Here is a 55755-nt window from a genome sequence, read left to right as displayed (position 1 = left end):
GGTGGTGCACCGTCCAGGGTTTTGAACGAAGCAGGCGCGACAGGCGCGTTCCTGGTCACACTGTCACACGCGCTCACCGTCAGGCTGCATCCGATAACGATAAAACGGGCAAGCAGGGTTTTTACCGCTGGCGGGCCTGAGCGAGTGTGCATGTGTCGTCCTTCAAGAAGAGGGTAGGGGCGGGGTATCTGCGGATGTTGGCGTTGACGTATGACAGCGTCGTGACAGGAAGTGGCGTGGTGATTTTCCAGCGCGGCGCACCTGGGGTGAAGCAAAAATCTCACTGAATGCTTGACTTCTCCTTTTCAATCAGTAACATACGGCGCATTCCGCGATAGCTCAGTTGGTAGAGCAAATGACTGTTAATCATTGGGTCCCTGGTTCGAGTCCAGGTCGTGGAGCCAGATAGTAAAAAAGCCTGCAGCGATGCAGGCTTTTTTTTGCCTGGAATTTGTCCCGGACACTCGATTCAGGCGTGCCCTCGAAACAGACGATATTCGGCAGGCATGCACACCGCACAAGGACGAAATCCCGCGGCGACAGCCGTCGCTTCATCGAGAAAAAACACGCGATTTTTCACGTAGCCGCCACGCGCAATGGCTCGCAGCGCCGCACGACAGTCGAGCTTTCCATAGCGCTTGCCGCGACGGTGACCGCCCAGCGTTCCCGGCTCGGGGCTTGGGAAGGGGCTTGCGTCTGCGCCCATCAGCATCCAGATGTTTTTGTCAGCCATCGCTTGTCCTCCTGCCGCACCAGCCTGCGGTACGTCCGCCATGTATCGCCGATCAGATCGGCTAGCGCACCCGGTTTCTTGCTTTTTTTATCGCTCAAAAAGGCTCAAAGTCGGGCACGCTATCCATTTCTGCTTTTCGACAGGATTCGAACATGTCAAAACTTCCCGAAACGTCCAACGATCCCTACCAATGGCTTGAAGACGTCGACGGCACGCGTTCACTGGACTGGGTACGCGCCCAGAACCTCAGGACCGAAGACCGGCTCGCCCGCTCCGACAGCTTCAAGCAGATCAAGGCCGATGTGCTGGAGATACTGGACTCGGACAGCAACATCCCCTACGCCGATAAGGTCGGCGCCTATTACTACAACTTCTGGATGGACGCCGCCCACCCGCGGGGCCTGTGGCGTCGCACCACGCTGGCGGAGTACCGCAAGCCTCAACCTGCCTGGGAAACGTTGCTGGACCTTGACGCACTGAACGCCGCCGAGGGCGAAAACTGGGTGTGGCACGGTGCTGATTTCTTGCGCCCGGACTACCAGCGCTGCCTGCTGGCGCTGTCCCGTGGCGGCGCCGATGCGAATGTCACCCGCGAGTTTGATCTGGCCAGCAAGACCTGGGTCGAAGACGGCTTCCAGTTGCCCGAGTCCAAGGGCGGCCTGGGCTGGATCGACCGTGACAACGTCTATGTCTATACCGATTTTGGTGAAGGGTCGATGACCCGTTCCGGTTACCCGCGCATCGTCAAGCAGTGGCAGCGCGGTACGCCGTTGAGTGCCGCCAGTCTTGTCTATGAAGGCGCGCTGGATGATATGTACATCGCGGCGATGCACGACGACACGCCCGGCTACGAGCGTGACTTCGTCAGCCGCACGCTGGCGTTCTACAACAACGAGCTGTACCTGCGGGGCAGCGACAACCAGTTAAGCAAAATCGACGCGCCGAACTCGGCGGAAAAGTCGGTGTACAAAGACTGGCTGCTGCTGGAGCTGCGGGAGGACTGGACGCTCGATGAGGTGTTCGTGGCCGGCTCGTTGCTGGCGATCCGGTTTGATCGCTTCATGGCAGGCCAGCGGGATTTCGAGGTGCTGTTCACCCCTACGGACAGCACCTCGCTGGCAGGGTTTTTCTGGACGCTGAATCACCTGGTGCTGAACGTACTGGATCACGTCAAGAACCGCCTCAGCGTCCTCACTCCCGGCGCGAACGGCTGGCAGCACAGCCCGTTCACCGGGGCGCCGAGCATGGGGACGGTGGGTGCCAGCGCAGTGGACAGCGACGACAGTGATGCCGTCTGGCTGGTGACCACTGACTACCTGACGCCGACCACCTTGTCGCTGGCCGAGATCGGTCATCCGCCCGAGGTACTGAAAACCCTGCCGGCCTTTTTCGATTCCAGCCAGCACGTGATCGAGCAGCACTTTGCGGTCTCCAGGGATGGCACTCGTGTGCCGTATTTCCTGGTGCTCGGCAAAGACCTGCCGCGCAACGGCACGGCGCCGACCTTGCTCTATGGTTACGGCGGCTTTGAATACTCCCTGACCCCGTATTACTCCGGTAAGGCAGGCCGCGCCTGGCTTTCGAAGGGCGGGGTGTACGTGGTTGCCAACATTCGCGGTGGCGGTGAATACGGCCCGCGCTGGCACCAGGCCGCACTCAAGCAGAACCGTCCGCGTGCCTACGAAGATTTTGCCGCAGTGGCCCGTGACCTGATCGACCGTGGGATTACTTCGCCCCGACACCTGGGCGCGGAGGGTGGCAGCAACGGTGGTCTGTTGGTCGGCAATATGCTTACTCAATACCCGGAACTGTTCGGTGCAATCGTCTCCCAGGTGCCCTTGCTCGACATGCAGCGCTATCACCTCCTGTTGGCCGGGGCGTCGTGGATGGGGGAATACGGCAACCCGGACGTACCTGAGGAGTGGGCGTACATCCAGACATTTTCTCCATACCACCTGTTCGATCCGGCGAAGGCCTACCCACCGGTGTTTTTCCTGACCTCGACCCGCGATGACCGGGTGCATCCAGCCCACGCCCGCAAGCTGGCGGCGAAGATGATCGAGGCCGGCAAGGACGTGACGTACTACGAAAATATCGAAGGTGGGCACGGCGGGGCGGCAGACAATGCGCAGGCTGCGCATATGAGTGCGCTGGTCTACAGGTTTTTGTGGGAGAAGTTGAGTTCTAATCGGGACTGAGTGTTGCCAGCCTTAATTGCTGGTACGCCTGCACCAATTGGTCGAGCGTAAACCCAAGGTTCCTGCCGCTGGGATTGGGCAGAACCCACACCGCCGCACACCCCAGGGTGTGCGGTTGAAGCCCCCAGGCAATCTGCTTCTGCCCGCTCAACGCGCTATAGGCGGCCTTTCCCAGAAACGCCACATACCGTGGCGCGTAGCGTGCGATCTTGCGTTCAAAACTAGCCGCCGCCGCCCTGAATTCATCCGCCGACAACTGGTCCGCCCGGGCCGTAGGCCGCTCCACCACCGTGGTCAGTCCACACTGGTATTGCAGGATCGTGCGGTCGTTCTCCGGCTGCACTTCATGGGGCGTAAACCCGGCCAGGTGCAGCGTGCGCCAGAACCGATTGCTCCTGCCCATGAAGTGATGCCCGGTGGTGGCGGCCTTCAGCCCCGGGTTTATGCCGCAGAAAATCACGGCCAGGTCTTTGGTCAGAATGTCTTCGAGTGTTTCGTTCATGCTGAGTCTCAGGCAAGTGTCTTTCACGACGTTGGGAAAAACACAGGGGCGGTCTGGCGTATCGCGTTAGTCGGGATACCCTGTGAACCTGTTCAGGCTATCTTTACAGCGGCCATCATGGTTAACGGGGCCCGCAGGTCAACAGCAGAGCTGCTTTATGTGGGAGCGGGCTTGCTCGCGAAAAAACCGAGAACGCCGCGTTGAATCAGGATGCCAGCGTCATCGTTGACGACCTTCGCGAGCAAGCCCGCTCCCACATTTGACTGTGCCCGCTCTTGATTTTGATCTTGGGCGGCCCGCGGAGTAATGCCGGCAAGAGCGGAACCAATATCAGCCATTACCTAAATAACCGATATACCCCCTAACCCAACAACGCCCGAGCAAACTCATCAGACGCAATAAAGTCCATGGCCTTACGCAACTCGCAAGCCGCCTCAGCCCCAAACACCTCATCAAACCGCACCGCCATCTGCCTGGACACCACCCGCGCCTCTTCGTATTTACGCTGCCCCGCGTCGGTCAACAGCACCCGCCTGCTGCGGCGGTCCAACTCATCCACCCGCAACACCACCAGCCCATCCCGCACCAGCGGCTTGAGCGTATGCCCCAGGGCCGACAAATCCATCACCAACGACTGCGCCAGGTCGCGCATCTTCGGAGCGTCGCCATTGGCGATGTGGTTCATCAGCGAATACTGGGTGGCCTTCAGACCAAACGGCGCAAACGCCTCGTCATAGATCTGCGCCATACGACGGGACGCGCGCCGCACGGCTCCGTTGGAGCAGGTGCTCGGGCTATTCAGGACAGGCGGTGCGCATTTCACAGGCTGATCACTCGCTACAGATCAAGGGTTAACCGAACGTTAATCCGGCAAGATGAATATTGACACATGCTGCAACAAATTAGTTGCGTATGCCACTAAACGCTATATCGTGGCATATGCCTCTATTTTGACCGGATGTCAGTGCAGTTGGCCCGGAACACAGACGGGCGGGGCAGGAGGGAAGCGCTGTTTGGTACCTCCTTCAGTCATCAACTTCCTGTCTGGATCACATCTATGCTCAACCTCGTGCGCATCGCATTGCGGCGCCCCTATACCTTCCTGGTATTGGCTATTTTCATTCTGATTGTGGGCCCGCTCGCGGCCTGGCGTACACCGACCGACATCTTCCCCGAAATTCGCATCCCCGTGATTGCCGTGATCTGGCAGTACACCGGCTTGCCGCCCGACCAGATGGCCGGCCGCATCACCTCGCCGTTCGAGCGGGTGCTGACCACCACGGTCAACGACATCCGCCATATCGAGGCGCAATCGCTGAACGGCTACGGCATCGTCAAGGTGTTCTTCCAGCCGGGAGTCAACATCAGTACGGCCAACGCGCAGATGACTTCGGTGTCCCAGGCCATCCTGCGTCAACTGCCGCCGGGCACCACGCCGCCGCTGATCCTCAACTACAGCGCCTCGACAGTGCCGATCGTGCAGTTGGCGTTGTCCGGCAAAGGCCTCAGCGAACAGAAACTCGGTGACCTGGGCCTCAACACCGTGCGCCTGATGCTGACCACGGTGCCCGGTGCCGCACTGCCATACCCGTTCGGCGGCAAGACCCGCCAGGTGCAGATCGACCTCGACTCCGCACGCATGCAGGCCCGTGGTCTCTCGGCGCAGGACGTGGCCACTGCCCTGGCCACGCAGAACCTGATCACCCCGGTGGGCACGCAAAAGATCGGCAGCTACGAGTTCAACCTGCAACTGAACAACTCGCCGACGGACTTCCACGACCTGGAAAACCTGCCGATCAAGACCGCCGACGGCACCACCGTGTTGATTCGTGACGTGGCCACGGTGCGTGACGGCAACCCGCCGCAGACCAACATCGTGCACGTCAACGGCAACCGCTCCGTGCTGCTGCCGGTGCTCAAGACCGGTTCGGCCTCGACCCTCGGGGTGATCGCCGGGATCAAGGACAAACTGGCCGACAACAAAGGCGCCTTGCCGCCCAACCTGAATATCGACCTGATCGGCGACCAGTCGTTGTTTGTGCGCTCGGCGATCAGCGGCGTCGCCCGTGAGGGGATCATAGCGGCCGCGTTGACCAGCCTGATGATCCTGTTGTTCCTCGGCAGTTGGCGCTCCACGGTGATCATCGCCACGTCGATCCCGCTGGCCATCCTGTCGTCGATTGCCACGCTGTCGGCGCTCGGCGAAACCCTCAACATCATGACCCTCGGCGGCCTGGCATTGGCCGTGGGGATCCTGGTGGATGACGCTACGGTGACCATCGAAAACATCAACTGGCACCTGGAACAGGGCAAGCCGGTGGAGACGGCGATCCTCGACGGCGCGGCGCAGATCGTCACACCGGCGTTCGTGTCGCTGCTGTGTATCTGCATCGTGTTTGTGCCGATGTTTTTCCTGGAAGGCGTGGCGCGCTTCCTGTTTGTGCCGATGGCCGAAGCGGTGATCTTCGCGATGATCGCCTCGTTCATCCTCTCGCGAACCCTGGTGCCGACCCTCGCCAATTACCTGCTCAAGCCTCACGAACATCATGCGGACGGTACGCCAGTGGTGGCGCCGTCGAGCAACCCGCTGGTGAAATTCCAGCGCGGGTTCGAGCGCCAGTTCGAGGCGTTTCGCGGGGTTTACCACGGGGCACTGGAGAGTGCCTTGCACCACCGCCGTATCGCGGTGATCGCGATGCTGGCGTTCGTCGCCGTGTCGTTTGCGCTGGTGCCATTCCTGGGTCGCAACTTCTTCCCCGACGTCGACTCCGGGCAGATCCTGTTGCATGTGCGTGCACCGATCGGCACGCGGGTCGAGAGCAATGCGCGGCTGGTCTCGCAGATCGAGAACACCATTCATAACGTGATCGAGCCCCGGGAGCTGGCGGCCATCGTCGACAATATCGGCCTGGCCATCAGCGGGATCAACGTGGCCTACAACAACACCGGCACCGTGGGCTCACAGGACAGCGACATCCAGATCAGCCTGAAAGAGGGCCATCGTCCCACCGCCGAATACATGCGCGAACTGCGGGAGCGGCTGCCCCGTGAATTCCCGAATGCGGTGTTCTCGTTCCCGGCTTCGGACATCGTCGGGCAGATCCTCAACTTCGGTTCTTCGGCGCCGGTGGATGTGCAAGTCAGCGGCAATAACCTGCCCGCCAACTTCACCTACGCCAGCACGTTGCTGCGGGAAATCCGGCGGGTGCCGGGTGTGGTGGATGCGCGTATCCAGCAGTCGCGGCAACTGCCCACGTTCAAGATCGATGTGGACCGTACCCAGGCCCAACTGGTGGGCCTGAACGAGCGCGACGTGACCAACAGCCTGGTGGTCAACCTGGCGGGTTCCAGCCAGGTGGCGCCGACGTTCTGGCTCAACCCGGCCAACGGCGTGTCTTATCCGATTGTGATGCAAACCCCGCAGTACGGCCTCGACACCCTGGCCGCCCTGCATAACCTGCCGTTGAGCGGCAGCCCCGGTTCGGCGCAAGACCAGACCCTCGGCGGCCTGGCGTCCATCGAACGCAGCCACGCGAACTCGGTGGTGACCCAGTCGGACATCCAGCCGGTGGTCGAGGTGTTGACCGCAATCCAGGGCCGCGACCTCGGTGCCGTTGCCGCCGACATCCAGAAGATCATCGCCGCCCACGCCAGCGAAGTGCCCACCGGCTCCAAGGTGCTGTTGCAGGGCCAGGTGCAAACCATGAACGCGGCCTTCAGTGGCTTGCTGTTTGGCCTGCTTGGCGCGGTGGTGCTGATCTACCTGCTGATCGTGGTCAACTTCCAGTCGTGGGCTGACCCGTTCGTGATCATCACCGCCTTGCCGGCGGCGCTCGCGGGCATCGTGTGGATGCTGTTCATCACCCACACGCCGCTGTCGGTACCGGCGCTGACCGGGGCGATCATGTGCATGGGCGTGGCCACCGCCAACGCCATCCTCGTGGTGAGCTTTTGCCGCGAACGCCTCGCGGTGCACGGGGATGCGGTGCAGGCGGCGCTTGAAGCCGGCTTTACCCGTCTGCGCCCGGTATTGATGACCGCGATTTCGATGATCATCGGCATGGCGCCGATGGCGCTGAGCCTGGGGGAGGGCGGCGAACAGAACGCCCCGCTGGGCCGTGCGGTCATCGGCGGGCTGGCCTTCGCCACCATTGCCACGTTGTTCCTGGTTCCGCTGATTTTCAGTCTTGTGCACGGGCGGCGTCAGCACGCCACGCTTGCGACCACCGCCACTCAAGGGGTTTGACATGTCTGCTTCCGTTTCCAATCCGGGTTCGCCCCGCCGTAAATCCCGTGGTCTGCTCTGGCTGGTGCTGGGGCTGGTGGTCCTGGTTGCCGTGGTGGTATTCGGCATCGGCGTGCGCGCCAGCGAATCCCATGACCTGAAAACCTGGACCGATGCCCAGGCGTTGCCCAGCGTGATCCTGATCACCCCGAGCGTGCAGCCCCAGGGTCCGATCCTGAACCTGCCGGGGCGTCTTGAGGCGTATTCGCGGGCGTCGATCTTTGCCCGGGTCAATGGCTACCTCAAGACCTGGAACGTCGACATCGGCGACCACGTGAAGGCCGGGCAACTGCTGGCCGAAATCGACACGCCGGAGCTCGATCAGCAACTGCTGCAAGCCAAGGCCGTGCTGGCTTCGGCCCAGGCCGACGAGTCGCTGGCACAGACCACCGCCAAGCGCTGGCAGGCGATGCTTTCGTCGGACTCGGTGTCGCGCCAGGACGTGGATGAGCGCACCGGCGACCTGACTGCCAAGCAGGCCAAAGTGGTCGCGGCCAGGGCCAACGTCGACCAGTTGGTTGCCACCAAGGGCTTCCAGCGCTTGACTGCGCCGTTCGCCGGCGTGGTCACTGCACGCTCCACCGATGTGGGGGCGCTGATCAGTGCCGGTGGTGCCACTGGCAAAGAGCTGTTCGCGGTCTCCGACGTCAGCCGCCTGCGGGTGTATGTGCAGGTGCCGCAGTCGTCGGCGCCGCAGATCCAGGTGGGCACCGTGGCACGTCTGAGCGTGCCGGAGTATCGCGGTGAAACCTTCAACGCCAAGGTGATCGCCACTGCCGATGCGGTGAACGCCGCGTCCGGCAGCACCCTGGTGCAACTGTTGGTGGAGAACCCCGGCAGCCGCCTGTTGCCGGGCGGCTACACCAGCGTGCAGTTCACCTTGCCGGTGCAGACCGACGTGCTGCGCCTGCCTGCCAGCGCCCTGGTGTTCGATGACAAGGGCATGCGCGTGGCCACCCTCGACGCGAATAATCATGTGCACTTCAAGACCGTGACCATCGCCCGGGACTTCGGTGACAGCGTGGAAATCGGCAGCGGCCTGGTCGCCACCGACCGCGTGATCGACACCCCGCCCGACGGCCTGGCCGACGACGATTCGGTGCAACTGGCCGCCAATCCCGTGGAGGCCAAACCCCATGGCTAAGCGCACTTGCCTGGTATTGGTCGCGACCCTGGGCCTGGGCGCCTGCCATCTTGCGCCGCCGCTGGACGTGCCGGAGGTACCCATCGCCGCGCAGTTCCATACCCAGGGACCGTGGACCGTCGGCACGCCGAACGACCAGGCGAGTCGCGACGGTTGGTGGCACATCTACAAGGACCCGCAACTGGATGCGATGGAGCAGCAGTTGCTGCAAAGCAACCCGGACTTGAGCGCGGCACTGGCTCACTATTCCCAGGCCCAGGCGTTTTTGGCCCAGGCGCAATCCGGGCTGTTTCCAAAGCTGATCGGTTCCAGCAATGCCCAGCGCATTCGCCAGTCGGACACCCGGCCACTGCGCTCGGCCAGCCCGCCGAATGTTTACGATTCCGGGACAGTGGGGGTAGAGCTGGACTATGAAGTCGACCTCTGGGGCCGTGTGCGCGACACCGTTGCCGCCGGCACCAGCGACGCCCAGGCCGCCAAGGCCGACCTGGCCTCAGTGCGTCTGAGCTTGCAGGCGCAATTGGCCGACAGCTACATCCGCCTGCGTGGCATTGACCGGCAAGACCAGTTGCTGCAGGAAACCAGCGATGCCTATGCCAAGGCCCTGAGCCTGACCGAAGGCTTGCACGGCGGCGGTATCGTCTCCGGGCTGGACGTGGCGCGGGCGCGTACCCAACTGTCGACGGTCAAGTCGCAGCTGAGCCAGAATTTGGTGCAGCGTGCAGTGCTTGAACACTCGATAGCGGCGATGCTGGGTGAGTCCGCATCGACCTACGCGATTGCCCCAAGCGTCGCGGATATCGCCTTGCCCGGCGTGCCCACCGGTGTACCGTCTACGCTGTTGCAGCGTCGGCCGGACATCGCCGCTGCCGAGCGCCGGATTGCCTCGGCCAATGCACGCATAGGGGTGGCGAAAGCCGCCTGGTTCCCGGCCCTTACCCTGAGTGCCCAAGGTGGTTTCCAGAGTGATGAGTTCGCGCACTTGTTGAGCGCGCCCAACATTTTCTGGGCGATTGGCCCGTCGCTGGTGGGGACGATTTTTGACGGCGGCGCGCGCCAGGCCGGAGTGGACAGTGCCAAGGCGGCAACCGATGAAGCCGCAGCCAAGTATCGTGGTGTAGTGTTGACCGCGTTCGAGCAGGTGGAGAACAACCTCTCCATCATCTCCGGGCTCGACACCGCCCTGGTTGACCAGCGCGATGCGGCGGCAGCCGCGCAGTACGCCGAGGACTTGTCCCTGGCCCGCTATCGCCAGGGTGGCGCGGCGTACCTGGACGTGGTGACGGCGCAGGTAGCGTCGTTGCAGGCACAGCGCACGGTGCTGGATCTGCAGACTCAACAGTTAAGCGCCAACGTAGGGCTGATCAAGGCACTGGGTGGCGGTTGGAATATGGCCCAACTGGCCCAAAAGAACCTGTAGGAGCGAGCGTGCTCGCGAAGGTCGTCGACCACACCGCGGGCATCCTGAAAGAACACGGCGCCCTCGAGTTTTTCGCGAGCAAGCTCGCTCCTGCCGTTAGTTGTTGTGAACATTGAATCCAAGGAGTAGTGGCATGACTGATTACGTACCGCCAAAAGTCTGGACCTGGAAGACCCAAAACGGCGGCACCTTCGCCAGCATCAACCGGCCCATTGCCGGCGCGACCCACGACAAGGAATTGCCGGTAGGCCGTCATCCGTTGCAGCTGTATTCGTTGGCAACGCCCAATGGCCAGAAGGTCACGATCCTGCTGGAAGAGCTGCTGGCCCTGGGTCACAAGGGTGCCGAATACGATGCGTGGTTGATCAAGATCGGTGACGGCGACCAGTTCGGCAGCGGCTTCGTCGGCGTGAACCCGAACTCGAAGATTCCCGCGCTGCTGGACCGCAGCGGGCCCAAGCCGATTCGGGTGTTCGAGTCGGGTGCGATCCTGCAGTACCTGGCCGAGAAGTTCGGCGCGTTCCTGCCCACCGAACCGGCGGCCCGTGCCGAATGCCTGTCGTGGTTGTTCTGGCAGATGGGCAGCGCGCCGTACCTCGGCGGTGGTTTCGGGCATTTCTATGCTTACGCGCCGACCAAGATCGAGTACGCCATCGACCGCTTCGCCATGGAAACCAAGCGCCAACTGGACGTACTGGACAAGCAATTGGCCGAGCACGAATACATCGCCGGGGATGAGTACACCATCGCCGACATGGCGATCTGGCCGTGGTACGGCGGCCTGGTGAAAGGCCGCTTGTATGAGGCGGGGGAGTTTCTCTCGGTGCAGGATTACAAGCACGTCGTGCGCTGGGCCAATGCCATCGAAGCGCGGCCGGCGGTGCAGCGTGGGCGCCGGGTCAACCGCGTGTCGGGCGAGCCGTCAGAGCAACTGCGCGAGCGGCATGAGGCGTCGGACCTAGACTGACCCACCACACCCACCCTTGTGGCGAGGGAGCTTGCTCCCGCTGGGCTGCGCAGCAGCCCCAAAACCTGCACCCACTTTCTACCTGAAAGAATGCGGGCTGCTTATTGGGGCCGCTTCGCGGCCCAGCGGGAGCAAGCTCCCTCGCCACAGGTTTCAGCGGTGCCTTCACGGCGTTCCCACTTGGCAATAACCAGCGGTGCCAGGGCATTGCCCAGCACGTTCAACGCGGTGGTCGGCATTTCCATCAGGCGATACACCCCGGCGATGAAGGCGATGCCCTCCAACGGCAAGCCCGCACTCGCCAGGGTCGCCGACAGAATCACGAACATGAACCCCGGCACCCCGGCCGCGCCCTTGGATGTCAGCACCATGGTCACCACCAGCAGGGCCTGGTCGCCCAGGCTCAGGTCGATGCCATACAGCTGCGCCACAAACAGCGTGCCGATCCCCAGGAACAGCGACGCACCGTCCAGGTTGAACGAATACCCCACCGGCACCACAAAGCTCACCAGTGAAGGCGGCACGCCGTAGGTTTCGAGTTTCTTCATCAGTTGCGGCATCACCGCCGCCGAGCTGGCGGTGGAGAACGCCAGGATCAGTTCATCCTTGATATGCCGCATCAACGCAAACAGGTTGATCCCCCACAGCCGCGCCACCAGGTTGAGCACCACCAGCACGAAGAATGCAATCGACACGTAGCTGACCAGGATCAGCTTGGCCAACGGCAACAGCGAGCTGAAACCGAAGTTGGCCACGGTCACCGCGATCATCCCGAACACGCCGATGGGCGAATAGGCCATGATCATCGACGTGACCTTGAACATCGCCTCCGACACCCCGCGCAGCAGGGCAATCACCGGGTCCTTGCGCTCGGCCGGCAAGCGCGAAACCCCGAGGCCAAACATCACCGCGAAGAACAGCACCGACAGCAGGCTGCCCTGGGCCATGGCGTTGATGACGTTGTCCGGAATGATCCCGACAATGATCTGCCCCAGGCTGTGGCCGCCGCCGGCGCTGCTGGTGGGCAAGGTCACGGCACTCGCTTGCAGGCTGGCCAGTTCGGTACCGGCACCCGGCTTGAGCAGGTTGCCCATCACCAGCCCGACGATGATCGCCAGGGTGGTGATGCAGAAGAAATAGCCCAGGGACTTGGCCCCGATGCGTCCCAGGGATTTACCGTCACCGTGCCCGGCAATGCCCACCACCATGCAGGCAAACACGATGGGCACGACGATCATCTTCATCAGCTTGATAAAGATATCGCCCGCCGGTTGCAGCAGGTTGTCCACCAGCCACGGCCGGGATTCGGGAAAACGGTGCAGCAGGGCGCCGATGGCGATGCCGGCGAGCAAGCCGATCAGGATTTGCCAGACCAGCGCGATGCGGGGCTTGTGCATGGGAATGCCTCATTTATATCAATGATTATGAGTGTTGTTCTAGGCAGTCAATGAGCGGCCATCCCTGGCCGCCGGGTGGGGCGGGAACCGTCAGCGCAATCGATGGCACGCTTCATTCAGGCGACGGCAACCTTCTTCAATCACGTCAAGCGAGCTGGCGAAAGACAGGCGGATATACGGTGACATGCCGTACGCCGCGCCGCTTACGGTGGCCAGGCCGTGTTCCCGCAGCAGGTGTTCGGCCAGCTGGGTGTCACTGTCGATCCGCTCGCCGTGGGCGGTGGTCTTGCCCATCAGCCCGGCGACGTTGGCGAACACGTAGAACGCGCCATCCGGTGGCGTGAAGCTCACGCCGGGAATGTCTTCAAGCAGGCCCAACATGCGTTTGCGACGTTGCTGGTACACCTCGCGCATCCCGGCGATGGGCGCCTGATCGCCAGCGAAGGCGGCAACTGCGGCAGCCTGGCTGAGAGAGCTGGGGCAGGTGGTGGTTTGCGAGAGCAGCTTGGCAATGGCCGCGATCAGCCAGGCCGGGCCGGCACCGAAACCCAGGCGCCAGCCGGTCATGGCGTAGCCCTTGGAGGCGCCGTTGACGATCAGCGTGCGCGGCTTCAGGTCCGGTGCGAGTCGGGTCAGGGAAACGTGGCGGGCATCGTCGTAGACGAAATGCTCGTAGATCTCATCCGCCATGATCAGCACATGGGGATGGCGCCGCAGCACCGCGGCCAGGGCCAGCAGTTCGGCCTCGTTGTACACCGCGCCGCTGGGGTTGTTCGGGCTGTTGAGGATCACCCATTTGCTGCGCGGGGTGATCGCTTGTTCCAGGGCCTGAGGCGACAGCTTGAACCCCAGTGACTCGTCGCCGGGAATGATCACCGGCGTCGCGTCATTCAGCCGTGCGATGTCCGGGTACGACACCCAATACGGCGTGTGCACGATGACTTCGTCGCCGCGATTCAGGGTCGCCGCCAGGGCGTGATAAATGATGTGCTTGCCACCGCACCCGGCAATCACTTCGTCCAGCCCATAGTCCAGCTGGTTATCGCGCTTGAGCTTGAGGCAGATCGCCTGGCGCAGGGCGAGGGTGCCGCTGGTGGCGGTGTAGTGGGTGTCGCCACCGTGCATCGCGGCGCTGGCTGCTTCGAGGATATGCGCGGGTGTATCGAAGTCCGGCTCGCCCACGGTGAAGTTGACGATGTCCCGGCCCTGGGCGCGCAGTTCGCTGACCAGTGCATTGGCGGCGATGCTCGGGGAGGGCGCGATGCCCAGCACCCGGTCGGACAGAAAGGCAGTGCTCATGATGACTCCCCTCAGCCTGCCAGGCCGGCCTGTTGCAACACCTTGTCGATCCAGCTCTGGCGCACCGCACCGCTGGCAATTTCGGCTTTGACTTGCTCTTCATGGGCCGCGTGTTGCGCGGCCTTGCGCAGCACTTCGGCGGCGTCGGCCTGGGAGAAGGCGACCAGGCCGTCTTCGTCACCCACCAGCACATCCCCCGGGTTGATCAGCATGCCGCCGATGGACACCGGCACATTCACCTCGCCCGGGCCGGTCTTGTAGGGGCCGCAATGCACCACGCTGCGGGCGTAGCAAGGGGTGTCCTCGAAGCTCGCGACATCGCGAATCGCCCCGTCAATCACAAACCCCACGCAGCCGCGTTGCTGGGCGTAGAGCTTGACCAGTTCGCCGATCACCGCGTTGTTGGTGTCGCCCTGGGCGTCCACCACCAGCACGTGGCCCGGCTCCAGCATGCTCAAGGCCTTGTAGATCAGCAGGTTGTCGCCGGGGCGGGTTTTCACCGTGAGCGCGGTGCCCACCAGCTTGCCGGTGCGGTTGTAGCGGTTCAGCCCACGGGCGCCGATGTGCCGGCCGAGGTTGTCGCTGATGTGCGGGGTGACCACGTGAGTGAAGGCTTCGAGCACTTCGGCAGAAGCCAGCGGCGGGTTGGGGAGGATGCGGGAACCGGGCAAGGACATGGCTGTAACTCCGATTGATCTTATGGGTCTGTGGCTAGATCTTAGGAGTGATGAACATACAGTTTTAGCGATATTTTATTATCTGATAGGATCGCTTTTTCTCATGGGAGATAGCCGATGATCACGTTCAAGCAAATCGACGCGTTGTACTGGATTGCCGAGCTGGGCAGTTTCGAGGCGGCGGCGAACAAGCTGAACATGTCGCAGTCGGCGATTTCCAAGCGCATCCAGGAGTTGGAAGAAACCTTCGATGTGGAGATTTTCGACCGCAGCAAACGCAATGCGCGGTTGACGGAAAAGGGCGCCGAGTTGCTCGACTACGCCAAGGACCTGCTGGAGCGTCGCGACTACATGCTGGAGCGGGTCAGCACCCGTGAAGTGCTGGTGCGCAGGTTTCGCCTGGGGGTGACGGAATTGACGGCTTTCACCTGGTTGCCGGCGCTGGTGGAGGCGTTGCGCGAGGCCTATCCCAAGGTGCAGATCGAACCGTCGGTGGAGTTGAGCAGTGAGCTGTTTCGCAAGCTGGAGAGTGATGAGCTGGACCTGGTGATCGTGCCTGATGCCTACAGTGATTCGCGCTTCCTGAGTACGCCGCTGGGCAGTGTGGAAAACGCCTGGATGTGCGCACCGGGGTTGGTCAGCGAGGCTGATCCGGTGGGGCTTGAGGCATTGGCCGGGTATACGGTGTTGACCCAGGGTTCGCACTCGGGGACGGGGCTGATTTATGAGCGCTGGTTGGCAGCGCATGCTGTGCAGATGCCGCGCAAGTTGACCAGTCATAACCTGTTGGTGCAGGTCGGGCTGGCGCTGTCGGGGGTGGGGGTGAGTTATTTGCCCAAGGGGTGTTTGTCGCATTTGATCGAGCGCGGGGAGCTGCGCGCGCTGGTGACGGAACCGGCGCTACCGAGGGTTGGGTATGTGGCGTTGCATCGCGGGGATCGGCAGTTTGGCTTGAACCAGAATGTGGCGCAGTTGGCGGTGCAGTGTTGTGATTTTTCGCGGTTGTTGTTTTAGTTTTTCGAAGCAGTGAGCGAGTCCTTAAAGACCTACCCGGTGTAATCCATCATGAAACGCCATTTCGAAGATTTGCAGCTGGGCAGCATCGAGCTGTTCTGCCTGGCCGCCGAGGCCAGCAGCTTTACCGCCGCCGCCCAGGTGGCAGGCGTGACCCCGGCGGCGGTGAGCCGCAGCATCTCGCGGTTGGAAGAGCGCCTGGGCTCCCGGCTGTTTGTGCGCACCACCCGCAGCATCCGCCTGACCGATGGCGGCCGGACATTTTTCGAGCAATGCCGCCAGGCGCTGACGCAACTGGTGGAAGCCCAGCAGGAAATGATGGGCGCGCAATCGGTGCCGTCCGGGCTGTTGCGCATCAGCATCCCGACCACCTACGGCCATCACCGGATCCTGCCGCTGCTGCCGAAATTCCGTGCGCTGTACCCGCAAGTCAGCGTGGATATCCACATCAGCAACCGCAACATCGATTTCGTCGCCGAAGGCTATGACCTGGCCATTCGCGTGCGGGCCCAGCCGGACTCGACGCTGATTGCGCGGTTGCTGGAAGACGCCAGGCTGGTGGTGGTCGCGACGCCGGCGTACCTGAAGCGTGCCGGCACGCCCCAGGCCCTGGAGGATTTGCCGAACCACGAGTGCATCCAGTACGAATTGCCGAGCAACGGGCGGCGCATTTCCTGGCTGTTCCAGGTGGACGGCAAGGAGCGGGAGTTTGCCGGGGAAGCAGGCTACAGCTGCTCTGACGACGTGCTGGGTGGCGTAACCCTGGCCAAGCACGGCGCGGGGTTATTCCAGACCTACAAGTTCATCGTCGAGGAGGAATTGGCCAACGGCAGCCTGGTGGAGGTCTTGCAGCCTTACGGCGGGCGCTCACGGCCGTTTACCTTGCTGTATCCCCATGGCCGCTATGTGCCCCATCGGGTGCGGGCATTTGTGGATTTTCTGCTGGAGCATCGCGCCGAATGGGCGGCGCTGTAGCGGCGGATAAGTCCCAGGTCAGCATCAGTTGGCCGATGGCAGTATCGATGGCATCAGCGTCGACGCCATCCCGGGCGAGGATCGACACACCCTGCAGGAAACTGTCGTAGACCGTGGCCATGGCACGGGCGTTGGTCTCGGAGGGTAACTGGCCCGCCCGGATGCCGCGCTCGACACAATGCACGATGCCCGCCCGTGTGCGCTCTCGCGAATGGGTCAGCCCATGGGTGACTTGTGCGTTCTCGGGGGAGGGCGCGCTCATCACGCCCAGGGCTACCATGCAGCCTTTGGGATGCCCCTCTTCACACTGCATGCGTGCCGATTGGCGCAACGCCGTCTCGATGGCCTGGCGCGGTGGCAGGCTGTCATCCCACAGGCATTCGGTGACCTGGGCGAACGTCGCCAGATAACGCTGCACGCACTCCTGGAACAGCGCGTCCTTGGAGCCGAACGCCGCGTAGAAACTCGGCGCGGAGATGCCGCCGCCCAATCCGGCTTTCAACTGGCTCAGGGACGTCGCGTCGTAACCGTGCTGCCAGAACAGGTGCATGGCCTGTTCCACGGCCTGGTCGCGGTCGAAGGTGCGGGGGCGGCCCATCTGTGCCATGTGGAAATCCTCTCGGGTGATGAGATAAATACTAGTCGATACATAAGTCGTTGACAACGCTGCGTGGGGCGCCCAACATTTATATCGATCGGTATTTAAGTCCTCTCGCTCAAGGAGTTTCCCTGTGACCCCCTCAACCACCTTATCGGCAGACGCCGTTCCCGACCGCTTGCCCGTCGGCGCCTTGCTCGCCCTGGCCATGACCGGTTTCATCTGCATCGTCACCGAAACCCTGCCGGCGGGCCTGTTGCCGCTGATCAGCGATGGGCTGGGAGTTTCAGCGTCCATGGCCGGGCAGATGGTCACCGCGTATGCGCTGGGCTCGGTGCTGGCGGTGATCCCGCTGACCATCGCGACTCGCGGCTGGCGTAGACGCAATGTGCTGCTGCTGACCATCGTCGGTTTTCTGCTGTTCAATTCGATCACCGCGCTGTCGTCCCACTACGGGCTGACGCTGCTGGCGCGATTCCTTGCGGGGATGGCAGCGGGGCTGGCCTGGAGTTTGTTGGCCGGCTATGCGCGGCGCATGGTTGAGCCACATCAGCAGGGCAAGGCGTTGGCGCTGGCCATGGTAGGAACGCCGATTGCCCTGTCACTTGGCGTACCGCTGGGCACCTGGCTGGGTGGGCTGGTGGGCTGGCGCACCACGTTCGGGATCATGTCGGCACTGACCCTGGTGTTGATTGTCTGGGTACTGGTGAAAGTGCCGGATTACCCCGGCCAGTCGGCCCATCAGCGCATGCCGTTGCGCAAGGTGCTGACCATGCCGGGTGTGCGGCCAGTGCTGGCGGTGGTGATCTCATGGATGCTCGCCCATAACATTCTCTATACCTACATCGCGCCGTTCGTGGCTCCGGCGGGCTTGGTGGACCGTGTGGATCTGGTGTTGTTGGTGTTTGGTATAGCGGCGCTGCTCGGGATTTGGGTGACTGCCCGGTTGGTGGATGTGGCGTTGCGCAAGACGGTGCTGGTCAGCCTGGCGGGCTTTGCGGCGACGTGTTTGGCGTTCGGTTTTCTCGCGCAAGTGCCGGGCGTTATTTACCTTGGCGTGGCGGTCTGGGGCTTGAGTTTTGGTGGCGCTGCAACGCTGTTGCAAACCGCGTTGGCGGACGCAGCCGGGGATGGTGCGGACGTGGCGTTGTCGCTGAACGTGGTGGCATGGAACAGCGCGATTGCCGGGAGTGGTGTGGTGGGTGGCGTGTTGCTGGATACCTGGGGCGTGGCGTCTTTCCCATGGGCAATGTTGGTGTTGCTGGCGGTGGGCTTCGCGATTGTGTGGTGCGCGCGACTCCATGGCTTCAAGCCGGGGCACCGGGCCCACGGTAAACCTGTGGTTGGCGGGCACTGATATTTCCAAAGTCTTTGGAAAAACCGCTTCTAACATCAGACAAATCTTAAAATAACCTGCTGCTCGGCCGATATCCCGGGGCATAGGCTTTATCACCCCCGGGAGTATCGGCATGCGCATCAAGAGAATGTCTGCAATCCATGTTGGCCTGTTGTTCAGCCTGTCCGGTGCCTGCATGGCCGCGAGCCCGGTGGGGCAGGGAGTCATCTCGTTTCACGGCAGCATCGTCGAAGCGTCTTGCACACCGCTCGCCGTGGCCAACGGGATGAAACTCAACAATTGCCCTACGTCCGCACGCGGCAGCGCCATCAGCGTGCGCAGTGTGCAACCGGTGGGCTCGGTCACGGCCCTCGACCACAGCGCCGTGAACGTGAAGCTGGTCGCCGACAGTGGCCGGGGAGACCGCTATTACCAGCAGCAATATGCGTTGGTGGATGGCCAAGGGAGGCCTGTGACGTCGGGGCAGTATCTGATTACATTAACGTCACCTTGAGAGATGGCAGTGGATCAACCCGATGAACCTGACTGGACACAACCTCGCGCTCCTGACTTCCCTCAGCGTCTTGCTTGAGGAGAGGAACGTCACGCGGGCGGCGGCGAAGCTCAACCTGACGCAGTCGGCGTTATCCGCGCAGTTGTCGCGGTTGCGTGACCTGTTCGGCGACCCTTTATTGATGCCTGCTCAGTCCGGAAAAGGCATGGTGCTGACAGCACGTGCCGAACATTTGCGTCAGCCGTTGCGCCAGGCGTTGCAGGTACTGGGGACGGTGGTCGGTGACCTTCCATGCTTTGATCCTGCCAAGTCGGACCGGACCTTTGTGATTGGCGCGAACGATAACGCCGCTGCGATCGTCGCGCCCCGGCTGGTGCAGCTTGTGCAGGCTGCGAGTCCTGGGGGCATCCGGGTTTCGATACGTGCGATCGACCAGGTGTTGCTTGGCGATCAGTTGGAAAGCGGCGAGATTGACGTCGCGCTGGTATCACACAGCCGTATCGGGAACCTGTCGCACGAGTTGCTGCTGCAGGAAGAATTCAAGATGGCCCAGCGCGCCGATCACCCTCGCGGATCCGCGCCACCAACGCTGGAGGAATACCTGGGCCTGGAGCATGTGGTGGTGTCGGGTGCCGTGAACAGCTTTCACGGTTTTATTGATGATGTGCTCGCGCAGAAGGGGCGTGCGCGCCGTGTCGCGGTGTCGGTGCCTTACTACAGCATCGTTCCATTGCTGCTGCAGAACAGCGACTGTGTAAGTGTGCTTCCGTCCCGTTTCCTGAGCCGTTATGAGCGCTCGCTGGCGGCCCTTGCTCTGCCCCTCGAGGTGCGCGACTTCAGTTTGTTCTCTGCCTGGCATCCACGGTTCGACAAGGACCTGGCACATCTCTGGTTGCGCGAACAACTCAAGCTCTGCGTGCTTTCCTGACGACATCAGGCCCTGGCAGGTATCTACGCCACACATACCTGGCATGCGGAGTTTCGATTTCAACTATAAAAAACGCTTGAATAGGATGCCGCCGATTCCAACTGGAGAGCTGCACCATGACCAAGCTGACATTTACCCGCGTGTTGAATTACACGGCCCTTGCTGCTGCCCTGGCACTGGGAGCCATCGCGGCACCGGCGGTGGCAGTTGCCGCCGCGCCCCAAGTCAAAACCCAGGCCCCTGGTTACTATCGCACGATGCTTGGAGATTTCGAGGTCACCGCGCTGAGTGACGGCACCATCGATGCACCGTTCGACAAATTGCTGAATGAGCCGGCTGCCAAGACCACTACCGCACTGCGCAAGGCGTTCCTCGGGGTGCCCACCGAGACCTCGACGAACGCGTATCTCGTCAATACCGGCACTCGGCTCATCCTGATCGATACCGGCGCTGGTGCGCTCTTCGGGCCGACCCTGGGCAAGCTCGCGGCCAACCTGCAGGCAGCCGGCTACAAGCCGGAGCAGGTCGATGACATCCTTCTCACGCACATGCACCCGGACCACGTGGGTGGGCTGGTTGCCGAAGGGGTGATGGTGTTTCCGAACGCCACGGTACACGCCGACAAGCGTGACGCCGATTACTGGCTCTCGCCGGCGAGGCTGGAGCCTGCCTCGGCCGACGCCAACAGCTTCGTACCCGAGTTCGCGAAGGGTGCAATGGCTTCCTTGAACCCGTATATCGCGCTTGGAAAGTTCCAGCCTTTCCAGGGCAGCGGGGAGATCCTGCCGGGGTTCAAGGCGCTGTCCAGCTATGGCCATACCCTGGGGCACACCAGCTACCTGGTTGAGAGCAAAGGCCAGAAGATGATTGTCGCCGGTGATCTGATCCACGCCGGTGCCGTGCAGTTTGCCGACCCGTCGGTGACTATCGAGTTTGATACGGACAAGAAAGCCGCCACCACTGCCCGCGAGACCGTGTTCAGCCTGGCTGCGAAAGAGGGCGCGCTGGTCGGCGCGGCGCACCTCTCGTTTCCCGGCCTGGGGCATTTGCGTGGTCAGGGCGCCGCGTGGCAATGGGTGCCGCTGAATTACTCAACCGAACTGAAGTGACTCGCGATTAGTACGCTTCACGGGGAATCATGGAAATAAACTCCGACCTGAAGATACCTTCCATGACCTGCATGAAATCCGAGGCGAGCTTGGAGCGCTGCTGGTGACCCGGAAATACCATCGAAACCTCGAAGGGTATGTCCTGGTCCAGCGGTCTGAACGTAAGGCCCGGGTATTTCGAGTAGGAGGCGGTGAATGGATCACACACGGTGATGCCGAGCCCCCCGGACACCATTCCGCAGGCGGAGTGCGCGGCGGTGGTTTCAACGCTGGAGACGCCTGCAACACCCCGAGCCTCCATGGCTGATGTGATGCGTCGCTGCAAAGGATTGTTGGCGTTCAAGGTAATCAGGCGTCGCCCGTGCAAATCCTCCAGGGTCACCACGTCTTTGGTGGCCAACATATCGTTGGCCGGCATCACGCACACCGCGCTGATGGGTGGCAGGTTGATCACCTGGATCCCGGGATATTCCCCTGAAGGAATCTGCACAAAACCAATATCGATCTGGTTGGCAGACGTCAGTTCCAGGATGCCCACCGAGTTGCGCACATCCAACGAGGTTCTGACCTCGGGGTGCTTTCGCGCGAATCGGCATACCCCCTCAGCCACCACACTGAGCCCCAGCGTGCTCATTGAACTGATCCTCAATGTGCCGGTGCGCAGCGTCACAAGGTCCTCTGCAACCCGCTCGATGCGTTCTATGCCTTGATAAAACTTGTCCACCTCCGCGTACAACACCTGTGCTTCCGCCCCGGGAATGAGGCGATTGCCTTCACGGCGAAACAGTCGAAGGGAAAGGACCATTTCGAGGTCGCGGATGAGCCGGCTGATGGCCGGTTGACTGACCTGAAGTGCCTCGGCGGCGATAGTCATGCTTCCGGTGAGCATGACCGCCCTGAAAGCTTCCAATTGGCGAGGATTGAGTTTCATTGTGGCTCTCGATCGAATGTTGGAGGGCGCATTTTTGCGAGCGTATAACATTTTGTTATGTGCGTCCAACCTGTTACCGGTTTGCTATAAGCATGTAACGGCGCGATGATTTAGTTGCGTGGTTTTACCAAAGAAAAGCCGTTCCCGTTATTAATATCGGGTGCCGCTTAAGTAAAAATAAAAAAGAGGATAGCGCGTGCTGAATTATACCGTCCGCAGGTTGTTACTTCTGCTTCCGATGCTGCTGGGAGTCTCCATTGTGGTCTTCCTGGTCATGCACTTTATTCCGGGAGATCCTGCGCAGCTGGCAGCAGGTCCGGATGCAACAGCGGAAGATGTTGCGCAAATAAGGCAAAACTACGGATTGGATAAGCCGCTAATCAATCAATACCTTATTTATGTCAGGAAAGTTGTCGTGGGTGATTTTGGCGAGTCATTCCAGACATTCACGCCCGTGCTCGAAGGTATAGCCAGAACTCTTCCCGCCACGATTGAACTGACCGCTGCCGGAATGTTGCTTGCCGTCATCATTGGCGTTCCCCTCGGTATTGCGGCCGCTTTGAAGCCCAGAGGCTTCCTTGATAGTTCGCTGACCACCGTTGCAGTTCTGGGCATATCAATGCCTGGCTTCTTTCTGGGACTGATATTGATGCTGATCTTTTCAGCCAACCTCGGATGGTTGCCGCCGACCGGCAGAGGCGGGCTGCAACACCTGATATTACCGGCCTTGACACTTGGTTTGCCGTATGTTGCAACTTTTTCACGGCTGGCCCGATCCACCATGATGGATGTGCTGAGGGAAGATTATATTCGTACTGCCTATGCGAAAGGTGTACCGAGTTACAAGGTAGTACTCAAGCATGCACTTTCCAATGCGGCCATTCCATTGGTGACAGTATTCGGTATGGACTTCGGCCGGTTACTGGGTGGCGCGGTTATTGTCGAGACAGTATTTGCCTGGCCGGGAATGGGGCGGCTCTTGATTGATGCAATCATGGCTCGGGATATTTATGTCGTCCAAGGCACAGTTCTTGTGTTTGCCGCGGTGGTGGTAATTATCAACTTAATGGTGGATTTGGTTTATGGCGTCCTCGACCCTCGCGTCACTTACAACTGAGGCCGATATGAAACTTCCGAAAAAATATCGGTTGGGCTTTGTCAGTTTCCTTATTTCCAATAAGCGCTGGTTCGCGTTTGCTTCATTGATCGTGATCCTGGTGATGGTTGCTGCGGCGATAGCTGCCCCTTTGTTGTTTGATTGGGATTCGGTCACCAAGATCAACTTATCAACGTCCCTTGTCGAGCCCGGTGCAAGTTCCTGGCTCGGCACGGACCAATTGGGCCGTGACTTGTTGGGTCGAGTCGTGTGGGGGGCACGAATTACGCTCACCGTCGCAGTTTCAAGTGTCAGCATTGCGATGGTCATTGGCATCGCTTTAGGTGCGGCGTGTGGCTATTACAACGGCGCCATCGCCGGGGTGGTGATGCGGGTCATGGACTCGATGATTGCATTTCCCCGGACACTGGTTGCCATTCTGGTCATCACGGTGGCGGGCAACAGCATAGTAAGCCTGACACTGGCCATCGCCATTTCAACGATCCCGATTTACGTGCGTTTCTTTGCCGGGCCGGTCATGGCATTGAGAAACCGCGAGTTTGTATTGGCCTCCAAGTCGATTGGCGTCAGCGATCTGCGGCTGCTGCTGATACATATCCTGCCGAATATCGGTTCGCTGGTCATTATCCAGGCCACCGTCTCGCTGGCTGAAGCAATCCTCATTGGTTCCGGGCTCAGCTTTCTGGGGCTTGGCCCGCCGCCGCCCACCCCGGAGTGGGGCTCGATGATTGCCGAGTCGCGGCCGTTATTGACCACCCATCCCTACGTATTGATTGCGCCCGGATTTGCACTGGTTTTGACCATATTGAGTTTCAACATTGTGGGGGATGCGTTGCGAGACTATATCGACCCGAAATCACGTAACGCATAAATGAGTTCGGCGCGGTTAAACACGCCCTGTGTGTCCACCAGAATTATCAAGCGAGAAAGATTATGCGGCGTCTGAATTGCCTGGAAGTATTGATACGGAGTTTCGCTGTTGTCGGCATCCTTGGACTGTCGGCGGGCCTATCGTTTGTTGCCAACGCCAAAGACCTGAAGAAGCTGACATTCGTTCAAGGCGCTGATATCGATACCCTGGACCCAGCGATTTCGCGCAGTGTGCCTTCCTATAACGTGATTAATCACCTGTTTAATCGGTTGGTCGCATGGGACGGTCACGGGCATAACACGTTTGTAGCTGATTTGGCGCAGTCATGGTCAAGGTCCGAGGATGGACGGCAATGGATTTTTATCCTGAAACCGGGAATTACCTTTCATGACGGCACGGCGTTTGATGCTGCAGCGGTGAAGTTTAACCTGGACCGAATCATGAACCCCAAGCTCGGTTCTCCGCACCGGTCCTACTATGCGGATATAGCTTCGGTGGATGCGCTAGCGCCGAATGAGTTACGCATCACCACAAAAAATCCGTCACCCACAATGTTGGAGTTACTGGCAAAAGAATCTTCGTCAATCAGCAGTCCGGCCGCTGTCGTTAAATATGGACGGGCTTATGGGCACCATCCCGTCGGTACCGGGCCCTACGTATTTGATAGTTGGATACCCAACGACCAGGCCGTTATTCATAAGAACAACGCTTTTTATGGAACAACGGCAAAACCGGAAACCATCGTGTTCCGTCCGGTCAGGGAAGATTCTTCCCGAGTCATAGAGCTGCGAACGAACAATGCGGATATCGCGGCAAATTTATCGCCCGAGGCGGCTATTGAATTAAAGGAACTGAATAAATCCACCTTGCTGCGGGTACCCAGCACATTCCAGGTGTTCTTTGAAATGAACTTGACCAAACCGCCCTTTGATGACCCGCGCATACGGAGGGCGGTGAGTATGGCGATTGATCGCCAGGCATTGGTCGACAAAGTGTTGTTGGGATATGGAAAAGCACCCACTGGCCCATTTCCGGAGGGTACGCAAGCCCGACGTGAATTCCCTCCGGTGAAGTACGACCCTGATGCGGCAAGAAAAATAATTAACGAGGTATATCCAGGCGGTTATCCAGGCACCGTAGTTATATGGACCCCGGCGGGACGCTATACCAAAGATCGCCAGGTCGCGGAAGTTGTCCAAGGCTATCTTAACGCCGTGGGGCTGAAGACCGAGTTTAAGGTATGGGAATGGGCAACGTATCAAAAGAACTTGTATCGCCCCGAGCCGGGCAAGGGCACGGGCAAAGGTAGCAATGACGCAAACATGTGGTTACTGGGAACGGGCATATCTGACGCGGATATTCGTTTGCGTCGAAAGTTGTCCAGCGGCGACCCGCAGAATCTCACGGGTTACAGCAACCCTCAGGTAGACAAATTACTTCAGTTGGCCTCGCGTGAACTGGATGAAAAAACACGCATGTCCTATTACGGCCAGATTCAGCAGATTCTATGGGAACAAGACCCGGACAATCTGCCGCTGTTTGACCAGGAGCAAATAATTGGTGTGCGTAAAGCGTTGAATGGCCTGGATGTCGATTATGAAGGGACCATCGATTTGACGAATGTAGAACTTATTGAGCGGTGATTTAAATGTCGAATTTACATGCCAACGAAACACTGTTAACCGACGCTCGCCTGAGTGCTCCTCCCGCTGAACGCATGGTCAAGTACCATGATATTCCGGCACTTGAGACCGAGAAACGTCAGTTTCACGAGTTTGTCGAAGTGGACCTGGCGCACACCGTGATGCTGGTTGAACAGCAGATTCTTTCTGTGTCGGTCGGGCAAGCCATCCTCGCGGAGCTGCGGTTGATTCGGGACATGGTTCCCGCCGACTTCCCGTTTGATGTAAAGAAAGGCAGCTTCCTGCTTCAGGTTGAATCGTACCTTTTCTCCCGGATCGGCGAAGACTCGGCCGGGCAGATGCACACCGGCCGCAGCCGGATAGACCAAGGGGCAACGGTACGCCGCCTGTACGACCGCAAGCGCATCCTGGCGGTGCTGGACCGTATCAATGAGTTCCAGGTGGCGTTGATTCAGAAGGCCTCCACGCATTCGGGCACCATCATGCCCGGCTACACCCATATGCAGCATGCCCAGCCCTGGGTGTTCGGCCACTACCTTTTGAGTTTTACGTCGAGGCTGCACGACAGCTTCAGCCGCTTGATGCACGCTTACACCCGGGTCAATCGCAACCCCCTTGGTGCCGTCGGCCTGGCCGGCACGTCCTGGCCGCTGGACCGTGGGCGCACCACGCACCTGTTGGGGTTCGACAGCCTGGTAGAAAACTCCAAGCTGGGCCGCGAAGCATGGTACGCAGCAGAGACGATTGGCGCATTGTCCTTTGTCATGGCCGACCTGAACGACCTGGCAACCGACCTGCATATCTGGTCGAGCGTCGAATTTGGAACGGTGGAAAGCCACGACGGCTATTGCGGCACCAGCAGTATTTTCCCGCAGAAGAAAAACCCCAGCGGCTTGGAAACCATCAAGAAAGCTGCAGGTGGATCGGTGACCTGGCTCAGCACGGCCCTGGCCACTTTCCGGTCCGAAGGCACCGGCGACCAGGCGATGCGCGACCTGCCGTTGATCCATGATGCGCTGGCCACCACCGAAGGCATGCTGGACCTGTTTACCGGCATCATTGAAACCCTGGTGGTGCATGAGGACCGGATGACAGCCCTGCTCTCCGGGAGTTGGTGCACCGCCAGCAACCTCGCCGATGTGATCGTTCGGGACCGGGGCATCTCTTTCCGCCAGGTCCACCACATCGTGGCCCGCCTGGTGCGTAACTGCCTGTACGAGGGCGTGGCTCCTGCCGGGGTGACCGGCGCCGCACTGGATCAAGCCAGCGTGGAAACTGTCGGCTCAACCCTGGGCTACTCGGATGCCCAGGTCCGCGATGCTTTGAACCCGCGCCGTTTTGTCGAGACCCGCACTTCCGCGGGCGGCGTCGGCCCGGACGAGGTCCGGCGATTATTGTCGATCGCCCAGAACGAACTGGAGCAGGACCGTGAGTGGGTTGCGCAGAGCCGGCGCAAGGTCGATCAATCCCGTGCCGACCTTGACGCGGCCATCTCGGCGATCGTCGATTAAAGGAGCGCCCCATGAACGAGAATTTGGTAGCCCGGGTGAAAAACCTGAGTGTCGGCTTCGGCACCAGAGGGCGCGAGACGCCGGTGGTGCGCGATGTGTCCTTCGAGGTGATGCGCGGTCAGACGCTGGCGATCGTGGGTGAGTCCGGCTCCGGCAAATCCGTCACCTCAATGGCGATGATGGGCCTGATCAAGCGCGCCGGCGGACGGGTGCTTTCGGGCTCGATGGAGCTGCAAACCAGGAATAACCAGATTGTCGACCTGGTGGCGGCGCCCGAGTCTGTCATGCGCACACTGCGGGGCTCGTCCATGTCGATGATCTTTCAGGAGCCCATGACTTCGCTGAATCCGGTCTTCAAGATCAGCGCGCAACTCATCGAAGGCATCTTGCTGCATCAGCGGTGCAGCCGTGCGCAAGCCGAAGCCCAGGCATTACGCATGCTGGACCTGGTGCGTATTCCGGATGCGAAGCAGGTCATGAACCGGTTTCCCCATGAGCTTTCCGGCGGCATGCGCCAACGGATCATGATTGCGATGTCGCTGGTCTGCGAGCCCACACTGCTGATCGCCGACGAGCCGACCACAGCGTTGGATGTGACGGTGCAGGCGCAGATCCTGCGGATTATCAAGGAGCTGCAAGATAGCCTGGCCATGGGTGTGATCTTTATCACCCACGATATGGGCGTGGTGGCGGAAGTCGCAGACCATGTGATGGTGATGAAGAAAGGCGAGACCGTTGAGCAAGGTCCGGCAAGGGCAGTGCTGCAGGAGCCCAAGCAGCCCTACACCCGGGCATTGCTGGCGGCTGTTCCAAAAATCGGCTCAATGCGTGGCACTCAACTTCCCGCAAAATTTGCCTTGATCGATGATGACGTCGCAGCGGGTGCAGAACCTGCGCCTGGCGTGGCCCCGGACTACCAGAGTCCGCCGGTGCTCAGAGTCGAGTCGTTGTCCATTCGGTACGACCTCAAAGGTGGTCTCCTCGGGAAGGTCCGGCGCCGTGTGCATGCCGTCGAAGGCATCGACTTTGATATCTACTCAGGTGAAACGCTGGCCCTGGTGGGCGAGTCCGGGTGCGGGAAATCCACCAGCGCTCGTGCGATTGCCGGGCTGATGCCGATACAGGGCGGGAATATCGTTTTCGGTGGCAAGAACCTTACGACGTTGAACAAGAGCGATATGAACTCGCTGCGCCGCGATATCCAGATGGTCTTCCAGGATCCCTATGCATCCCTGAACCCGCGTCTCACGATCGAGAACAGCCTGCTGGAGCCGCTGCATGTTCATGGCATTGCACATGGCGCGCAAGCACGAAAGCAGGTGCGAATATTGCTGGAGAAGGTGGGGCTGTCGGCGGAGCATGCACAACGCTATCCGCACGAGTTCTCGGGTGGGCAGCGACAGCGGATCTGCATCGCGCGGGCGCTGACTCTGTCTCCGAAGCTGATCATCGCCGATGAAGCCGTCTCGGCGCTGGACGTGTCCATTCAAGCCCAGGTGATTAATCTCCTGCAGGACCTGCAGCGCGAGATGGGCATTTCATTCCTGTTTATTTCCCATGACCTGGCGGTGGTCGAGCGGGTCAGCCACCGGGTGGGGGTGATGTACCACGGACGCATCGTTGAGATCGGGCCACGCCAGTCAGTGTTCGAGCAGCCTCAGCACCCTTACACCCAAAGGTTGCTGAGCGCGGTGCCCTCGGCGGACCTGAACGTGCCCAGAAAGCCGTTCAGCCTGATGGAGGAGAGCGTGCCCAGCAGGATTTACGAGGTGGGCTACAAGGCTCCGCCGATCAGTTACCGCGAGGTCGCCGCGGGCCACTTCGTTGCAATTTGAGCGCCGGGTATCACAGGTCGACACACCGCCCTGTGCGGGCGGGTTCAACTGCCCTTAACGAGCATGTACTTGCTGAAATTGTTGATGTGATCATCAAGATTATCCTCAAGCATCATCCGGTACTGATCACAGAAATACTTCAGCATCGCCTCACGCGCCTGGGCCATTTCTTCGCCGGATTTAAAGCTGCGTGCGCTGACCCAGGCATTGAAGCGTGTGGTGCCGAACATCATCGAGGCGCTGACTTTGCCCAGGTCGGCGAACGCCCTGAACTGCTCGTTGGACAGCTCGATGTGCGCGTCCGCGCGATCATAGAAGCCGTTGTCGGTGGTGTCTGGCATTGCGGTTACCTTCCTGTTCGTGAGTGCGGCGAAGGTACCGCCGCGCTCCACAGGAAGGCAACCACATCGGCCGCTTCAGGCCTTATTTATTGCGCGTCACCCTCCACACCGTGTTGGCCAGGTCATCGGCAATGATCAGCGCACCCTTCGGATCAACCGTGACCCCCACCGGCCGCCCGCGAGTCTTGCCATCGTCCCCGCGGAAACCCGTGGCGAAGTCCAGCGGCTCACCGGCAGGCCGGCCATTGCTGAACGGCACGAAGATCACCTTGTAGCCCACCGGATTGTCCCGGTTCCAGCTGCCGTGCTCGCCGACGAAGACGCCGTCGGCATATTTCTCGCCCATGGCCGGGATGGAAAAATCGACGCCCAGCGCGGCAACGTGGGAACCCAGGCTGTAATCCGGCTTGATCGCGGCGGCGACCTTGGCCGGGTTCTGCGGTTGGGCGCGGGTGTCGACGTTCTGGCCCCAATAGCTGTAGGGCCAGCCGTAGAATTCGCCTTCGCGCACCGAGGTCAGGTAATCCGGCACCAGGTCCGGCCCCAGTTCATCCCGCTCGTTGACCACCGCCCACACCTGCCCGGAGCCCGGTTGAATGGTCAATGCCGTCGGGTTGCGCAAACCGGTTGCATAAGGCTTGTGGGCGCCGGTGGCGGCGTCGATCTGCCAGACCATCGCCCGGTCGATCTCGACCTCCATGCCGCGTTCGGTGATGTTGCTGTTGGACCCGATGCCCACATACAGCGAGCGGCCGTCGGGGCTGATCGCCAGGGATTTGGTCCAGTGGTGATTGATCGCGGCGGGCAGCTCGGTGACGGTGGTGGGCGGGCCACCGGCCTTGGTCTGGCCGTCTGCGTAGTCGAAGCGCACCAGCGCATCCTGGTTCGCCACGTACAGCTTGCCGTCGGCAAAGGCCAGGCCGTAGGGCGCGTTGAGGTTTTCGGCGAATACGGTTTTCAACTCGTAGGTGCCGTCACCGTCGGCATCGCGCAGCAGGGTCAGGCGATTGCCGCCCTTGACCTTGGTGTTGCCCTCGGCCTTGATCACGCTGGCGATCACATCCTTGGGCTTGAGTTTCGCTGCGCTGCCGCCCCGGCCTTCGGCGACGAGAATGTCGCCGTTGGGCAGCACCAGGGTCTGGCGCGGGATCCGCAGGTCGGTGGCGATGGCCGTGATGCTGAAACCCTCGGGCACCGTAGGTTTCTGCTCGCCCCAGGCCACCGGTTCGGCGATCTTCATGCTGGGCAACAGGCCGCGCTGGGGTTCCGGCAGCTTGGGGTCGGGGCCGCGAGCTTGAGTGCTGTCGGCTTCGCCACCGCAGGCGCTCAACAACATCGCCATGCTTAAAACGGTCAGCGTGCTGGAAGGCTTCATTGGGCACCTCCCGAGCGCAGGTTGGTCAGCCCGACCCACGTGGTCACGCAGGCCAGCAGGGTCACGACGGCAGACAGCACCAGGCCCGAAGGCATCACGGCCCAGGCATCCTTCGCATGCTCAAAGGCATTCACCAGGCCCAGCGCCCAGGTCACCAGCAACAGCAGGAAGTACACCGTGGGGCGCCCGGCCTTGCGGTCGGCACGCAGCAGGTTGACCAGTGCAAACAACCCCGCCAGCCCGCAGAACAGCAGGGCGCCGGCGATCAGCCAGGCGGCGAAGTTGCTCCATTGGATCTGGTAGGTCTGGTAGTAGGCAATGTCGCTCAGCAGGGCGCCGAGAAACAGCGGGACGGTACCGGCCAGCAAGGTCGCGTGAAGCGGACCAGGCGTGCAGCGGTAGGTGAGGGTGGTGGTGTCGGTCACGGGCGGCTCCTTATCGTTGAGCGGCCCTGATGAGGCTCATCAGGGCCGCGCTGACTGCGCTTAAGGAAGGAGCGTGCTGCTTGCGCGTTAGTTCACCCGCTATTCGTTTCCAAATATGTTGCGTCAGTTGATGCGTGGATGTTGCTGCACCAGGTTTTCGCGCTTGGCTTCCAGCTCGGCGATTTGCGCGTCGATGTCTTCGATCTTCTGCTCGATATTGTCTTCGTGCTCCTGCAGCAGCTCCTTGGCTTCCTCGATATCCGACGCCGCCGGTGCCGCACCGCGCAGGGGTTTGTTGGCGGTTTCCTTCATGGTCAGGGCGGTGAAAAGCCCCAGCACGGCGAACACCATCAGGTAATAGGCTGGCATGTACAGGTTGTTGGTGGTCTCCACCAGCCAGGCCATGGCGGTTGGCGTGAGGCCGGCAATCAGGATCGAGATGTTGAAGGCGCTGGCGAGCGCGCTGTAGCGGATGTGGGTAGGGAACATCGCCGGCAGGGTGGACGCCATCACGCCGATAAAGAAGTTGAGCACCACCGCAATGATCAGCAGCCCCGAGAAAATCAGCCCGAGCTTGCCGCTGTTGATCAGCATGAACGCCGGAATGGCGAGGAAGAACAGCGCGATGCTGCCGAACAGAATGAAGGGTTTGCGCCCGATCTTGTCGCTGACAAAGCCAATCATCGGCTGCACGAACAACATGCCGACCATGATCGCGATGATGATCAACACGCCGTGGTTTTCGCTGTAGTGCAGGTTGTGCGACAGGTAGCTCGGCATGTAGGTGAGCAGCATGTAGTACGTGACGTTGGTCACCACCACCACGCCGACACAGGTCATCAGGCTGCGCCAGTGCTTGGTGGCGACTTCCTTGAACGAGACTTTCGGGCCGCCCGCCAGGCCTTCGCGGTCACCTTGTTCGAGTTGCTCCACGTGCTGTTGAAAGGCCGGTGTTTCTTCCAGGGCATGACGCAAGTACAGCCCGATCATGCCCAGCGGCAGGGCGAGGAAGAACGGCAGGCGCCAGCCCCAGGACTGGAAGGCGTCTTCGCCGATTACCGCCGAAATCAGCACCACCACGCCCGCGCCGAGCACGAAGCCGGCGATGGAGCCGAAGTCCAGCCAACTGCCGAGGAAGCCGCGCTTGCGGTCCGGGGCGTATTCGGCGACGAAGATCGAGGCACCGGTGTACTCACCGCCCACCGAGAAGCCCTGGGCCATCTTGGCCAGCAGCAACAGGATCGGCGCCCAGATGCCGATCGAGTCATAGGAGGGGATCAGCCCGATGGCGAAGGTGCTCAGGGACATGATCACGATGGTCGCTGCCAGGACCTTTTGCCGGCCGTATTTGTCCCCCAGCCGGCCAAAGAACAGACCGCCCAGCGGGCGAATCAGGAACGGCACCGAGAAGGTCGCCAGGGCCGCGATCATCTGTACGCTGGGAGACGCTTCGGGGAAGAACACCTTGCCCAGCACATAGGCGACAAAGCCATACACCCCGAAGTCGAACCACTCCATGGCATTGCCCAGCGCAGCGGCGGTGATCGCCTTGCGCATCTTGGCGTCGTCGACGATGGTGATGTCATCCAATCCAATGGGATTGACGGTTTTCTTGCGTGATTTCATGGGAATACTCAGCCGCAGGTCCATTTCGATGCCACTGTTTTGGTGGCATGCGCTTAATGGGTCAGATACATGCGGACACTGAATAATTCACCACTGGCTGGATTTTTTTGTTAACGGCCAGCGCCTTGCCGGGACAACGCCACCGCATCCGCCCCGGCCGGGATACGCATCGGGCTGTTTGGGTCAGTCGCCGCGCGCCATACGGCTTCAGCCACATCCTCGGCCAACGTAACCTCGGAAGGCTCCCCCCAGGCGGCAAATATGCGTTCCGCCAGGCCTGCGTAAGCCTCGGGAATCAGGATGCGGTTGCGGGCGTTTTCGCCGAAGCGGGTGGTCGGTGCGCGCCCTGGCAATACCAGGTTGGCGCGTACATTGAACGCCGCCAGTTCCAACGCCAGGGATTCGGTGAAGCCGTTCACTGCGCATTTGCTGGCGGTGTACACGGCGAGCAACGGCAACGGTAGCAAGGTCACACTGGAGGTGACGTTGATTACCACGCCGGCCTTGCGCTCACGAAATTGCGGGAGCACGGCCTGGGTCATCGCGATGGTACCGAGGGTGTTGGTCTCGAATACCTCGCGGATCGTTTGCATGTTGATGCCTTCGACCGCGCCCAGCAGGCCGATCCCGGCGTTGTTGACCAGTACATCAACCGGCCCGGCGGCTTCGATGGCCTGCTGGATGCTGGCCTCGTCACTCACATCAAGCGCCAGCACCCGCAGGTGCTCCGAGGGCGGTAGAAGGTCTTCCCGGGGCGTACGCATAGTGGCGATGACCTTCCAGTCCCGGGCCAGGAAGTAGCGAGCGATTTCCAGGCCGAAGCCGGACGAGCAGCCGGTGATCAATACAGTATTCATGGACGTTCCTGCCAGTGGTGAGGGTCGTAAAACGATAGGCCGCGTTGATTGGACTTGCTATGCTTCAAAGTCCAAATTTCATTTGCAGGAGTCCGGTCATGGTCGACCCGCTGGCCGAGATCGTCACATTGCTGCAACCCACCGCAGGCTTTTACAAAGTGGTCAGCGGCGCCGGTGCCTGGCGCGTGCAGCGGGCCCACAATGGGCAGCCGTTTTACTGCGCGGTGCTTGAAGGCCAGTGCTGGCTGACCTTCGACGGCAGGCCGGCGGTACCTTTGCAGGCCGGGGATTTTGTGTTGATTCCGGCTTCCCGGGTGTCCGGCATGTCGAGTGCCGTTGACCTGGAACTGCCGGAAACCACACCCGTTGTGCAGCCTGATGGGGAGTTCCGGATTGGCGAACAGAGCGGGCCGGCGGATATTCGCTTGTTGGTCGGGCATTGTGCGTTTGCCTCACCCGACGCAGCCTTGCTGGTGTCGTTGCTGCCCGAGCTGGTGCATGTGCGCGGGGAGCCGAGACTGGCAACCCTGGTCCATCTTGTGGGTGAGGAGTCACGCAGCCAGCGGCCTGCACGGGAAGTGATTCTGGATCGGTTGCTGGAAGTGTTGCTGATCGAAGCCTTGCGCTCGACAGGCAGTACGACGGCATCCCCCGGGTTGCTGCAGGGCTTGTCTGACGAACGACTGGCGGTCGCTATCCGCCTGCTGCACGAACAACCCATGCGGGCCTGGACGGTGGCGGAACTGGCAAAACACGCCGCACTGTCGCGCTCGACGTTTTTCGAACGCTTCAACCGCGCCGTGGGTGTCGCCCCGATGGCGTACCTGTTGGCCTGGCGCATGGCGCTGGCGAAGAAGCTGCTGCGCAATCAGGCAGGCGGTATCGCCGACATTGCCGAGCAGGTCGGCTATGGCTCCGCCAGTGCCTTCAGCGTGGCGTTTACCCGGTATGCCGGGCAGTCGCCAACCGTTTATGCTCGCGGCGAGGGCGCACCGGTGGATTAACTGATCCGCTCGCCCCCCAGGGAATCACGCTGCATCGACTGCAGGTTTTTCTCGATGGTTTCGCAAAGGGCTTCCATCTGGATCTGGTGCTCGCTGTCGCGGAACGGGCTTTGCAAATCGGTGCCGATGCGTTCGATGGCCAGCAGCATGAAGCCCACCACCGTGGACGCCAGCGGGGTGAACCAGCCCAGGGATTCCACCAGGCCCACCGGCACGATCAGGCAGAACAGCGAGATGAACAGCCGTGGGAAATACACGTAAGGGTAGGGCAGCGGCGTATTGGCGATGCGCTCCATGCCGCCCTGGCTGTTGGACAAATCCACCAGGGTCGACTCCAACCGTGCCAGGCGAATGCTGTCCAGGCGCCCGGCCTTGTATTCCTGGGCCAGCAGGGCTGCGGAGCCGTTGATGATGTCGTTGGAAAAGTTATTGGTACTGGTGCTGCGGGCGAACTCGTCGGCCGGCAGGAAGGCGCGGATTTCCTCCGGGCAAGGCTGGCCCCGCAAGTGCGCCGCCAGGCAGTTCACATACGCCACGTGACGGCGCAGCAAGGTCGCCTTTATCGGGTTGACCTCATTGTCCGGGTCATCCAGCAGCGTCAGCACTTGCCGGGCGAAGCTGCGGGAATTGTTGACCATCGCCCCCCACAACGTGCGTGCCTCCCACCAGCGGTTGTAGGCGCTGCTGTTGCGGAAACTGATCAGCACCACCAGCGCCGAGCCGAGCAGGGTGAGCGGCATCAGCGGCAGGTTGATCTTGCTGTTGAGGAACAGCATGAAGTCCACGGTGACGGCGATATCCCAGAGCAGCAGCCAGAACAGCGCCCAGCCTACATAGCCCATGGTCTTGATGATCAGGCGGTATTTTTTGATGATGGCAGCTTTCAAACGGAAACCTCGCGGCGAGCGGTAAACATCAATGCCCTAGCTCGGACGGTGTTTACCGGGTAAAGGTTCGCCGGCGGGTCGGGTCTTCAGGCCTGGAATGTCAGGACAAAGCGGTTTTCGCCCTGGGGCTTGCCGTCCGGTGCGGGCTGGTCGGGCACGAAACCGCAGCGGGTGAGGACTTTTTGTGAGCCCACATTCTCGGGGTACACGTACGCCACCAGTTGGGTCAGTGCCCAGCGCGCCTGTGCCTCGCGGATCAGATGGTTCAGCGCCAGGGTTGCCAGCCCTTGCCCGCACGAGCGCTCACCCACGCGGTAGCCGACTTCGGCAGAGCCCTTTGGCGAGTCGATGCTTTTCAGGTTGGCGCGACCGACGATTTCGCCGTTGGCGTCTTCGATCACGAACGGGTGCCATGTGCCGGTGGCCAGGCCTGATAGATAACCGTCAATATGCTCGGCGACGCCCTGCACCGAGTAAAACGATGGGTCGCGCGCCTCGATATGCGACTCGAACCAGTCACGGTTACGGGCTTCGAAGGCCAGCAATGCTTCAGTGTCCGTACTGCTCAGCTCGCGAACGCGAAATGACGTCATTGCTCGAATCTCCAGGGTTGTTCTGTCCATTTAGTCATGTTTTCGTCATAAAGGCGTGTGAAATTTGCCTGCCAAAAATATGAAATCATGGAGTTTTTCCGATGAGGGTAGTCACCTCCGGCTCGGCGTATCTGGACATCGATGCATACGCCTGCTGCATTGCGTATGCCGAGTTGTTGAATCGTCAGGGAATCGAGGCGCGTGCCGTCAGCAGTGCTCCACTGAATGCCAGCATCTCCAGGACCGTGCTCGGCTGGCTATCATCACTGGATGACTACCGGCCCGGGCCCGGCGATGAGTTTGTGATGGTGGATATCTCGGACTTCCACCACTTCGACCCGGTGGTCGTGCTCGATCAGGTGGTGGAGGTGATTGACCATCACCCGGGGTTTGAAACCTATTGGGCGCAGAGGCTGGGAAGTGCCGCAGACATCCGTTTGATCGGTGCAGCAGCGACGCAGGTTTTCCTGCGTTGGGAAGCGGCCGGTTTGTTGCCGCTGATCAGTGAGCACAGTGCCGCGCTGCTGGCCACGGCAATCCTGGACAATACCCTGAATTTTACCGGGCAGTTGACCACCGCGGCGGATGTTCGGGCTTATGAAACCCTCGCGCTGCTGGCGAAACTCGCGGCAGACTGGCCTGAGCGGTATTTCTCCGAGTGCCAGGCCACTATCGAGTCAGACCTTGCAGGCGCGTTGGCGGGTGACCTGAAGTGGCTGAAAGCCGACAGCAACCTGCCGCAGGTTTTTGCGCAGATGACGGTGTGGGATGCCGGTGCGCTGATCCGAAAGCATCGCTCGACCATCGCTGATTGGCTGGCGGCGCAGGGGGAGGACTGGCTGGTGAATCTCATCAGTATCCGCGAGTGCAGAAGCTATTTCCTGGCTGAGCCCAAGGTCAGCCAGGAAAAACTGAGCCAGTTGCTTTCCATCGACTGGCAGGCCGGGATGGCGGTGCTGGATCGTTCGCTGTTGCGCAAGGAACTGGTAAGGCTGGCGGCCACTGATTGACGGCGCTCACCAAAGTGACGTTCCTCTTTGATGAACCCGCAATACAATGGCCAGGGTATTACCGAAAAGGAACGTCAGTTGAACGAACACACATTGTCCATGCGCCTTGAGCGCGTGGCGACGCACGTCCCCGCCGGGGCGCGCCTGGCGGATATCGGCTCCGACCACGGCTACCTGCCGGTGGCATTGATGCGCCGCGGCGCCATCGTGGCGGCGGTGGCGGGCGAGGTGGCCCAGACGCCGTTTCGCGCAGCCGAGCGCACGGTGCGCGAGAACGAGCTGGAGCAACACATCACCGTACGCCTGGCCAGTGGCCTGGCGGCGATCGAGCCGGGAGACGGGATCACCGCGATCAGCATCTGCGGCATGGGCGGCGAGACCATCCGCGATATCCTCGACAGCGACAAGGCGCGCCTCAACGGCCGGGAGCGCCTGGTGCTGCAGCCCAACGGCGGCGAGCAACCGTTGCGCCAATGGTTGATGGAGAACGGCTACCGCATCGTGTGCGAAGAGCTGCTGCGGGAGAACCGCTTCTTCTACGAAATCATCGTTGCCGAGCACGCCGGGCCTGTGACCTACACCGCCGAAGAACTGTACTTCGGCCCGCTGCAAATGCAGGCCCGCAGCCCGGAATTCCTGCTCAAGTGGCAGCGCATCCTGCGCCACAAACAGCAGACCCTGAGCGACTTCGCCCAGGCGCGGCAAGCGGTGCCCGAGGACAAGGTGCAAGAGGTCGCCCAGCAGGCGCGGTGGATCGCAGAACTGCTGGCGTGAGGGTCAGCCTGCGAGGGTGTTCAGCTCTGCGAGTACCTCGTCCGAAAGATCCAGCTCGCCCACCGCGATGTTTTCCCGTAGATGGGTGACCGAGGACGTTCCCGGGATCAGCAGGATATTCGGGGAACGGCGCAGCAGCCATGCCAGGGCCAGTTGCATCGGGGTGACGCCGAGGCGCTGTGCGACGTTCGACAACACCGCTGACTGCACTGGCGAGAACCCGCCCAGCGGGAAGAATGGCACATAGGCGATGCCGTCCCGGGCCAATTCGTCGAGCATCGCGTTATCGTGCTGGTGGGCGATGTTGTACAGGTTCTGGACGCACACGAAGCGCACGATTTTTCGCGCCTCGGCGACCTGCGTCGGGGTAACGTTGCTGATGCCGATATGGCGTATCAGGCCCTGTTGTTGCAGCTCGGCAATGGCACTCAGGGGTTCCTCGATCGAGCCTTCGGCAGTGCCCATCACGCCGTGCATGGCCCGCACATTCACCACGTCCAGCACATCCAGGCCCAGGTTGCGCAGGTTGTCGTGCACGGCCTGGGTCAGCTCGGCCTTCGACGAAGCGTTGAACCAGGCGCCATCGTCGCCACGGCGGGCGCCTACCTTGGTGACGATCGTAAGATCGTCTTTATACGGGTGCAGTGCCTCACGAATAATCTGATTGGTGACATGCGGCCCGTAGAAGTCGCTGGTGTCGATATGGTTCACGCCGCAAGCGACGGCCTCGCGCAGTACGGCCAGCGCTGCATCACGGTCCTTGGGCGGGCCAAACACGCCTGGGCCGGCCAGTTGCATGGCGCCGTAGCCGATGCGGTTGACGGTGCGATCGCCGAGATTGAATGTGCTGGTGGTCATGGTCGGAGCTCTTGCTTGACGGGAGGAAGCCTATAATATGAAGGATCCTTCAGGTTTAGAATTCGCATTCCATGAGCCCTCTCAAAGCGTCGTTAAAGCCAAGAAAATCAGCGGTCCAGGCCCGGTCGGCGGCGACGGTGGAAGCGCTGCACACGGCAACCCTTCAGGTTTTGACCGCTCAGGGCCTGGTCCGCTGCACCACGACCCGCGTGGCCGAGCGGGCGGGCATGTCGGTGGGCAGTCTCTATCAGTACTATCCGAACCGCGATGCACTGCTTGCTGCGGTATTGGAGAAGCATCTGGTGCAGGTGGCCGAGACCGTCGAGCAGGCGTGCGATCAACACCAGGGCACCACGGTGGCGGAAATGGCATCGGGGTTTGTCACGGCTTTTCTCGCCGTGAAGCTGATGGACCCGACGGCGTCCAAAGCCCTGTATGCCATCGCAGGTGAGCGGGGCGGTGCGGAGCTTGTGGCGCGGATCAACAAGCGGGTGGTGGCCGCGATTGCAGCGATGTTGGCGACGGCGTCGGATGCGCGTTTTGAAGACCCATCCCTTACCGCCGCCATCTCGCTCAGCGCGGTGGTGGGACCGGTTCGGGCGTTGCTTGAAGGCAATGCATCTGCGGCCTTTGAAGCCGGCCTGGAACAGCAGGTGACCCGCATGCTGCGAGCTTATCTTCAAACCTATCAGTCACTTACGTAAACCGTGTTCAGGGTATTTTGCAGCGCTGCTTCGCACTAAAGTCACATCCATGGGTCCATAAGCCCCGCAATCGAACTTTGAAGATTTAACCCATGCACCTACGCAAAATTGCAGTTGGGCTGTCGGCCCTTGTTTTGCTCTCCACCGGGGCGCAAGCCCGTGGCCTGCTGGACCTCATCACACCGCCTCAATCCCATACCTCTCGCTCGGGCTCCATCAGTCAGGGCGCGGCCCTGGGTCTGTATTCAAGCCAACAGAAAAAGCCATCGTTCGACAGTTGCGCCGACCTGTTCCCGGCCGCACAACCGATCAACACGGCCACCGTGCCGGCCACCATGAAACCCCTGGCGCTGTGTTCCGATAATTTCGCGGTGCTGTACTCGCAAACCAGCAAGACCCCGCTGGTGGTGGTCGAACGCCTGAATGCCGGCCAGTTGAAGGATGCCAAAGGCGAAGAACGCACCAACCAGTTCTACCCCGACCCGCGTATTCCCAAAGGCGCGCGCGCCGAGTTGAGCGACTACCGTGGCCAACACCCGGCCGTGGACCGTGGCCATCAATCCCCGGCGGCGGATGCGCCGAGCACCAACGCCATGGCCCAGTCCTTTGCGCTGTCGAACATGGTCCCGCAAGACCCGACCAACAACCGCAAGATCTGGAGCAAGGTCGAGGCGGACGTGCGCAAGTTTGCCAAGCGCGCCGACGGCAATGTGTTCGTGTTCACCGGGCCGTTGTTTGACCCGGGCTACAGCACCATTGGCGACAACAAGGTCTGGGTGCCGACCCGCCTGTTCAAGCTGGTTTACGACGTGTCGTCCAAGCGCGCCTGGGCGTATGTACTGCCCAACGCTGAAACCCGTATCGAGAAGCCGATGGACTACGCGACGTTTGTGAAAACCACCGGGCTCAAGTTGCTCGGGAATTTGCCGGTGACGGGGTCAGTCGGGCGTACTTGACGGCCTGAAACCGGGTGCGTCACTTGCCCTTTTTCAACGTCTTCAAGCGCAACGTTGCGCGCTGCACAGCGGCCATCTTCTCTGGCCGCTTCATCTTTTTCCATTTGCGAATATCGTCCTTGGTGCGTCCACAACTCACGCACAGCTCACCACTGAGCTGGCAGGTTGAGACGCACGGGTTCTCGATATCTTTAGCCAAGGCTTTACCCCTTTACCGCATACAGTTTGAGCAGGCGCAGGCGCCAATTGCCGCCATGCTGCAGGTGGCATTCTTCCTCGGAGTCGAAGCGCACGTAGCGGTGCGAAGAAGGGCGATCCACCCCGGCATCCTCCAGCGCGGTGGCCGTCAGCTCGCGCATGCGCAGGTCCAGTCCGGTAGAAAGGGCCAGTTCCCGGTTCGCCCTGGTATCGAATACCCAGATGACCAGCAGGCTTTGGGCAAAGGCCTGGTAGTCGACTTCGTGGGTCAGCCAGTCGAAGCCGGTGATTTCGGCCTTGGCGATTTCACAGGCTTCGGTCAGGGTCGCGACCAGGCGACGCTCGATGCGTGCGCTGTCGCGTTTGCTTGAAGACATGGGGATTCCTTGAGGAGCGAGGAGGGTGATGATACGCGAGAGATCCACTGTAGGAGCTGTCGAGCTTTAGCGAGGCTGCGATGGCGGACTGGCAGGCGACATCTTTATTGCCTGACAGGACCTCTTCGCAGCCTCGCTGAAGCTCGACAGCTCCCACACTGGATTCGTGTTGCCCTTCAGATATTGATCGTTCCCACGCTCTGCGTGGGAATGCCGCCTCGGACGCTCTGCGTCCAGCTGACGATGCAAGGTTCAAGTCCTGCGCAATGGTGACGCGGAGCGTCACAGGATGTATTCCCACGCAGAGCGTGGGAACGATCAACTGTGCGAGCCTGCGAAGATCAACTGAGGGAGCTGTCGAGCTTTAGCGAGGCTGCGATGGCGGACTGGCAGGCGACATCTTTATTGCCTGACAGGACCTCTTCGCAGCCTCGCTGAAGCTCGACAGCTCCCACACTGGATTCGTGTTGCCCTTCAGATATTGATCGTTCCCACGCTCTGCGTGGGAACGCCGCCTCGGACGCTCTGCGTCCAGCTGACGATGCAAGGTTCAAGTCCTGCGCAATGGTGACGCGGAGCGTCACAGGATGTATTCCCACGCAGAGCGTGGGAACGATCAACTGTGCGAGCCTGCGAAGATCAACTGTGGGAGCTGTGTTGCCCATCACATATTTTTAGGCCGATCCAGCTTGCGCGTCATGGTGTACACCGCCACGCCGGCCGCCAGGATGCCCGAGGCCGCGCCGACCGCCAACGCCCAGCGCGGGCCAAGATGGTCGGCCACCCAGCCCACAATCGGTGCGCCAATCGGTGTGCCGCCCAGGGCCACGCCCACCCGCAGGGCGATTACCCGGCCGCGCATGGAAGGTTCGGTGGTGAGTTGCATCAGGCTGTTGGTGGTGTTGCTGAAGGTCAGGGCGCCCACGCCGATGATCACCAGCGCCCCGGCGAACAACCCATAGTTCGGGGCAATCGCCGCCAGCGTGCAGCCCACCCCGAACACCAGCGCGCCGATCAACAACGCCTTGAAGTGTGGCCGCTCGCGACCGGCTGCGAGCAGCGCCCCGGCAACGGTGCCGATGGCCAGGGTCGACGTCAGCAGGCCATAGCCGCGGGCATCGGCGTGGAACACGGTGACAGCCATGGTCGAGATGAAGATCGGAAAATTCATGCCGAAGGTGCCGATCAAGAACAGCATGATCAGGATCGCCATCAGGTCCGGCCGCGCCCACACATAGCGCAGGCCTTCAGTCAGGCTGCCCTTGGTGCGCAGCGCCCGCAGGCTGGTGTGCAGGCCGGAAACCCGCAGCAGAAACAGCGAGGCCAGCACCGCGAAAAAACTCGCGCCATTGAGCAGGAACGCCCAGCCGGTGCCCACCGACGCGATGGTCACGCCGGCCACCGCCGGGCCAATCATGCGCGCCATGTTGAACGAGGTGGAATTGAGCGCGATGGCATTGGACAGGTCCGCTTCGCCCACCAGCTCCGCCACGAATATCTGCCGCACCGGTGCATCGAAGGCCGAGGCGCAGCCGGACAAAAACGCGAACACATACACGTGCCACAGCTGCACGATGCCGGTCAGGGTAAACACCCCCAGCATCAGCGCCAGCACGCCCATCACGCCCTGGGTGACCATCAGCAGCTTGCGCTTGTCGTAGTGATCGGCGGCGAAGCCGGTCCAGGGCAGCAACAGCAATTGCGGCCCGAACTGCAACGCCATGACGATGCCGACGGCCGACGCGTTATGCGGCGTGAGCTGGGTCAGCACCAGCCAGTCCTGGGCCGTGCGTTGCATCCAGGTGCCGATATTCGACACCAGGGCGCCGGCGGCCCAAATGCGGTAGTTGACGCTGCGCAGCGAGCGGAAAATGCCCATCGAACTCACACCGGCCCTGAGGAATGACCACCGTTGAAGCGCCCGAAATGCTGCGCCAGGAATACACTCAGGGCCAAGGCCCCGAGCCCGAGGGCGAGCACATCAGCGGTGCTTTTGAGGTCGAAGTCCCCGACCCGGCAGACCAGCACGTAGCCGATCACCAGGTTGAGAAAACCCCAGAGCACATTCAGCGTCGAGGAGGACCGCCCCTGGCCGCGCGGCTTGGCAAACGGCGTTTGGAAGGACTGGCCCATCAAGCCACTGAGGCAATGGGGCAGCGCGTTGGCAAGCAATACGCCGCCGAAGAAATAAGACACCAGCTCATGCCATTGCATCGTCACGCCCCCCTTGTTGCAAGCAAGCCGATGATCTCTTGCGCGGTGCCGGTTTCCCCCAGCTTCGGGAATACCTGGTTCAGGCTGTAGTGATGGGCCTCGGCGTTCGCGTCGGTCATGGCATCGACGGCCAGGGTCACGTTGAAGCCGGCCTCGTAGGCCTGGCGCGCGGTGGACTCCACGCCGGTTCCGGTAGCAACGCCGGTGATCACCACTTGGGTCACGCCGCGTGCTTTGAGTTGCGCCTCAAGATCAGTGCTGGCGAAGGCACCCCAGGTGCGTTTGGTCACCCCAATGTCGCTGGGTTGCTGATCGAGTTCGGGCAACAGGTCGGCCCATCCTGGTGGAAACACATCACTGCGCCGTGGCCGCTCGGTGCGCCCGGGGGCGAAGCCTGTGACGTTGACCAGCACCACCGGCATGCCGCGGTCGCGGAACGCGTCGAGCAGTGCACGGGAGCGTTCCACCACGGCGCCGATGGGGTGGATGAACGGGTATTCGGCGATGCCTTTCTGCAAGTCCACGATGATCAGCGCGGTGTTGGGATCCAGCAAGGTGACGGCCATGGGATGTCCTCGAACGGGTAGGGGGCTCAAAAGTCGGCGAGGCGCTCCAGCAGCTTTACCGCTGCCGCGAGTTCAGCTTGTTCTTCGGCAGACAGTTGCTCCTGCAGCGCCCGCAGCAGCCAATCGTCCTTGGCCGCCCGGCTGGCGATCAGGTGCTTACGAAAGCCGGGAGTCAGCTCGATCAGGGTTTGGCGCCCATCGCTGGGGTCGGGTTTGCCCCTGATCGCTTTCATCGTTTCCAGCCCGGCCACGGTGATGCGCATGGACTGCGGCCGCACGCTCTCCGCCCGGGCCAGGGCCGAGACGGTGCTGGGCCCGTCTCGGTCCAGGCGCAGCAGCACCGACTTCTGGGCGGAAGTGAAATCGTTCGGATGGGTTTGTTCCCGCAGCCGGCGTATCAGCTTGCCCAGGGAGATGCGCAGCTCGGCAGCCAGGGCGGCGGATTGGGTTTCGGAGGTGATGGAAGGTTTGTTCATGCCGGGACGTTAGCATGCTTGCAGAAAAACTGTACAGTTTAGCTGTATGAATTTTTTGTCATAAAAGCCCGCGTCAACGGTCCTTTTGCCGGGGCATTTGTGATCCTGGCTGCGCTGGCGTGTGCGACCGGGCAAATCCGGGTGCATTTCTCGGCCATTACCGCCGCCAGCCTGGCCTTCCAGACGGTGGTGTTCTCGTTCCTGAGCCTGCTGGTGTGGTTGCTGGACGAGACGCTGCAGTCATCGTTCATCGTGGGCTCGGTGCTGGTGCTGGTGGGGATTGTGGTGGTGAGTGGGCATGATCTTTTAAGGCTGCGCATGGCCAGCCTCGTCAAGGACTGATACGTTCACCAGGCCGGCCATTCCTGGACGTACTTCCTCCCTTCACAGGCGCTCAATCGTGACACCAGACATTGATGAAGAACGCCGCCAACTCAAGGCGGCCTGCACTGAAGAGATCAATGGGTTTGCAGAGCCCACGCCCGCCCAGTGGTTCCAGGAAATGGCGGACTGGGCACAGGCCAACCATGTGTCCCATGACAACTATGGCAGCGGTGCCTTGATCGAAGGCTTTGAAGCCAAGGTTGCCGAATTGTTGGGCAAGCCCGCGGCAGTGTTCATGCCCAGTGGCGTGATGGCGCAATTGATTGCGCTCAATATCTGGAGCGAGCGAAGCCGGCTACCGCGCTTCGGGATACACGCGTCCTCGCATTTGCAGCTGCACGAAGAGCAGGCGTTCCAGGCCTTGCTGCACTTGCATGGGGTGATGGTGGGCCACCGCTTGCGACCGATCCTGGCCGACGACCTCGCAGCGATTGCCGAGCCATTGAGCTGCCTGGTGGTGGAGCTGCCTGCCCGGGAGATCGGTGGGCAACTGCCTGAATGGCATGAACTGGAGGCCTTGAAGGCGACGGCGGCGGCCTCGAATACACCGCTGCATATGGACGGGGCCCGCCTATGGGAAACCCGCGCCTACTACCAGCGCTCTTACGCCGAAATCGCTGAAGGTTTCTCCTCCGTGTACGTCTCGGCCTACAAGGGCCTCGGCGGTATCGCCGGCTCGCTGCTGGCGGGCGACACCGACTTTATCCAGCAGGCCCGCCTGTGGCGTAAACGGCTGGGCGGCACCTTGATAAAGCAGAGCCCGATGGTGGTCTCCACGGCCATGCGCTTTGACCAACGCCTGGGGATGCTGGAGGCCTGCTATCAGCGCGCCTTGCGCCTGGCGACCTGCCTGCAAGCGATTCCCGGCATTCGCATCCTGCCGCGCACGCCTCAGGTGAACATGCTTCACCTGTATTTCGACGCAGACTGCGCGGCACTGCTCAACGCCCGTGATGAGATTGCCCGCCAGCACGGGTGTTGGCTGTTCACACACCTGCAACCCACCGAGGTGCCGGGATGGTGCAAGACCGAATGCTATGTGGGTGACCGATTGTTGGGCGTGGATGATGAACGGGTTCTGCAACTGTTCACGGACTTGATGAGCCGCGCATTGACCTGATCGACATGCATGCGCGGCTTTTTCCCGGCCTATCAAGTGTGTTGATAGCGGTACTCCTGAGTCACCCCTTCATAGCCGTAGGCACTGGCTCGGCAGTCGATGATATGCACATTGGAGTGCGGGTGCAGGTTGCCGATCAACTCCGCCAACAGCGTGTAGGCCTCACGATGAAAACGCGCCTTTTGCGCCTTGGTGTTGGTCTCATCGGTCACGGTGACTTCCAGGCGGAATGCGTTGCGCCCGTGTTCGGCCAGCGAGCGGTTATGAATGAACCACTGGTCGTGCGGCACAAAATCGAGAATCAGCAAGGTCTGCTCCGGGCGTTTCTCGAGCACTTCACAGGTCAGTGCAGTGAGCTGCGGGACGAGCTGGCGGACCAGTTCGGGATTGCGTTCTCCGGAGATTTTCAGGGTGATGCCTGGCATGGCGAATTCCTCGTAAGGGTAGGGTGAGGTGCCAGATTAAGAAAATTATTCGGATCTGAAAAACGGGAAGATATAATGATATCTATCGGAAAAAACGCAGGTTAGACATGCGCCCCTTTGACCTTGAGCAACTGCGCTCCTTCGTCACCATCCTGGAATCCGGCAGCCTTTCGGCGGCCGCGCCCAAGCTGTGCCGTTCCCAGTCCGCGCTCAGTGAGCAACTTCGCAAGCTGGAAACCTTCACCGGCGTGACGCTGCTGGAGCGCGGCAAAAAAGGCGTGAGCCCCACACCTGCCGGAGAGCGCCTGCTGGCACATGCGCGTGAATTGCTCGCGCTGAGTGACTGCGTGCTTGAGGACATGCGCGGCGTGACCTTGAGCGGCGAACTGCGCCTGGCCATCACCGACTATTTTTTGCCGAGCGCCATCGCGGGCATGTTGAAGGGTTTGCGCACGCGATATCCGCAGCTTCGGTTGCATGTTTCGGTGCGCAAGAGCCTGCAAATCGAAAAGGGCGCCAACAGCGGCGAATTCGACATTGGCCTGTCGATGCGCATCCTCGATGGTCGCAGCCTTCCCGAAGGCATTCCCGTACGACGAGAGGCCCTGCGGTGGGTGGCACTCAGTGGGTTCGACGCACAGCACCAACTCGCGGCGCCGCTGCCGTTGGTGGTACTTCCCCAGGATTGCAGCTTGCAGCGGTTCACCATCGACCTGCTGGATGCGCGCGGGGTGCCGTATGTCATTGCGCATTCCGCGTCCGGGGTGGCGGGCCTGCAATCGGCACTGCTGGCGGGGCTGGGCGTGGCGTGCCTGAACAGCTCGGCCGTGCCTGCCGGGGCCGAGGCATGCCGGACGATTCAAACGCTTCCGGCGTTGCCCGATGTCGAGTTCAGCCTGTTACCGCCGCGTCCGGGCGAGGCTTCGCTGGTCAGTGCAGTGCGAGAAATGTTGATCACGCACTTTTCCTAGCGGCTCAAGATCGCCGGCTGGCCCCCGGCGGCTGCCCGGTGACGCGCTTGAATGCCCGGCTGAACGCGGCCTGGGAGTTATAGCCAAGGCGCTGCGCCACGGTTTCAATGGGCAGCCGCTCCAGCGTCAGCCACTGGCTGGCCAGGCGCATCCGCAGTTCGGTGGCGTAGCGCAACGGTGGCGTTCCGATTGTGGTTTGAAAGTGTTGGGCGAACACCGAGCGCGAGGTATGACACTGCGCCGCCAGCTCTTCCACCGTCCAGTCGCGCCCAGGCTGTTGATGCAACGCCAGCAGGGCCTTGGCCAGGCGCGGGTCGCGTAGCGCGGCCACCAGGCCGGACGCATTCCCGCAGGCACATTCGACCCAGCCCCGAACAACCATGGCCGCCACCACGTCCGCCAGGCGCGCCAGTATGCCGGCGAAGCCGATGCGGGCGCTGCTGACTTCACGCTCCATGGCCGCCAGGATCGGCATCAACCCCGGATAACGTTGGCCCTTGGCGTCGATCAGCATCAGGTCCGGCATCAGGCGGCCAAGGCCGTGCAAACTCCCCAGTTCAAACTCCATGCAGCCGCTGAAGAGCAGGGTGCTTTGAGCCACGCCTGCATCGGGGCGGGCATCCACGGCACACACCGCATCGCCGAGGGCTGCGGCGTTGAAGCTGTCGATGTCCTGCACCGGCACCTCCGGGCTGGAGAGCAACTGATGGGCGCCCCCGTGGGAGATGAACACGGCGTTGCCCGGCGTCAGTTCGTACTGCGTGCCGTCCTCGGTACGCAGGGTGACGCCGCCGGCGGCGACAAGGTGGAAGTACGCATGCCCGGGTTTGGCCGCAAAGCCCAGGCCAAACGCCGGCCCGGCCTGGATGCGGCGGTACTCGACGCCCCGCAGGCGCATGCCGCGCAGCAGCTCGTTGATGAGGTCAGAGGACACGTCGAACGGTTCTGGAGGCATCATTTTCGGGGTTTCGGTAAAGGATTCAAGATTTTGCATCATAGATCATCCTGCCCTGCGTACCTAGACTGGCGGTCGCGATAACTTTTGGAGGGTGACCAGTGATGAGCAGTTGTGTGTGTGACGCCGTAACCGGTGCAGATGTGGCGCCCGCGACACCGGCCTGGATGGCGGTGTTTTCGTTGGCGATGGGCGTGTTCGGATTACTCACGGCGGAGTACCTGCCGGCCAGTTTGTTGACGCCGATGGCGTCCGAACTCGGCGTCTCGGAAGCCTTGGCAGGGCAGGCGGTGACAGTCACGGCGGTGGTGGCGTTGTTCGCCGGTTTGCTGGTACCGGGCCTGACCCGCGGGATCGACCGGCGCGTGGTGCTGTTGTGCTTCAGCGCACTGATGATCTGCTCCAACCTGCTGGTGGCGGTCTCGTCGAGCCTCACGGTGTTGCTGCTGATGCGCGTCCTGCTGGGCATCGCCCTGGGTGGCTTCTGGAGCATGGCGGCGGCGGTGGCGATGCGGCTTGTACCGGCGGCCCTGCTGCCGCGTGCCTTGTCGATCATCTTCAGCGGCATCGCGGTGGGCACTGTCGTGGCGGTGCCGCTGGGCAGCTTTTTGGGTGGGCTTTACGGCTGGCGCAGCGCGTTTCTCGCCGCCGCCGCAGTGGGCGGCGTGACCCTGGTGTTCCAGCTGTTCACCCTGCCGCCGCTCGCACCCCGCAGGACCGCCCGCTTGAGGACGGTGCTGGAAGTGCTGTTGCGTCCGGGCATTGCCGTGGGCATGTTGGGGTGCGTGCTGGTGCACACCGGGCACTTTGCGCTGTTCACCTATATCCGGCCATTCCTGGAAAGCACCACTGGCGTCGATGCCGAGGGGCTGGCGTTGATGTTGCTGGGATTCGGTGTTGCGAACTTTGCCGGCACGCTGCTGGCCGGCTGGCTGCTGGTGCGTCTGCCGCGTGGAACATTGGTGCTGATGCCCGCGCTGGTGGGCGTTGCGGCGCTCGCCCTGGCGCTGTTGCCAGCAACCGTGACCGGGCAGGTGTGGTTGTTGATGCTGTGGGGCCTGGCGTTTGGCGGGGTGCCGGTGGCCTGGTCGAACTGGGTGGCGCGGGCAGTGCCTGACCAGGCCGAAAGCGCCGGGGGCATGGTGGTGGCTTCAGTGCAGTCGGCGATTGCCGCCGGGGCGGCGGCAGGCGGTGCGATGTTCAGTTTCAGTGGTATCGGCGGGGTCTTTGTCGCGGCAGGTATCTTGATGCTGTTGGCGGCACTGTTGATTGCGCTGAAGGTGAAGGTTGAAGCGCCTCCACAAGGTGCAGAGGCGGGGCCGGTGTTTCATCTCTGAAACCGTGTTAGAGGCAGGGGGCGAGAATAAACGCATGCGCTTCGCCCCCTTTCAGTCCGCTTGATCAATCCTGCTGGTTTTGGGCTCAGGTCCGACTCCGAGCAATCGTAGCTGAACGACCGCCTGCTGATCATTGACCTGCAGCGACCCTCGTATCTCTCTTTACTTCAGTAGCTGCGCAAAATAACCTCTGCCTCGCAGGCACCGTCCTGCTCCTTCAGGTTTGGCAAGGCGCTTCACACTCACCAGCACCGCCTGGCAGGTGTCATGGTGCTTGCACGTTGAGGTTCTGCGATGAGCGCAGTCGTTGATCATGGCGTCCGTTTCGGACGAATTGCAGTAACGCTTCCCGTAAAGGACATGGGCAGGGCCCATGATTTTTACACCAGGGTCCTGGGGTTTACGAAAGCCTTCGAAAATGGAAACCCGATCGGCTTCATGATTCTGCAGCGCGACCAGGGCGAGCTGCATTTGACCTTGCAACCCAACCATCCAGCTGCCGCGTTCACGATTGCCCACCTGATGGTGGACGATGTCGACAGGCTGCACGCCGCTTGCGTGCAGCATGGGGCGAGGATCATCAAGCGCCTCAAGGATCAGGATTACGGGTTGCGGGCGTTTGTGTTCGAAGACCCGGACGGGAATCGTATTGATGTAGGTCAGCCGCTCTAACCGAGCAATCAGGGAAGATAATGTTGACGACTACCGATGTTGTTCACACGCTGCGTGCACCGTCAGAGCTTGATTACTACGACACCCGGTCAGCCCCGCTGCCTACTGAAATCACCGCGCTGGATGCCTGGAACATCATGACCGGCGAACCGGGGCCGTTGATGCAGGTGGCTTTCCGAATCAGGGATGCCATTTCCTCGTTGTTTGGTGTGAAGCGCATCGGTGGGTTCTCCGGCACCTTGCGCGAGGCTGTGCAGGTCGGCGACCGGCTGGACTTCTTCCTGGTGGAACGCAGCGCGCCCGACATGCTGGTGCTGACCGAGCGTGACCGGCACCTGGATGTGATGATCTGCCTTTCAATCGCTGACCGTGTACTCACGATCACCTCGTCGGTTGTCACCCATAACACCTATGGGCGCCTCTACATGCTGCCAGTGGGGCCAGCGCACAAACTCATTGTGAATGCTCACCTACGACGACTTGAACGAACGTTGCAAGAGACAGCCGCAACGCCCGGCGGGTAGGCACGTTCACCGCCCGCCGGGAGGTGGATCAATTGCCTTTTTCAGCCGCCAAGAAGTACGCAACCAACGCATTGGCGTGACCATGGCCCATGCCGTGTTCAGTCTTGAGCAAGGCCACAAGCTCCATATGCTTCCTGGAACTGGCGGCCTTGAGCAGATCCAGCCAGTGGCTAATGGGTTGCCCATAGTTTTTTTCGATGGAGGGGAAGTACGACGCTGGCCCTTTTGTTTTTGTGTCGTCGGTCATGATGCAAACTCCCTTTTTGCTGAGGTGATAATGCCCGGATAACGTTACCGCTCTGGACTCACCGGGTCCACCGTACGGCCCGTCACTACACGCCCCCCTTGGCCTCACCAATCAGAATATCCTCGAAGAACGCCCCGACCGGTTGTGTGGGATGGCAGATCTGTATCTCCAGCACCCAGACCATCTCGCTCGGTACGATCTCGACCTCAGCCAGCTTGTCCTGCCCGAACAGGGCATGGGGGAAGTCGGCGATGCGGTGCCCGGCCAGGTTGCGCTCAAGGCGCCAGCCCTTGGAGAGGGCGCTACCCTCAGCGAAGTCATACAGCTCGCGTCCGGTCAGCCCGTGATGCCAGGCGTCGCGGGTTTCGTCGAAGACTTCATGCAGTGCCTTCACACAGGCACCATGCAACGGGTGCTCGCCGAATACGAAGGTGTCGCCATAGTCGCCTTCATAGCCATCCCACACCGGGCCAAGGTCGACCACGGCGATATCGGTGGGCCGCAGCTTGCGCAGCAGGTCGATGCCTTGGCGGGGTGTGCGGATGGTGTCTTCGCCAAAGCGAATATAGGTGGGATGCCAGGTGTGAGACGCGCCCATGGCCTGCAATGTCTCGCTGGCCATTGCGAGGGCTTGCGCCGTGGTCATGCCGACTTTCAATTGATCGGCGATGGCGGCCAGGGCCCTGACCGTTTGCTCGCGGGCCGCGAGCATGCCGTCCAACGAGTAGCGCGGGCCGACTTTTTCCAGCACCGGGTGCCGCGTGTTGAGCGACTCCGCTGGCGTCAATGCACCGCTGGGGACGAAGGCTTCGGCGACAAAGCGATGAGCCTGGGCGCCCGCTGCCAGGCAGGTTTCGCGGACTTGGCTGATCATCTTGCTGTTGCCGCAGGCATAGATCTGGCTCTCCGCCCAGTGGTGGGGCTGTGTCAGCGCAACCTGTTGCACGCGGGCGTCTACCGACTGCACTCGATGCCAGTGAAAGCGTGGATGTGCCTGGCTGGCTCGCTCAAGAAACTCAGCGTCGTAGAAGTCTGCCGGCGACGAGTTCCCCCAATACAGGGTGACTTCGGCCTGGCGGGCCAGGGCCGTCAGCAACAAGGGCTTGATACCGGCATAACCGGTCCCGGTAGCGAACAGCACAACAGGGCGCTCATCGTCGTGTTGCCAGGTGCAGGCGCCCACGGGGCCTTCGAGTTTCACCGCATCGCCCACTTGCAGGGTCGGCAGGATGCGTTCGGAAAACAGGCCGCCGCTGACCTGGCGAATATGAAACACCAACCGGCCTTGGTCCTGCGCGGGCAGATTGGCCACGGAGAAACAGCGGCTGTCGCCATCGTCGAGGCGAAACCTGAGGTACTGGCCGGCCCGGACTTCGAGTGGCTGGGCAGTCAGCAACACCAGCTCGACGATGTCGGCGCTCAACGCGCGTTTGCTGATCACCTGTGCGCTGGCTTCCAGCGCGGGCGTGTCCAGTGACCAGCCGGGGATTTCCAGGCGCATGTCGCTGCAGGCATGGCTCTGGCACAGCAACATCTCGTCAGCCGCGAGCGGATAAGACGGGGCAGGGGTGTCGGGTGTGCGCAGCTTTTCCCGGTGCTGGCCCGACACCACCTTGACCTTGCACGACCCGCAGGCGCCGCGCCGGCAGGAAAAGGGTACGGCGAGACCGCTGGCCAGCATGGCGTCGAGCAGCAATTGATCGGCAGCTTCGAAGGATTTGCCCGAGGGCAACAATTCAACGACATGGCGGTTTTGCATAAACACCTCGGGGCAATTGAGGCTCGATTGTTGCGGTAGACTAGGACCAGGAGAACCTCCAGTTTTGGATAATTCATATGGTCCAGCTTCGCAAATGGCGCCCGTTGCTCAAACTCGATGGGGCGCAGCCGCAGGCGTCCTACAGAAAGATCGTCGAGGGCCTGGTGAGTGCGATTGTCGAGGGCCGCCTGCGCCCCGGAGCGCTGTTGCCCGGCACGCGGGAGATGGCGCAACTGCTGGACGTCAACCGCAAGACGGTGATCCTTGCCTACGAGGAGGCGGTGACCAAGGGCTGGCTGGTCAGCATTCAACGTCGCGGCACCTTCGTCAGTTCGCAGCTGGCGACAGGCGCGGTGCCGGCCACCCGCGCCCCGAAGTCGTTTGCCCCGGCATTGCGGGAGGCGCCTGCGGCGGCCTATTTCACCCCGGGCGAACAGGTGACAGCCCTGCAACACCGGCCCGGCGCGCTGTTTTTTGACAATGGTGCCTGTGACCATCGCTTGCTGCCGCAAGCCGTGCTGCACCGCTATTACCGCAATGCCTTGCGCAACAGCTTTACCACCAACACCGTGCGCCATGGCAGCGAAGGCAGCGGCCAGTACCTGCGCGATGCCCTGGCCGAAATGTTGCGCCACAATCGCGGCCTGACGGTCGGCGCGCCGCAGATTTGCCTGACCCAAGGCGTGCAGATGTCGCTGTACCTGACCGCCAGCGCGCTGCTCAAACCCGGTGATGTGGTGGTGGTCGAACGCCTGAGTTACCCACCGGCCTGGGAGATTTTCCGCCAGTTGGGTGCGCAACTGGTCACCGTGGACCTCGACGACGAAGGTTGCCGGGTCGACCAACTCGCCGAGCTGTGCCGCCTGCATTACGTACGGATGATGTACGTCACCCCCCATCACCAGTTTCCTACCACCGTCAGCCTGCGTGCCGGACGTCGCCAGCAGCTCCTGGAACTGGCCCGGCTGCATGACTTCTGCATCATCGAGGAAGACTACGACCACGAATACCACTTTGCCGGACGGCCCTATTTGCCCCTGGCCAGTGACAGCGCCCAGCGTCATGTGATCTACATCGGCTCGCTGTCCAAGTCCCTGGGCAGCACCTTCCGTTGCAGCTATATCGTTGCCCCGTCGAACCTCATCGAAGTGCTCGAACGTACGGCGGCGGTGAGCCTGGGCCAGGGCGATGCCGTGATGCAGCGGATGCTCGCGGACCTGATCAACGATGGCGAATTGAAGAAGCACCTGCGGCGGGTTTCCAGGGAATACCGTCGGCGTCGGGAGACCCTGCTCAGTTGTTTGCTGGAAGCTTTTGGCGAGCAGATCTCTGTGCAGGAACCCGAAGGCGGGCTGGCGCTGTGGGTAAAGTTCGCCGACTCAATCGACGTCGACCGACTGGCCGAAAAAGCACTGGAGCTGGACTTGGTGGTGCGCAGCGGTCGCCTTTTTTCACCGTTTGATCATCCTGAAAATGCCTTGCGCCTGGGCTTCGCCTCGCTCAATTCGGAGGAAATCCGCGTCGCTACGCAGCGCTTGGCTCAGGCGGCGCGGGCGATTGGGGAAGTGGCTAAATAGTTACGCCGGCTGACGCCCACACTGTTCAGTCCGGAAGTGGAGATCTAACAAGCAAAGAAAAACCAATGTGGGAGCGGGCTTGCTCGCGAATGCGGTGGGCCAGTCAGCATATTTTTCACTGACAGACCGCATTCGCGAGCAAGCCCGCTCCCACAGTTGATCTTTGTTGGATTGGGCATTGCGTTAACACCAGCCGAACCTAGCGCGACAACACCGGCGCCGCGCCTTTTTCCTCCACGCCCACCTCATGCAGCGAAATCCGCGACGTCTCCGGCAACGCCAACCCGCCCGCCAACGCCAGCACCGCCACCGCAATCAGATAAAACGCCGGCGACAGGTTGCTGCCGGTGGTACTGATCAACCACGTCGCCACCAACGGCGCCGTACCGCCAAAGATCGTGTACGCCATGTTGTAGGTAATCGCCGAAGCCGTATACCGCGTGCGTGTCGGAAAGGTCTCCGACAACAACGCCGCCGTCACCACTCCACACAGCACCGCGCCCACCGCCAGCAACATCACCCCTACCACCGATGCCGCGAACGACCCGGAACTGGCCATCAGGAACGACGGGTACACCACCACAATCAACAACACACACGCCGTCATCACCGTGACCCGACGCCCCACCCGATCCGAATACAACCCTGCCAGCGGGCAGATCGCCGCCGCGAAAATCAGCGCAATCAGCGATACCAGCAACGCCACCGCCCGACTCAAGCCACCCGCCACCTGCAGATACGTCGCGAAGTAGGTGGTGAACATATAAAACGACAACGCCGTGAGCGACACAAAAGCGCCCAGGCAACAGATCGCCGCACCATGGTTGCGCAAGGTTTCCTTGAGGGGAGAGTGCGCTACCGCGTGCTCCTGCTTCACCGCCTGGAAGGCCGGCGTCTCATCCAGCTTCCAGCGCAGGTAAAGCCCCACCAGCCCCAGCGGCGCAGCGATCAGGAACGGCAAGCGCCAGCCCCAGCTGCCCATTGCCTCGGCGGACAGCGAAGCCTCCAGGGCGTACGCCACCACGGCCGCCGCAGCGAACGCAGAAAACGTCGACACCGGCACAAAACTGCCATACCAGGCGCGCTTGTCACTGGGCGCGTGCTCCATCAGATAGGCACAGGCCCCGGCGTATTCGCCCCCGGCGGAAAAACCCTGGGCGCAGCGAATCAACGACAACAGAATCGGCGCCGCCACGCCGATGGCGGCGTAGGTGGGCAGCAGGCCGATCAGCGTGGTGGCGCCGGCCATCAGCAAAATCGTCATGGCCAGCGTGCGTTTGCGCCCGATCCGGTCGCCGAGCATGCCAAAGAAAATCCCGCCCAGGGGCCGGAAGGCGAAGGCCACCGCGAACACCGCAAAGGTCTTCAGCAACGCCGCGCTGGCGTCACCGCTGGGGAAGAATTGCTGGGCGATGGTGGTGGCGAGAAAACCGTAGACGGCGAAGTCGAACCACTCCACGAAGTTACCGATACCGGCGGCGATGATCACTCTGCGCAGGGTTTGGGGGCTGACCTGTTCGGTGGATGGGCTCGTCATGG

The 55755-nt window shown here is 61.4% G+C and carries 56 protein-coding genes and 1 tRNA gene (1 of these 57 only partly in view); 29 read left to right on the top strand and 28 right to left on the bottom strand.

The window, feature by feature from the left end; all coding sequences use genetic code 11:
* On the bottom strand, positions 1-152 hold the start of the coding sequence (locus HX786_RS07615; protein WP_178911901.1) for a glycerophosphodiester phosphodiesterase family protein. 1231 nt of this gene lie to the left of the window's left edge; the window shows 152 of its 1383 coding nt (coding positions 1-152); it begins with the start codon at positions 150-152; its stop codon lies off the left edge, out of view.
* Between the two features lie 176 nt (positions 153-328).
* Between HX786_RS07615 and HX786_RS07610 the strand changes: the two genes are divergently transcribed.
* Positions 329-404: transfer RNA gene (locus HX786_RS07610), tRNA-Asn, on the top strand.
* 65 nt (positions 405-469) lie between these two features.
* On the opposite strand, the gene HX786_RS07605 is transcribed toward HX786_RS07610, so the two are convergent.
* The gene (locus HX786_RS07605; RefSeq protein WP_177022146.1) at positions 470-733 is read right to left on the bottom strand and encodes an Ada metal-binding domain-containing protein; all 264 of its coding nucleotides are present in this window, start codon (positions 731-733) and stop codon (positions 470-472) included.
* 152 nt (positions 734-885) lie between these two features.
* On the opposite strand from HX786_RS07605, the gene HX786_RS07600 reads away from it, so the two are divergent.
* Positions 886-2931 carry a prolyl oligopeptidase family protein gene (locus tag HX786_RS07600; RefSeq protein ID WP_178911900.1) on the top strand — a complete coding sequence of 682 codons (2046 nt, stop codon included), beginning with the start codon at positions 886-888 and terminating at the stop codon, positions 2929-2931.
* On the opposite strand, the gene mug is transcribed toward HX786_RS07600, so the two are convergent.
* Together mug and HX786_RS07590 are read right to left on the bottom strand one after the other, a co-directional pair.
* Complete coding sequence (gene mug, locus HX786_RS07595) at positions 2918-3433, bottom strand: G/U mismatch-specific DNA glycosylase (protein WP_177067731.1); 516 nt, start codon at positions 3431-3433, stop codon at positions 2918-2920. The two genes, HX786_RS07600 and mug, sit on opposite strands and share 14 nt — an antisense overlap.
* 361 nt (positions 3434-3794) lie before the next feature.
* On the bottom strand, positions 3795-4181 hold the full coding sequence (locus tag HX786_RS07590; RefSeq protein WP_003207888.1) for a MarR family winged helix-turn-helix transcriptional regulator: 387 nt from the start codon (positions 4179-4181) through the stop codon (positions 3795-3797).
* A gap of 309 nt (positions 4182-4490) precedes the next feature.
* On the opposite strand from HX786_RS07590, the gene HX786_RS07585 reads away from it, so the two are divergent.
* The 4 genes from HX786_RS07585 (at position 4491) to yghU (ending at position 11249) form a co-directional block, all read left to right on the top strand.
* A complete protein-coding gene (locus HX786_RS07585; RefSeq protein WP_008433261.1) occupies positions 4491-7679 on the top strand; it encodes an efflux RND transporter permease subunit in 3189 nt (1062 codons plus the stop codon).
* Position 7680: 1 nt separating this feature from the next.
* A complete protein-coding gene (locus tag HX786_RS07580; protein ID WP_003207891.1) occupies positions 7681-8862 on the top strand; it encodes an efflux RND transporter periplasmic adaptor subunit in 1182 nt (393 codons plus the stop codon).
* A complete protein-coding gene (locus HX786_RS07575; protein WP_003207893.1) occupies positions 8855-10282 on the top strand; it encodes an efflux transporter outer membrane subunit in 1428 nt (475 codons plus the stop codon). Before HX786_RS07580 ends, HX786_RS07575 begins: the two co-directional genes overlap by 8 nt.
* Before the next feature lie 133 nt (positions 10283-10415).
* A complete protein-coding gene (gene yghU, locus HX786_RS07570; protein WP_177080320.1) occupies positions 10416-11249 on the top strand; it encodes a glutathione-dependent disulfide-bond oxidoreductase in 834 nt (277 codons plus the stop codon).
* Between the two features lie 101 nt (positions 11250-11350).
* Here yghU and HX786_RS07565 read toward each other — a convergent pair whose 3' ends face one another.
* From HX786_RS07565 to HX786_RS07555, 3 genes are all read right to left on the bottom strand, one after another.
* Positions 11351-12646, bottom strand: coding sequence for a cation:dicarboxylate symporter family transporter (locus tag HX786_RS07565; protein ID WP_177067729.1), 1296 nt, complete (start codon positions 12644-12646; stop codon positions 11351-11353).
* 90 nt (positions 12647-12736) lie between these two features.
* On the bottom strand, positions 12737-13945 hold the full coding sequence (locus tag HX786_RS07560) for a pyridoxal phosphate-dependent aminotransferase (protein WP_178911899.1): 1209 nt from the start codon (positions 13943-13945) through the stop codon (positions 12737-12739).
* Positions 13946-13956: 11 nt separating this feature from the next.
* On the bottom strand, positions 13957-14622 hold the full coding sequence (locus HX786_RS07555; protein ID WP_134326042.1) for an RraA family protein: 666 nt from the start codon (positions 14620-14622) through the stop codon (positions 13957-13959).
* 117 nt (positions 14623-14739) lie between these two features.
* Here HX786_RS07555 and HX786_RS07550 point away from each other — a divergent pair, with 117 nt between their 5' ends.
* Together HX786_RS07550 and HX786_RS07545 are read left to right on the top strand one after the other, a co-directional pair.
* Positions 14740-15636, top strand: a complete 897-nt coding sequence (locus HX786_RS07550) for a LysR family transcriptional regulator (RefSeq protein ID WP_008433274.1) — start codon at positions 14740-14742, stop codon at positions 15634-15636.
* Between the two features lie 51 nt (positions 15637-15687).
* Positions 15688-16611 carry a LysR family transcriptional regulator gene (locus HX786_RS07545; protein WP_087692928.1) on the top strand — a complete coding sequence of 308 codons (924 nt, stop codon included), beginning with the start codon at positions 15688-15690 and terminating at the stop codon, positions 16609-16611.
* Here HX786_RS07545 and HX786_RS07540 read toward each other — a convergent pair.
* Complete coding sequence (locus HX786_RS07540; protein ID WP_177040510.1) at positions 16514-17218, bottom strand: TetR/AcrR family transcriptional regulator; 705 nt, start codon at positions 17216-17218, stop codon at positions 16514-16516. The genes HX786_RS07545 and HX786_RS07540 overlap by 98 nt on opposite strands.
* A 124-nt stretch (positions 17219-17342) precedes the next feature.
* Here HX786_RS07540 and HX786_RS07535 point away from each other — a divergent pair, with 124 nt between their 5' ends.
* From HX786_RS07535 to HX786_RS07520, 4 genes are all read left to right on the top strand, one after another.
* The gene (locus HX786_RS07535; protein WP_178911898.1) at positions 17343-18566 is read left to right on the top strand and encodes an MFS transporter; all 1224 of its coding nucleotides are present in this window, start codon (positions 17343-17345) and stop codon (positions 18564-18566) included.
* A gap of 112 nt (positions 18567-18678) precedes the next feature.
* Positions 18679-19059, top strand: a complete 381-nt coding sequence (locus HX786_RS07530) for a type 1 fimbrial protein (protein WP_003207908.1) — start codon at positions 18679-18681, stop codon at positions 19057-19059.
* A gap of 22 nt (positions 19060-19081) precedes the next feature.
* Positions 19082-19987, top strand: coding sequence for a LysR family transcriptional regulator (locus HX786_RS07525; RefSeq protein ID WP_003207910.1), 906 nt, complete (start codon positions 19082-19084; stop codon positions 19985-19987).
* 116 nt (positions 19988-20103) lie between these two features.
* Complete coding sequence (locus HX786_RS07520) at positions 20104-21096, top strand: MBL fold metallo-hydrolase (protein WP_003207912.1); 993 nt, start codon at positions 20104-20106, stop codon at positions 21094-21096.
* A gap of 7 nt (positions 21097-21103) precedes the next feature.
* Here the strand turns inward: HX786_RS07520 and HX786_RS07515 are convergent, their stop codons facing one another.
* Entirely contained in the window at positions 21104-22027 is a 924-nt protein-coding gene (locus HX786_RS07515; RefSeq protein ID WP_003207914.1) for a LysR substrate-binding domain-containing protein, read from the bottom strand.
* A gap of 196 nt (positions 22028-22223) precedes the next feature.
* On the opposite strand from HX786_RS07515, the gene HX786_RS07510 reads away from it, so the two are divergent.
* From HX786_RS07510 to HX786_RS07490, 5 genes are all read left to right on the top strand, one after another.
* Positions 22224-23144, top strand: coding sequence for an ABC transporter permease (locus HX786_RS07510; protein ID WP_003207915.1), 921 nt, complete (start codon positions 22224-22226; stop codon positions 23142-23144).
* A gap of 7 nt (positions 23145-23151) precedes the next feature.
* On the top strand, positions 23152-24015 hold the full coding sequence (locus HX786_RS07505) for an ABC transporter permease (RefSeq protein WP_008433279.1): 864 nt from the start codon (positions 23152-23154) through the stop codon (positions 24013-24015).
* A gap of 62 nt (positions 24016-24077) precedes the next feature.
* Positions 24078-25658, top strand: coding sequence for an ABC transporter substrate-binding protein (locus HX786_RS07500; RefSeq protein WP_178911897.1), 1581 nt, complete (start codon positions 24078-24080; stop codon positions 25656-25658).
* Between the two features lie 5 nt (positions 25659-25663).
* Positions 25664-27169: an argininosuccinate lyase gene (gene argH / locus HX786_RS07495; protein WP_023659030.1), complete on the top strand. Its 1506-nt coding sequence runs from the start codon at positions 25664-25666 to the stop codon at positions 27167-27169.
* An 11-nt stretch (positions 27170-27180) separates the two neighbouring features.
* Complete coding sequence (locus HX786_RS07490; protein ID WP_003207919.1) at positions 27181-29004, top strand: ABC transporter ATP-binding protein; 1824 nt, start codon at positions 27181-27183, stop codon at positions 29002-29004.
* 44 nt (positions 29005-29048) lie between these two features.
* Here the strand turns inward: HX786_RS07490 and HX786_RS07485 are convergent, their stop codons facing one another.
* The 5 genes from HX786_RS07485 to HX786_RS07465 form a co-directional block, all read right to left on the bottom strand.
* On the bottom strand, positions 29049-29345 hold the full coding sequence (locus tag HX786_RS07485) for a DUF3144 domain-containing protein (protein ID WP_003207921.1): 297 nt from the start codon (positions 29343-29345) through the stop codon (positions 29049-29051).
* 82 nt (positions 29346-29427) lie between these two features.
* Positions 29428-30720, bottom strand: coding sequence for a sorbosone dehydrogenase family protein (locus tag HX786_RS07480; RefSeq protein ID WP_177040508.1), 1293 nt, complete (start codon positions 30718-30720; stop codon positions 29428-29430).
* Positions 30717-31145, bottom strand: a complete 429-nt coding sequence (locus HX786_RS07475; RefSeq protein ID WP_003207924.1) for a DUF2231 domain-containing protein — start codon at positions 31143-31145, stop codon at positions 30717-30719. Before HX786_RS07475 ends, HX786_RS07480 begins: the two co-directional genes overlap by 4 nt.
* A 123-nt stretch (positions 31146-31268) precedes the next feature.
* Positions 31269-32771, bottom strand: coding sequence for a glycine betaine/L-proline transporter ProP (proP, locus tag HX786_RS07470; protein WP_003207926.1), 1503 nt, complete (start codon positions 32769-32771; stop codon positions 31269-31271).
* 110 nt (positions 32772-32881) lie between these two features.
* Positions 32882-33628 (bottom strand): SDR family oxidoreductase, encoded by a 747-nt coding sequence (locus tag HX786_RS07465; RefSeq protein WP_178911896.1) that lies wholly within the window; start codon positions 33626-33628, stop codon positions 32882-32884.
* Between the two features lie 98 nt (positions 33629-33726).
* Between HX786_RS07465 and HX786_RS07460 the strand changes: the two genes are divergently transcribed.
* Positions 33727-34632: an AraC family transcriptional regulator gene (locus HX786_RS07460; RefSeq protein WP_177069249.1), complete on the top strand. Its 906-nt coding sequence runs from the start codon at positions 33727-33729 to the stop codon at positions 34630-34632.
* Here HX786_RS07460 and HX786_RS07455 read toward each other — a convergent pair.
* Positions 34629-35519 carry a bestrophin family protein gene (locus HX786_RS07455; protein WP_087692921.1) on the bottom strand — a complete coding sequence of 297 codons (891 nt, stop codon included), beginning with the start codon at positions 35517-35519 and terminating at the stop codon, positions 34629-34631. The two genes, HX786_RS07460 and HX786_RS07455, sit on opposite strands and share 4 nt — an antisense overlap.
* 86 nt (positions 35520-35605) lie before the next feature.
* Positions 35606-36112 carry a GNAT family N-acetyltransferase gene (locus HX786_RS07450; RefSeq protein WP_102605056.1) on the bottom strand — a complete coding sequence of 169 codons (507 nt, stop codon included), beginning with the start codon at positions 36110-36112 and terminating at the stop codon, positions 35606-35608.
* Positions 36113-36213: 101 nt separating this feature from the next.
* Between HX786_RS07450 and HX786_RS07445 the strand changes: the two genes are divergently transcribed.
* Positions 36214-37122 (top strand): bifunctional oligoribonuclease/PAP phosphatase NrnA, encoded by a 909-nt coding sequence (locus HX786_RS07445; RefSeq protein WP_102368488.1) that lies wholly within the window; start codon positions 36214-36216, stop codon positions 37120-37122.
* 78 nt (positions 37123-37200) lie between these two features.
* The gene (locus tag HX786_RS07440; protein ID WP_178911909.1) at positions 37201-37896 is read left to right on the top strand and encodes a tRNA (adenine(22)-N(1))-methyltransferase TrmK; all 696 of its coding nucleotides are present in this window, start codon (positions 37201-37203) and stop codon (positions 37894-37896) included.
* 3 nt (positions 37897-37899) lie between these two features.
* Here HX786_RS07440 and HX786_RS07435 read toward each other — a convergent pair whose 3' ends face one another.
* Positions 37900-38754: an aldo/keto reductase family oxidoreductase gene (locus tag HX786_RS07435; protein WP_008433296.1), complete on the bottom strand. Its 855-nt coding sequence runs from the start codon at positions 38752-38754 to the stop codon at positions 37900-37902.
* Between the two features lie 71 nt (positions 38755-38825).
* Between HX786_RS07435 and HX786_RS07430 the strand changes: the two genes are divergently transcribed.
* Positions 38826-39458 carry a TetR/AcrR family transcriptional regulator gene (locus tag HX786_RS07430; protein WP_023659027.1) on the top strand — a complete coding sequence of 211 codons (633 nt, stop codon included), beginning with the start codon at positions 38826-38828 and terminating at the stop codon, positions 39456-39458.
* Between the two features lie 92 nt (positions 39459-39550).
* The gene (locus HX786_RS07425) at positions 39551-40414 is read left to right on the top strand and encodes a DNA/RNA non-specific endonuclease (RefSeq protein ID WP_003207938.1); all 864 of its coding nucleotides are present in this window, start codon (positions 39551-39553) and stop codon (positions 40412-40414) included.
* Positions 40415-40433: 19 nt separating this feature from the next.
* Here HX786_RS07425 and HX786_RS07420 read toward each other — a convergent pair whose 3' ends face one another.
* The 6 genes from HX786_RS07420 to HX786_RS07395 form a co-directional block, all read right to left on the bottom strand.
* Complete coding sequence (locus HX786_RS07420; RefSeq protein ID WP_003207939.1) at positions 40434-40613, bottom strand: DUF1289 domain-containing protein; 180 nt, start codon at positions 40611-40613, stop codon at positions 40434-40436.
* 4 nt (positions 40614-40617) lie between these two features.
* Positions 40618-40989: a hypothetical protein gene (locus HX786_RS07415; protein ID WP_003207940.1), complete on the bottom strand. Its 372-nt coding sequence runs from the start codon at positions 40987-40989 to the stop codon at positions 40618-40620.
* A 664-nt stretch (positions 40990-41653) separates the two neighbouring features.
* Positions 41654-42868 carry an MFS transporter gene (locus HX786_RS07410; protein WP_177009648.1) on the bottom strand — a complete coding sequence of 405 codons (1215 nt, stop codon included), beginning with the start codon at positions 42866-42868 and terminating at the stop codon, positions 41654-41656.
* A 5-nt stretch (positions 42869-42873) separates the two neighbouring features.
* Complete coding sequence (locus tag HX786_RS07405) at positions 42874-43203, bottom strand: hypothetical protein (RefSeq protein ID WP_102368490.1); 330 nt, start codon at positions 43201-43203, stop codon at positions 42874-42876.
* Between the two features lie 2 nt (positions 43204-43205).
* Positions 43206-43769, bottom strand: coding sequence for an isochorismatase family protein (locus HX786_RS07400; protein WP_178911895.1), 564 nt, complete (start codon positions 43767-43769; stop codon positions 43206-43208).
* Between the two features lie 26 nt (positions 43770-43795).
* Positions 43796-44245 (bottom strand): MarR family winged helix-turn-helix transcriptional regulator, encoded by a 450-nt coding sequence (locus tag HX786_RS07395; protein ID WP_003214523.1) that lies wholly within the window; start codon positions 44243-44245, stop codon positions 43796-43798.
* 99 nt (positions 44246-44344) lie between these two features.
* Here HX786_RS07395 and HX786_RS07390 point away from each other — a divergent pair, with 99 nt between their 5' ends.
* Both HX786_RS07390 and HX786_RS07385 read left to right on the top strand, forming a co-directional pair.
* Positions 44345-44587 (top strand): hypothetical protein, encoded by a 243-nt coding sequence (locus HX786_RS07390; RefSeq protein ID WP_256344209.1) that lies wholly within the window; start codon positions 44345-44347, stop codon positions 44585-44587.
* Positions 44588-44645: 58 nt separating this feature from the next.
* A complete protein-coding gene (locus HX786_RS07385; protein WP_178911894.1) occupies positions 44646-45749 on the top strand; it encodes a beta-eliminating lyase-related protein in 1104 nt (367 codons plus the stop codon).
* Between the two features lie 32 nt (positions 45750-45781).
* On the opposite strand, the gene HX786_RS07380 is transcribed toward HX786_RS07385, so the two are convergent.
* Positions 45782-46174: a tautomerase family protein gene (locus HX786_RS07380; protein WP_003214522.1), complete on the bottom strand. Its 393-nt coding sequence runs from the start codon at positions 46172-46174 to the stop codon at positions 45782-45784.
* Between the two features lie 107 nt (positions 46175-46281).
* On the opposite strand from HX786_RS07380, the gene HX786_RS07375 reads away from it, so the two are divergent.
* A complete protein-coding gene (locus HX786_RS07375) occupies positions 46282-47145 on the top strand; it encodes a LysR family transcriptional regulator (protein ID WP_003214521.1) in 864 nt (287 codons plus the stop codon).
* Positions 47146-47149: 4 nt separating this feature from the next.
* Here HX786_RS07375 and HX786_RS07370 read toward each other — a convergent pair whose 3' ends face one another.
* Entirely contained in the window at positions 47150-48139 is a 990-nt protein-coding gene (locus tag HX786_RS07370; RefSeq protein WP_178911893.1) for an AraC family transcriptional regulator, read from the bottom strand.
* A gap of 65 nt (positions 48140-48204) precedes the next feature.
* Between HX786_RS07370 and HX786_RS07365 the strand changes: the two genes are divergently transcribed.
* From HX786_RS07365 to HX786_RS07355, 3 genes are all read left to right on the top strand, one after another.
* Positions 48205-49437 (top strand): MFS transporter, encoded by a 1233-nt coding sequence (locus tag HX786_RS07365; protein ID WP_178911892.1) that lies wholly within the window; start codon positions 48205-48207, stop codon positions 49435-49437.
* Positions 49438-49731: 294 nt separating this feature from the next.
* Positions 49732-50109 (top strand): glyoxalase/bleomycin resistance/extradiol dioxygenase family protein, encoded by a 378-nt coding sequence (locus tag HX786_RS07360; RefSeq protein WP_008438853.1) that lies wholly within the window; start codon positions 49732-49734, stop codon positions 50107-50109.
* A gap of 20 nt (positions 50110-50129) precedes the next feature.
* A complete protein-coding gene (locus tag HX786_RS07355; protein WP_102368493.1) occupies positions 50130-50633 on the top strand; it encodes a DUF2867 domain-containing protein in 504 nt (167 codons plus the stop codon).
* Between the two features lie 28 nt (positions 50634-50661).
* On the opposite strand, the gene HX786_RS07350 is transcribed toward HX786_RS07355, so the two are convergent.
* Together HX786_RS07350 and HX786_RS07345 are read right to left on the bottom strand one after the other, a co-directional pair.
* Complete coding sequence (locus tag HX786_RS07350; RefSeq protein ID WP_003214516.1) at positions 50662-50880, bottom strand: DUF4287 domain-containing protein; 219 nt, start codon at positions 50878-50880, stop codon at positions 50662-50664.
* 85 nt (positions 50881-50965) lie between these two features.
* The gene (locus HX786_RS07345) at positions 50966-52639 is read right to left on the bottom strand and encodes a M24 family metallopeptidase (RefSeq protein WP_178911891.1); all 1674 of its coding nucleotides are present in this window, start codon (positions 52637-52639) and stop codon (positions 50966-50968) included.
* 77 nt (positions 52640-52716) lie between these two features.
* On the opposite strand from HX786_RS07345, the gene HX786_RS07340 reads away from it, so the two are divergent.
* A complete protein-coding gene (locus tag HX786_RS07340; protein ID WP_178911890.1) occupies positions 52717-54216 on the top strand; it encodes a PLP-dependent aminotransferase family protein in 1500 nt (499 codons plus the stop codon).
* A gap of 199 nt (positions 54217-54415) precedes the next feature.
* Here the strand turns inward: HX786_RS07340 and HX786_RS07335 are convergent, their stop codons facing one another.
* Positions 54416-55753, bottom strand: coding sequence for an MFS transporter (locus HX786_RS07335; RefSeq protein WP_178911889.1), 1338 nt, complete (start codon positions 55751-55753; stop codon positions 54416-54418).
* Positions 55754-55755 lie beyond the last annotated feature (2 nt).

Source organism: Pseudomonas sp. 21615526 (assembly GCF_013386245.1).
Taxonomy (GTDB): Bacteria; Pseudomonadota; Gammaproteobacteria; order Pseudomonadales; family Pseudomonadaceae; genus Aquipseudomonas.
The sequence above is the reverse complement of the archived record's forward strand: the minus strand, read 5'-3'. Positions and strand labels throughout refer to the sequence as shown.

Excerpts from the sequence above, each read along its gene's own strand:
- HX786_RS07605 (WP_177022146.1), bottom strand. The coding sequence starts at position 733 with ATGGCTGACAAAAACATCTGGATGCTGATGGGCGCAGACGCAAGCCCC.
- HX786_RS07600 (WP_178911900.1), top strand. The coding sequence starts at position 886 with ATGTCAAAACTTCCCGAAACGTCCAACGATCCCTACCAATGGCTTGAA.
- mug (WP_177067731.1), bottom strand. The coding sequence starts at position 3,433 with ATGAACGAAACACTCGAAGACATTCTGACCAAAGACCTGGCCGTGATT.
- HX786_RS07590 (WP_003207888.1), bottom strand. The coding sequence starts at position 4,181 with ATGGCGCAGATCTATGACGAGGCGTTTGCGCCGTTTGGTCTGAAGGCC.
- HX786_RS07585 (WP_008433261.1), top strand. The coding sequence starts at position 4,491 with ATGCTCAACCTCGTGCGCATCGCATTGCGGCGCCCCTATACCTTCCTG.
- HX786_RS07580 (WP_003207891.1), top strand. The coding sequence starts at position 7,681 with ATGTCTGCTTCCGTTTCCAATCCGGGTTCGCCCCGCCGTAAATCCCGT.
- HX786_RS07575 (WP_003207893.1), top strand. The coding sequence starts at position 8,855 with ATGGCTAAGCGCACTTGCCTGGTATTGGTCGCGACCCTGGGCCTGGGC.
- yghU (WP_177080320.1), top strand. The coding sequence starts at position 10,416 with ATGACTGATTACGTACCGCCAAAAGTCTGGACCTGGAAGACCCAAAAC.
- HX786_RS07565 (WP_177067729.1), bottom strand. The coding sequence starts at position 12,646 with ATGCACAAGCCCCGCATCGCGCTGGTCTGGCAAATCCTGATCGGCTTG.
- HX786_RS07560 (WP_178911899.1), bottom strand. The coding sequence starts at position 13,945 with ATGAGCACTGCCTTTCTGTCCGACCGGGTGCTGGGCATCGCGCCCTCC.
- HX786_RS07555 (WP_134326042.1), bottom strand. The coding sequence starts at position 14,622 with ATGTCCTTGCCCGGTTCCCGCATCCTCCCCAACCCGCCGCTGGCTTCT.
- HX786_RS07550 (WP_008433274.1), top strand. The coding sequence starts at position 14,740 with ATGATCACGTTCAAGCAAATCGACGCGTTGTACTGGATTGCCGAGCTG.
- HX786_RS07545 (WP_087692928.1), top strand. The coding sequence starts at position 15,688 with ATGAAACGCCATTTCGAAGATTTGCAGCTGGGCAGCATCGAGCTGTTC.
- HX786_RS07540 (WP_177040510.1), bottom strand. The coding sequence starts at position 17,218 with ATGGCACAGATGGGCCGCCCCCGCACCTTCGACCGCGACCAGGCCGTG.
- HX786_RS07530 (WP_003207908.1), top strand. The coding sequence starts at position 18,679 with ATGCGCATCAAGAGAATGTCTGCAATCCATGTTGGCCTGTTGTTCAGC.
- HX786_RS07525 (WP_003207910.1), top strand. The coding sequence starts at position 19,082 with ATGAACCTGACTGGACACAACCTCGCGCTCCTGACTTCCCTCAGCGTC.
- HX786_RS07520 (WP_003207912.1), top strand. The coding sequence starts at position 20,104 with ATGACCAAGCTGACATTTACCCGCGTGTTGAATTACACGGCCCTTGCT.
- HX786_RS07515 (WP_003207914.1), bottom strand. The coding sequence starts at position 22,027 with ATGAAACTCAATCCTCGCCAATTGGAAGCTTTCAGGGCGGTCATGCTC.
- HX786_RS07505 (WP_008433279.1), top strand. The coding sequence starts at position 23,152 with ATGAAACTTCCGAAAAAATATCGGTTGGGCTTTGTCAGTTTCCTTATT.
- HX786_RS07500 (WP_178911897.1), top strand. The coding sequence starts at position 24,078 with ATGCGGCGTCTGAATTGCCTGGAAGTATTGATACGGAGTTTCGCTGTT.
- argH (WP_023659030.1), top strand. The coding sequence starts at position 25,664 with ATGTCGAATTTACATGCCAACGAAACACTGTTAACCGACGCTCGCCTG.
- HX786_RS07490 (WP_003207919.1), top strand. The coding sequence starts at position 27,181 with ATGAACGAGAATTTGGTAGCCCGGGTGAAAAACCTGAGTGTCGGCTTC.
- HX786_RS07485 (WP_003207921.1), bottom strand. The coding sequence starts at position 29,345 with ATGCCAGACACCACCGACAACGGCTTCTATGATCGCGCGGACGCGCAC.
- HX786_RS07480 (WP_177040508.1), bottom strand. The coding sequence starts at position 30,720 with ATGAAGCCTTCCAGCACGCTGACCGTTTTAAGCATGGCGATGTTGTTG.
- proP (WP_003207926.1), bottom strand. The coding sequence starts at position 32,771 with ATGAAATCACGCAAGAAAACCGTCAATCCCATTGGATTGGATGACATC.
- HX786_RS07465 (WP_178911896.1), bottom strand. The coding sequence starts at position 33,628 with ATGAATACTGTATTGATCACCGGCTGCTCGTCCGGCTTCGGCCTGGAA.
- HX786_RS07460 (WP_177069249.1), top strand. The coding sequence starts at position 33,727 with ATGGTCGACCCGCTGGCCGAGATCGTCACATTGCTGCAACCCACCGCA.
- HX786_RS07450 (WP_102605056.1), bottom strand. The coding sequence starts at position 36,112 with ATGACGTCATTTCGCGTTCGCGAGCTGAGCAGTACGGACACTGAAGCA.
- HX786_RS07445 (WP_102368488.1), top strand. The coding sequence starts at position 36,214 with ATGAGGGTAGTCACCTCCGGCTCGGCGTATCTGGACATCGATGCATAC.
- HX786_RS07435 (WP_008433296.1), bottom strand. The coding sequence starts at position 38,754 with ATGACCACCAGCACATTCAATCTCGGCGATCGCACCGTCAACCGCATC.
- HX786_RS07430 (WP_023659027.1), top strand. The coding sequence starts at position 38,826 with ATGAGCCCTCTCAAAGCGTCGTTAAAGCCAAGAAAATCAGCGGTCCAG.
- HX786_RS07425 (WP_003207938.1), top strand. The coding sequence starts at position 39,551 with ATGCACCTACGCAAAATTGCAGTTGGGCTGTCGGCCCTTGTTTTGCTC.
- HX786_RS07415 (WP_003207940.1), bottom strand. The coding sequence starts at position 40,989 with ATGTCTTCAAGCAAACGCGACAGCGCACGCATCGAGCGTCGCCTGGTC.
- HX786_RS07410 (WP_177009648.1), bottom strand. The coding sequence starts at position 42,868 with ATGGGCATTTTCCGCTCGCTGCGCAGCGTCAACTACCGCATTTGGGCC.
- HX786_RS07405 (WP_102368490.1), bottom strand. The coding sequence starts at position 43,203 with ATGCAATGGCATGAGCTGGTGTCTTATTTCTTCGGCGGCGTATTGCTT.
- HX786_RS07400 (WP_178911895.1), bottom strand. The coding sequence starts at position 43,769 with ATGGCCGTCACCTTGCTGGATCCCAACACCGCGCTGATCATCGTGGAC.
- HX786_RS07395 (WP_003214523.1), bottom strand. The coding sequence starts at position 44,245 with ATGAACAAACCTTCCATCACCTCCGAAACCCAATCCGCCGCCCTGGCT.
- HX786_RS07380 (WP_003214522.1), bottom strand. The coding sequence starts at position 46,174 with ATGCCAGGCATCACCCTGAAAATCTCCGGAGAACGCAATCCCGAACTG.
- HX786_RS07375 (WP_003214521.1), top strand. The coding sequence starts at position 46,282 with ATGCGCCCCTTTGACCTTGAGCAACTGCGCTCCTTCGTCACCATCCTG.
- HX786_RS07370 (WP_178911893.1), bottom strand. The coding sequence starts at position 48,139 with ATGCAAAATCTTGAATCCTTTACCGAAACCCCGAAAATGATGCCTCCA.
- HX786_RS07365 (WP_178911892.1), top strand. The coding sequence starts at position 48,205 with ATGAGCAGTTGTGTGTGTGACGCCGTAACCGGTGCAGATGTGGCGCCC.
- HX786_RS07360 (WP_008438853.1), top strand. The coding sequence starts at position 49,732 with ATGAGCGCAGTCGTTGATCATGGCGTCCGTTTCGGACGAATTGCAGTA.
- HX786_RS07355 (WP_102368493.1), top strand. The coding sequence starts at position 50,130 with ATGTTGACGACTACCGATGTTGTTCACACGCTGCGTGCACCGTCAGAG.
- HX786_RS07350 (WP_003214516.1), bottom strand. The coding sequence starts at position 50,880 with ATGACCGACGACACAAAAACAAAAGGGCCAGCGTCGTACTTCCCCTCC.
- HX786_RS07345 (WP_178911891.1), bottom strand. The coding sequence starts at position 52,639 with ATGCAAAACCGCCATGTCGTTGAATTGTTGCCCTCGGGCAAATCCTTC.
- HX786_RS07340 (WP_178911890.1), top strand. The coding sequence starts at position 52,717 with ATGGTCCAGCTTCGCAAATGGCGCCCGTTGCTCAAACTCGATGGGGCG.
- HX786_RS07335 (WP_178911889.1), bottom strand. The coding sequence starts at position 55,753 with ATGACGAGCCCATCCACCGAACAGGTCAGCCCCCAAACCCTGCGCAGA.